Raw genomic sequence first — 42,709 nt, 5'->3', positions numbered from 1 at the left:
CGAAAATGGTATAAAAACACAAGTGTGGTGCACATTGATCGCCCATTTGCTTTTAATGGTCCTAAGGGCAAAGTCGGACACAAAAAAGGCTTTCTCTACAATTGCCGCTTTGGTTAGGATTTACCTGATAAGCCATTTAGACGTTTATTGGGTGATTGAAAACTGTAGACGGACTTATGTCAAAAATGTAAAAGCAAAAAACAAAAGTCCTGACATACAACTCGCATTTTTCTGAAAAAAAAGGGGGGGGGTAGGTAATTGAAAAACAATTGAAGATATGCTTATATTGCTGTTTATCAACACTTACAATCTTTGAAGATTGGAGATTTCTAGTTTTGTCGGTCAGTAGTGATTTTAATTGAAGTTTATTTATTTTTTAATTGTTTAGATATGAAGAAGAGAAAAATCTGGATTGCAGCCTTAATGGTTTCATCATTGACGGTTGCTAATGCTCAGGAGGCTACGTCCGATTCCTTGTCAAACTGGACCATTGGCGGGAATGCATCATTAACCGTTAATCAATTGACTTTCACCAATTGGGCTGCCGGGGGTAAGAATTCGGTGTCGGGTGCTTTTAACCTCAAATCGTATTTTAATTATAAAAAGAACAAAGTGAGTTGGGACAATAGTTTCGACTTGGGCTATGGTTTGGTGAAGCAAGGTACTGACAATGCCATGAAATCTGATGATAAGTTGCAGTTTGCATCCAAATATGGTTATCAGGCATCCAGTCATTGGTATTATACCGGGTTGGTCGATTTTAAAACTCAAATGGATAAAGGGTACAAGGATGCACCCATAAATTCCATCATGACATCGACATTTTTGGCACCAGCTTACCTAACCTATTCGTTGGGTATGGACTATAAACCATCGGCCAACTTTTCGCTTTATTTATCACCCATTACCAGTAAAATGACCATTGTGAACCAAGATAGTTTGTCATCGGTAGGAGCCTTCGGGGTTGAGCCGGGTGATAAAACCCGTTCGGAGTTTGGTGCTTTTGTGAAAATGGTGGCTCGTAAAAAGGATTTGGTCAAGAATGTGGATTTCTACACCCGGGTGGATCTTTTCTCCAATCTTGCCGAAAATGCTCAGAACATTGATGTGGACTGGGAAACAACGTTAAATTTACGCGTGAATCAGTACCTGTCGGCCATCGTGTCGGTAAACCTGTTGTACGACGACGATGTGAAGTATGTCGACCCCGACGGCGTGGAGCACGGTCCCCGCACTCAGTTTAAACAGTTGGTGGGATTGGGTCTCAACTATAAATTTGGGAAATAAGCGAGGTATTGCAGTTACAATAAAACAGCCCCTAATGGTTTCGAAAACCGATAGGGGCTGTTTTGTTTTTTCATGAACGATGACTTGTTTTTGAAGCCTGGTTCATCGATGATGAGGTGGTTTATCTTTTTTATGATCTTTGCGGTTCATGAATGAACTGACCAGGCTATCAAACGACGCTTGCTGCGATGGGGTACAGAGGGTTCGCAACCTTTTAAAATGGCGGTAGTTGGCTGTGTCGGATGCGGTGCGGTAGTGCGCCAGATTTTGAAAGATGGAATCCAGTCGGGACTCATTGATTTCAGGTTGCATAATTTCGCGCCGCATGACCTGTTTGAGGCTGTCGATTTTTGCTTTTAACTGTCCCAAGCGTTCAAAATGTTCTTGCGAGAGGGTGTCAAAGCTTGCTTTTTGCAGTGAGTCTAGATGTAGAGCCTCGGTGAAAAAATCCATCTTGTTTTTTCCTGAGTTGTTTTCCTGAGTTGTTTTCCCGGTATTGCTCATCGACCACCATAGGGTTATTAAGCCTGCGTTGAGCAAAATCAGTACGACAATAATAAGCCTGTATTTTTTTGATTCGTTCATGATGGTGCGTTTGTGTTTATTCGAGTGCCAGTTTGGTGTATTGGCTAAAACTATCGTCTTCGGTGTTGAGCCAGTTGAGTTGTTCTTTGGTGTTTTTTGTTTGGGTTTGCCAGTCGCTCTCGGGTATTCCCTTAAGGATGGTGTATAAGTTGACAACGACCAATATCAGAATGGCCGCTGCGATGGCTCGGTAATAATAAGGGGAGTGAATTATTTGTTTCACCTTTTTTTCCTGGGCGACGCGGTGCATCACTTTGTTGAGAAAAAATGGCGGGGCACAACGGTCACGTTCCGGGTATACCTCATTGATCCATTGGTCGATGTCGGTATGTTTGGCTTTTATTTGATTGAGGTGATTCATCTATTGGTGGCGTTTGGTTGGCTGTTGATCAATTATTTTTGACGATGGTTCTCTGTTTTTCCTTCGTTTGTTATTTGAAATATCCCGACAACTCGTCTTTTAGTTTATTTTTGGCTCGTATGAGCAATGATTCAACGGAAGCAACGGTCGTGTTCATGATTTGTGCCACGTCGTCCTGTTTCATGCCGTCAATTTTTGCCAGTGTAAAAGCCACGCGTTGACGTTCGGGGAGTTTCTCGATGGCTTGACCCAGTAAGGTTTCTTTTTCTTTTTGCTCCAGTTGGGCGTGCGGATGAAATTCGGTTGGGGGTGAGAGGCGTTCCAACTCTGAGTTTTCTTTGTTGAAGAAGGCGAATGCGTTTCGTTTTTTGCGTTTTTGCGTGCGCAAATGATCCATGCAACGATTCACGGCAATGCGGTACACCCAGGTCGAGAGTGCTGCGTCACCCCTGAATTGGTCGAAATTTCTATAAATGTCCACAAATACTTCTTGTGACACATCTTCGGCGTCTTGCGCATTTTTAAGGAACTTGTAACAGATGCTGTACACCCGGTGTTGGTAGGTTTCTACCAACGTTTCGAAGCTGAGCGGGGTGGGGGAAGCAGTTCTGTGCAAGTGGGTCATCGTTTTTTTGGATGGTTGTGTTGTCTTTGTGAGGATTTATTGTTTTTTTGTAAGATACATGTTCATAGTGAGATGTGGTGATAGTCACGTGTCATGTTTGAACGAATGATCGTTTGTCCTTCCTTGAAATGATGCCTTATACACGGTCAACGACTCTTTTGTTTGGATATTGTTGCATTTGTATAGTTTTTTTTAACTTTACTTTCCTTTCTTTGTTTCGCTTACTGACCGCTAACTACGAATTGATGCATTTATTTTTCAAATATGGTTTACTGACCCTGTTATGGGTTCAATGTCTGTGCAGCGTTGTCTTTGCTGTAGAGCCGACAAGGGATGCAACCCAAACCATTTTGTTGCTCAATTCATATCATCGGGGCTTTAAGTGGTCCGATGATATTACCGATGCGGTGTTGACCGGTTTTCGCGATTCATCACGATACCGGTTGTGTGTGGAGTATATGGACTCGAAGCGATTTCAAACCCCTTTGTTTTTTCAAGAGTTACAATCGCTTTATCGTCATAAATTCAGTCAGTTTCCGGTTGATGCCATTATTTGTAGTGATAACAATGCGTTGGATTTTATCATTAATCATGGTGATTCTATTTGGGGAAAGGTGCCGGTGGTGTTTTGTGGCATCAATGTGGTGGAGCAGTATCGACAGCGACTTGATACGTTACGTTTCACCGGTGTGGAGGAGCGCATTGGCGTAAAACGAACGTTGCAGGTGGCCAAAGCCATGCAGCCTTCATTAAAGGAGTTCATTGTGATTGGCGATAAAACATTGATGTATCCGCTCTTTCGTGAGCAGTTTCTTGAGGGCATCCGCGAATCGGGATTAGATATTGGCTATCGCGAAGTGATTGTTGAAACGCCGGAGCAGTTACAAGCTGCATTTGCCAATCAGGATTTGACTGATAAAGCGGTTTACCTGTTTAGTCTTTATTTAAATAACAATGGTTTTGTGCGCGAGATGGCCATCGAAGCTCGTGGTTTGTTTAAAGATTTGCATGTGCCTGTGTACAGTAATTGGGATTTTCTGATTCCTGATTTAATTGTTGGCGGAGCTCTCGAATCGGGACTGGTACAAGGTGAAATGGCCTCAGACATTATGAAACAGCGGTTGTGTCATCGAGTACAATCCATGCCTTTTGCCGTGCCCGCACCTCACCAGATGATGTTCGACCATGAACAACTGAACCGTTTTAGCATCGACCATCGCTTGCTACCCGCCGATAAAATTATCTTTAACAAGGATAAGGGCATTTTTGCACGCTATAAAACGGAGATGATCATCATTGTCGGTTTTTTAGTTTCCCTTGTTTGTATCATCGTATTGCTGGTGTCGGTGATTTTATTTCGGCAACGTGCCGAGCGGGAATTGATTGAAAGTGAGACTCGTTTGGAGTTGGCTCTCGAAGGAGCCAATCAGGGATTGTGGGACATTGATGTCCTTTCCGGTTCGATGTATGTCAATCCTCAGGTGGCTTGGTTGTTGGGCTATTCATCGCCCAAGGAATTGGGGCTTCAGTTAGAAAAATGGCGCAACCTGATTCATCCCAATGACTTGTCACAACTCATGGAGACGTTGTTGCTGCATCAATCTAAAAGGGCCGATTTCTTGAGCTGCGAAGTGCGTATGAAAACTTGTCAGGGAACTTATAGGTGGGTGTCGTTGCACGGAAAAATTACCGGCTGGGACAATGATACGCCGGTGCGTTATACCGGTTCGCTCCTTGATATTGATGCCCAAAAAGAATTTGAGAACCAGTTGCGTTTGGCCAAGGAGAAGGCCGAGGAGAGCGACCGTCTTAAGACGTCGTTTCTGGCCAACATGTCGCACGAAATACGCACCCCCATGAATGCCATCTTGGGTTTTGCCGATTTGGTCACCACCGATTTGCTCTCTGAAGATGAACGGAGGGATTATTTGTTGCAAATCAAAAGTAGTGGCGAGTCTCTGCTCAATCTCATCAACGATATCATCGACATCTCCAAAATAGAGTCTGGGCAGTTGGTCATTGTCCCCGAGCATTTTTCGGTGGAGCGGCTGCTCGAAAAAGTGGAGCGCGTGGGGCAGACACTCATTCGCAACGCCAAAAAAGATTTAAGTTTAAGCATTGTCTCTCAAGGGGGTGTTGGCGGAGTCATTTATTCCGATTCAATGCGGCTTGAGCAGGTCATTCTGAATTTGCTAACCAATTCCATTAAGTTTACGCATTGTGGGGAAATTGTGATTCGATATGGTTTTATTGATGACAACCATTTGAAGTTTTGGGTCAGGGATACCGGCATTGGGATTGCTGAAGAGTATAAAAAAGTGATTTTTGAACGTTTTCGTCAGGGGGATGAGTCGTTGGCTAAACAATACGGAGGCAATGGTTTAGGTCTCACTATTTCACGAAGTCTGGTGAAGATGTTGGGGGGCGATATGGAGGTGACCTCTACGCCCGGTCAGGGGAGTGAATTTGTTTTTTCCATTCGCACGGTTCCCGCTGAAGTCATGGTGTGACCCGTTAAGGACTTGGGGATGTTACTGTATTGGTTTGTGATGACCTGTTTCTACGAACCTTTTTTGTAGGCTGTTTTGTGTTGAATCATGTGTTTTGCTTTTTATCCGATTGGGATAAATGCCCTATCTTTGCACCTCAATCATTGTTATGGAACTATTTTACACCCCCGGTTTTTCTGAGCAACACCCTGTTCTCGATGAGCAGGAGAGCAATCATTGTATTCAGGTGATGCGTCATCGCCTGGGTGATGCCTTGATGGTGGTTGATGGCCTGGGAACTTGCTATTGGGGCGTGGTGGCCGAGGCTCATCACAAGCGTTGTCGTGTGTCCATTGAACGTGTCGAACGGATGGAGCCGATGCAACCTCGAATTCATATTGCCGTGGCTCCGACCAAAAACATGGATCGGATTGAGTGGTTTGCCGAAAAAGCGACTGAGATTGGGGTGCACGAATTGTCGTTTATTTTGTGCCGACATTCGGAACGTAAGAATTTGCGTGCTGATAGAATTGATAAAGTGGTGGTAGCCGCCATGAAGCAGTCGCAGAAAATGTTTAAACCGGTGGTAAACGATGCTGTTGATTTTACCTCTTTTGTGAATCGTCCTTTTGCCGGTAAAAAATTCATAGCCCATTGTCATGGTGGCTCCAAACAACCTTTAAGGACTGCATGCGGAACAGGAGAAAACGTGTTGGTGCTCATTGGACCCGAAGGCGATTTTTCAGAGCATGAGGTTGATATGGCTATTAATAAAGGTTTTGAGCCTATTTCATTGGGTAATAGCCGTCTGCGAACTGAGACGGCTGCCTTGGTTGCATGCCATACGGTGCGATTGATGAATGAATGATGCTTTTAAAAGCGTCATCTGCTTTCTCAAATGTATTTTGACAGGGTTTGTGATTTGAGATAATGGAGGAAATCCTGAGTAAGACGGTGCGATACACTGCCCAGGATGCAGTTGCCAAAGGGGCATTCTTCTTTGTTACCGGGGCATTCGTGTTCCGAAATCTTTCCTTCAATGGCTTCGAAAACGTCCAGTAATGAAATTTCTTCGGGTTTCTTTTTGAGGATGAATCCACCCAGCGGGCCACGGTTTGAGGTGATGAAATTTTCTTTGGCCAGGCGTTGCATGATTTTGGCCACATGATGTTTTGAGCTGCCAATGCGATCGGCAATCTGTCCGGCATTGAGTTTCTCCGTCGACTGGGCAATGAGCACCATGCTGTGAAGTCCAATGGTGGCGGCTTCGGACAGTGATAAAATGTTTGACATAAATCAGGTAAATGAGTTCTGAATTAGCGCAAATATAGCGTGTTTTTTCTGTTTTGTAAATGGGAATCATGTTTTCGTATTTATTAATGTAGTTCTCTCTGTAAAATCCCTGTTTTCGTTTCGCTCTTAATCGCTTTCACCCTATTTTTACTCAATGAATGATGAGCTCCGAATGGGGTGCATCACTTCTTTTACATGACTTCAAAAAACAAAATCTCATGATAACCGATACACAACATCAGGCGACTTGCCTGATCGATTTTATACAGAAGGGGTGTTCCCCATTTCATGTGGTTCAAACCATCGAACGGGAGTTACTTCTCGCGGGTTACCAATATTTACCCCTTGAGGAATCTTGGTCGTTTGACGGGCATGGGAAATATTTCACCCGGCGTAACGGGACGGCCATCATCGCCTGGCAAACCGGGAGTGGTGAAGCCGAAGTCGATGGGTTTCGCTTCATTGCCGCGCACAGTGATTCTCCTGGCTTCAAAATTAAACCGTCGCCCGAGATGTGTGTCGAGAATCATTTCATCAAGCTGAATACCGAGGTGTATGGCGGCCCCGTTTTGATGAGTTGGCTCGACAGGCCTTTGTCGTTGGCCGGACGGGTGACGTTGCGAAGTGACGATGTGTTGCGTCCCCAATGGCGGCTGGTGAATATCGATAAACCCTTACTCATCATTCCCGGACTGGCCATTCACATGAATCGAGGTGTCAACGAGGGTGTTGAGCTCAATAAGCAAAAGGATATGCTCCCCCTGATGGGAATTTCTGACGGGCAATGCCTTTCGGCCTTCTCTCTCAAGAAGATTTTGGCTGCTCATCTGGAGGTTTCTTCGGATGATGTGCTCGATTTTGACCTTTTTATGTATGAATATGAGCGTGGCTGTACGGTTGGGCTGAATGATGAACTGATTTCTGCCTCGAGAGTTGATAACCTGGCCATGGTACATGCCGGCCTGCAGGCGTTGTTGCACGCCTCTCCTGCTAATGCCACGCAAATGCTGGTCGTTTTTGATAACGAAGAGGTGGGAAGTGTGTCTAAACAAGGAGCCGGAGCGCCTTTGTTGCGACAGGTGGTGGAGCGCCTTCTCGAATTGGAAGGCAAGAGTCGGGAGCAACAGTTACGAGCCATTTATAACTCCTTCATGGTGTCGGCCGACATGGCGCATTCATTGCATCCCAACTACCCTGAGAAGCACGATCCGGTTCTGCGCCCGGTTATCAATGGCGGCATTGTGCTGAAATACCATGCCGGACAAAAATACACCACCGATGCCGATAGTGCGGCTGTTTTCGAAATGGTTTGTCGTGCTGCCGGTGTGCCCGTGCAACGCTTTGTCAATCGTAGCGATATGGCCGGTGGATCAACGCTTGGTAACATCTCATCCACGCAATTGGATGTACGTACGGTTGACGTGGGTAGCCCCATGTTGGCCATGCATTCGGTGCGCGAATTGTGTGGCGTTGAAGACCACACTTATGCCATTCGTGCCTTTTTAAAGTTTTTTGAGGTGTGAATTTAATGTCGTTTAGTTAGTGTTATTCGTGGGAAAGACAAGAAGATTATTCGACTTCGGACTGATCGATTAGACTGGAGAGACTGAGAGAAGATATTTAAAATTCTTTCAGCCGCTTCATTGTCTTAACTAAACGCCATTGGGTGTTGGTTTTAAATGCTGTTGGTGATAATTTTGGGTGGTAAAAGAATTCATGGTGTCACAATGGCTTCATAAGCAATGGTCATGGCTTTGTTCCGCACGTTGGTGGTGATGAGTTTGCGGTTCCATCCATTGGGGTTCACTCGGTTGCTTAAAAACACAAATACGAGTCCGTTGGCCGGGTCGGCCCAGGCAATGGTGCCGGTGAAGCCAAGGTGTCCGAACGATTGTGCGGAAGCTTTGTCGGTCACCGGGCTCACTTTGGTCGTGTTTGTTTCGGGCTTGTCGAAGCCCAAGCCGCGACGGGTGGCGCTGTTGTAGCGGTCGGTAAAGCGTTTCACTGTTTCGGGTTTGAAGAGACGTGTGTCGCCATAGGTTCCCTGATTGAGGAACAGTTGCATCATCTTGGTGACTTCATCGGCCGAGGCAAATAAGCCCGCATGTCCGGCCACGCCGCCCATTATGGCCGCCCCGGGATCGTGCACGTATCCGCGCAGGTGCTGTTTGCGAAACACCCGGTCGTTTTCGGTTGGGGCGATGTGCGATTCATGGAAATATCTTAATGGCGTGTATTTCATTCCCTGAATGCCCAATGGGGTGAATAATAATGAGTCGCACAGGTGGTCTATTTTATTATTTTCGGTGGTTTCGATGATGCGCTGCAGTATTACCAGTCCCATGTCGCTGTATCGATATGCCTTGTGCTTGTCGAGCGGCGAGGAGGCGATGATTTGCCAAGTGCTGTCAACGAAATGATGATTCATGTAGAGATCTTTGGCCACTTCTATCGAGAAAAGGGTGTCGGGGTGTTCCCTGAATAAGTCCATGCTCAGTGCTACTTGGTTGTTGAGATACAGCCGTTCGTCAATTTGACGTGAGTGGGTGGCGGTGCGTACTTTGCTGTATAGATTGCCGTTGATGGCATTGCGGTCAATGGCATCCAAAAAGGTTGGAATGTTGGCTCTTAGTCCGGCTTTGTGGGTGAGTAGTTCGTATACTTTTAAATCTTGTTTATTCGTGCCTTTCATGTCGGGAAGATAATCGCCGATGCTTTTTTCGAGGGAGAGTCGATTGTGGTTGTATAGGTGCATGAGCAGGGGGGTGGCCGACATGATTTTTGTCACTGATGCAATGTCGTACAAATGGCCGGGGGTGACTTTTTCTGTTGAGTGGTAAGAGGTGGTTCCGTAGCTCTTACGATACACCACCAGCCCGTTGCGCGCCACCACTACTTGCCCACCCGGAATGGCATCCCCCTCGATGGCTTCGTTCATCAGCGAGTCGATACGAGCCAATGTTGCGGCGTTCATGCCTGCTTCAATCGGATGTCCCAGGTGCATGCGAGTGGGGATGATGTCGATGCCTTCGCCGGACATGCATAACCCATTCATGGTAAAGGGAATTCGCCCTCTGATTTCGGTGCCCCCGCAAATGGCTTGTACGGCATTTTCCCACAAATACGAATGATCGGATGTTCCCAGTAAGATGGCATCGAAACAGGTAAAGTCATTGGCGATGTATTGTTCTGGTAAACGACAGGCCATCAACACCAGGCAGACTTTTGCGCGGGGATTACTTTCTTTAAAAGCCAGAGTTTTTAAAATGATGCCCGGCACATCGGGTTGATGGTCGGCCAAAATAACCATCATTGGGGCATTGTCCTGAAGTCGGGTTTGGGGGATGCTGGGGAGCCAGGGGGCGTTGAATTGATGAAATTGCACTGTTTCATTGATTTTTCCGGTTTTGTGGCGCCGTAAATCAACCCAATGCAAGTGCGATAGTTGTGTGTTGGCCAGCGGAAGAAATTGTTGGTTGCGAACCAGTGATAGCGACCGCCCGGCGAGCTGGCTGCGATGCAATAGGTGGTGGTTGATGACTGTGGTGTTTCCCCATGGTGATATTGCTTTGGGGGCATTGATGCGCAAATGAATGGCCCATTTGATGCGTTCATCGGCCTTGGCGCGGTCTATCTGATTGTTTTCATAGGCGCGGAGCAGGCGTTCCACATCCACCAACAGGTTGTCGGTATAAATCAAATAGGGCATAGCCAGAATTTCGTCTAAGGACACCCCCAACTTTAGGGGATCGATGGGGCTGATTAGGGAAAGACCGTTTTCGTGGGTTGAAGTGTTTACGTTGGCTGAATTGGTGGCAGTGTTGAGCAGGTTGGCCGGTAGTCGGATGATTCCGGCCTGGGTACTGGGTGTGGCACTGGGTTGTGTGCGGAATGTGAGCACCCGGTCGGGGAGGGGCATGCCGGAGGGGATGCCCATTTGTTGGGGGAATTCGGGTGTTAAGGGAGTGGCCAGGGCGCCAATGTGCGGAAAAGTAGCCAGAAAGTCTTGGCTCAGTTTCTTGCGATCGCTAAGAGGCAGTGTCGGCCAGCTGTCACCCGACGGCAGAGGGATGGGCAGGCTGTCGATCCATTGCCGCGAGGCATCGGCCAGCGGTAAACCCCGGTCGGTCGAAAGGGACGGTCGGGGAAGGGCTGAGGTCAGATGCCCAAACGGAGCAAGTCCCATGATGTCTTTAGCTTGCCCATCAACCACAAAGAGAAGCGCCAGCTTTTGTCGCAGTGGTAAGGTGGTTAATATATCGTTGGCTGTTTCGGCATTGGCCAAAATACTCAAAAAACTCAGTGCAATAATAATCAAACGCTTCATGGCCGTCTTCTTCGTCGGGGGATGGGTGTTTATATCTGGTAGGTGCAGGCAGGAACGGGTTTGCCTGTCTGATGGACAATAATACATGATTTTATTCACACCCATCATTAAAGATAGATTAAAATCAATGCCATCGTCAAGTTGATATTTATTCATGAATGCATCTTGTAACGTTAACTTTTAGTAACAATGTTTGGAAAATAAGATTGCAACGTCTAATTTAGTGGCTCAATTATATGACTTAACTACAACTCAGTAATGACTACAACAAATAACGTCACAAGCGCTCTAATACAGGATTGGGAAAGCAAGGTGATTTTGGTGGTGGAAGACGTGGACACCAATAAAATATTTTTTGACGCGGCCTTGCGTAAAACCAAAGCTAAAATTTTATGGGCTAAAGATGGTCAGGAAGCGGTAAGTATGTTTAAAGAAAACCGTGTTGACTTGGTGTTGATGGATTTACAATTGCCCATTATGGATGGTTATACTGCCACGCGACACATTAAGGCCATCAATGCTGATATCCCCATTATTGCACAAACGGCACACGTGATGTCGGGTGAGCGCGAGAAGTGCATCGAAGCTGGGTGCGACGATTATCTGGCCAAGCCCATTCGCTTGCAGATATTGATGGATACCCTCTCAAAATTTCTGAACAAGTAACAATTGTTGCTACAAATACACTCACAAAAAAGCCACCTTCATTGGGTGGCTTTTTTGTTAATTGAGTTTTAATGTCGAACAACGATTGGTTTTCTTTCGTTTAGCCTCCTAATACCCCGGGGGGATTAGGAGGCTATTTCGTCAATAATTTTGCCTCAGGCACTTTTACACTTTTTACCTTTTGCACTTAGTTCCTTAGCTACTTTTTCAACACTTTCATTTGTGTTCGGCGGTTTTGAGCTCTGCCGGCTTCGGTTTCGTTGGGGGCGACGGGCTGCGTCATGCCATAACCTTTGGACGTGAGGCGCGCAGGGGCAATGGATTTGCCGGTGAGGTAGGTCACCACCGACTGGGCGCGCTGTTGCGACAGTTGCAGGTTGTAGGCTGCTGATCCTTGATTGTCGGTGTGTCCTTGAACTTCAATGGTCATCGAGGGATTGTCGGTCATCAGGGCGACGACTTTATCGAGTTCTACACGACTCTCGTCGGTGAGCTGGTAACTGTCGGTGGCGAAGAACACGTTTTCGAGCACCACTTGCGAGCCCTCTCTGATGGGTTGCAGGTAGATGTCGATTTGGCGGGGCGAGGTGAGGTCGTGAATGCCTTTGAGGTTGAAGTGACCCGAGTAGAACAGGTAGCCGCTTTTGGAGACATTGAGGGCATAACTGTTGCCGGGGGGCAGGCACAGGAGGAATTCGCCGGTATGGCCGTTCGATCCTGAGGAGGCTTTCAGGTTACCTGATTTCACATCGTAGAGTTCAAATCGGGCGGCGATGCGTTCTTTGGTGTCGGCATCGTACACAATGCCACGCACGTACGACACGGGCGTGGGGCGAAGATCGTTGGGCAAATCGAACACATAAAGATCTTTACCGCCGGCTCCCCCTTCAATCCCGTCGCTCGAGTAGTAGGCGCGGTTACCGGCCGCGTTCACCACCAGGCCAATCTCGTCGCTGGCCGTGTTGATGGGGAAGCCCAGGTTTTCGGGTGTTTGCCAGTTGCCGGAGGCATCTTTGCGGCTCAGGAAAAGATCCATTTGCCCCATGCCCGGCCATCCGTCCGACGAGAAGTAAAGCGTTTGCCCGTCGTGGTGCATAAAGGGGGAGTTTTCATCGCCCTCGGTATTGATGTTAGACCCAAGGTTTTTCAGGTCGCCGAAGATGGGTGTCCCATCATCCTTGATGCTGGTGACGGTGGCGCACCAGATGTCCTTTTTGCCAATGCCGCCCGAACGGTTGCTGATGAAATAGAGGGTTCGTCCGTCGGCCGCAATGGTTGGCTGTGACTCCCAGAAGGGGGTGTTGACGGGAGCCCCTACGTTTACCGGGTCGCTCCATCCGGAGGCTGTGCGTTGGGCGAAGTAGATGTCGCAGCTGCCTTTGGTGTCGCGTCGGCCACAGGCGGTGTAAAACATCCACTGGCCATCGGCCGAAAGGGTTTGCGCCCCCTCGTTGCTGGGGGAGTTCAGCGGGGGCAGAATGGCCTGCCGATGTTGCCATTGACCCGATTCATCGCGCAGGCTTTCATAAAAATCTTCCTGAAAGTAGTTGGGCGTTTTAGGCAGGTTGCCCATTTTGTACGCGTTCGTATCTCGAGGCACCAGCACGGTGTACACCATGGTGTTTTCGTCGGCCGTCAGGCTGGGCCAGTATTCGTCTAAGTCGGTGTTGATGGCCGTGCCCAGGTTACGGGGCACAATTTTCACAGGACGGTTTTTAGCCTTGATGGCAAATTCAGCCTTCATAATCCACTGGTCGGTTTTGAGGGGTTGCTTGCGTGTTTTGGCCAGGTTGTCGTAGCGTTTAAACCACCCGATGGACTCCTGGTAGTTACCCATAAAAAACTCCACTTTGCCCATGTTGTAGAAGGCCGGAATAAAGTACATCGAGTCGATGGAGATGGTTTGAATGAGCATTTCGCGGGCATCGCTGTATTTCTGCAGGTACTGGAATATTTCGGCTTTGAGCAGATAGGCCTCTATGAACATCTGGTCACGTTCCAGGGCTTTGTTGATGGAGGTGAGAGCCTGGGCGGTTTGCCCTTTTACATAAAAGGTGCCGGCTTCTTCGTACAGCTCAATGGCGCGTTGCGACTTGGTGCGGTAGCCGGTCTGTCCCCAAAGGGTCAGTGTGAGGGCACAGGCTGCCAGTAGTGTGAGTATTCTCATGGTGGTTTGTTTTAAATCCCATCTCCCGTGAGGGTTGATGACCCTAAATAACAACTTTTTTAGCATATCTGCATCTATGACGGATGATTTTAGATGGGAGATGATATGTCGTTTAGTGACTGTTATTCAAGTAACGGACAAGAAGATGATTCGACTTCAGACAGATGAGATTAAAAAAACAGATCTATAAGTCTCGTTTCATCTCATCATCTGACTATTGGTCTGACGTCATCTTATCTTCTAAACGACATTGGAAAAAATACTTTTCGTCTCTCATATCTTCATGCTTTTTTAAATACATGAAAACTTCGCTGTGGTCTTTTATGGATGAATCATCCCCTGTGAGTTAAAGGATTTACCAATCTACCGCCCTTCATTCAACAGTTTTTACCCCCTTCGGGCAGATGAAAATGGGTTATTTAGTGATTTGAATATAGATGTTAAAATCTGTCTAATTAATCAAATCTGCATGATGAAAAAACTACAATTCCTTTTCGTGATGATGGCCATGTGTTCACTGGTGGTGGCACAAGCGCCTCAAATATCCCAAGCGGGGGGCTGGTTCGAGTCGGCCTGGGTGAAATGGGCACCGGTAGATGGCGCTGAGAGTTACCATGTATATTATAGTGGTGAGGGCATCGCCGACCGAAAAATCGACGACATGCTCATCCGCAGTTATGGAACTTACTTTCGTGCCGATGTGTTGGGGCTTAAGGCCGGTTCGTACACTCTTAAGGTGGTGCCGGTGATGGGTGGCGTGGAAGGTGTGGCAACGGTGACTGATGCCATTACCGTGATGGCGCATGACCGTGCGGGTTTTGCCTTCTCCAATGGACGAGTGCCCGGTGCCTACAATGCCGATGGCACACCCAAGGCCAACGCCGTGGTCATCTACATCACTCAAAACACTAAAAACACGGTGTCGATGGACGTGACCGGTGCCACGACCAATCCTTGTGTGGGGCTGCAAACCATTCTCGATGGTTATAAAAAAGGGAAGGATACCCGACCGCTCATCGTGCGATTGGTGGGACAAATTACCGACCTCTCGTACATGCTGGGCGGCGACATTGTGATTGAGAACAACAACAATGCATCGAGCTACATCACCCTCGAAGGGGTGGGCGATGATGCCGTGGCCGATGGCTGGGGCATTCGTGTGAAGAATGCCTGCAACATCGAAATACGCAACCTGGCCACCATGAACTGCAATAGTGACGAGGGCGACAACATCGGTCTTCAGCAAAATAATGAGTACGTGTGGGTGCACCATTGTGACTTTTTTTATGGCGATGCCGGGGGCGATGCCGACCAGGCCAAGGGCGATGGCGCGTTGGACTGCAAGAAGTCGACCCGCGTAACCTTTTCGTACAATCACTTTTACGACACCGGCAAGAGTAACCTGTTGGGGTTGAGCGAAGGGGCTTCGGACGATTTGCTCATCACCTATCACCACAACTGGTACGACCATTCCGATTCGCGCCATCCGCGCGTGCGTTTTTACTCGGCTCACGTGTACAATAATTATTACGATGGCATTGCCAAGTATGGCGTGGGTGCGTGTTTGGGTTCCTCGGTGTTTGTCGAAGGCAATTATTTTCGTAACTGCAAGTATCCCATCCTGACCTCCATGCAGGGGAGTGATGTGTTCAACACGTCGACAAGTGCCAATGATTATAAAAACATGCCTACGTTTTCGAGCGAAGATGGCGGCAGCATCAAAGCATTTAATAACTACATGACCGGGCAGGCGCGTTTTGTCGCTTATGGCGATGACAATTATTATTACCCGTCGGGCGTGAATTCGACCACCGATTTTGATGCCTTTGTGGTGGATGCACGCGATGCCTCGGTGCCTGCAACGGTGAAATCGGCTTATGGTGCCAATGTCTATAACAATTTCGACACCAACGCTTCCATCATGTATGCCTACACGGCCGACAGCCCCGAGGAAGCCAAAAACAAGGTGATGGCCTATGCCGGGCGGGTGAATGGCGGCGATTTTAAATGGACATTTACCGAGGCCGATGATGTATCCTATGCCGTCAACACGGCGCTCAAGGCTGCTCTGACCGGTTATCAAACCTCTCTGGTGGCCGTGCAGGGCGATGGCCAGGGCAATGGCGGTTCGACGGATCCCTCTGATCCTACTGACCCCACTGATCCCACCGACCCCACCCCCGTTGCCGGTGACATGGTGCATAACTTCACCCTGTCGGGTAAAACCAGTACATTTTATACCATCACGGGCAGCACTTCCGATTCAAAAGGAACCGTCAATTATGGTGGTTTGGTGCTGACCCAGTGCCTGAAGATGGAATCGGCTACCAATATCTCCTTCACCACCGGCAAAGAGGGAACACTGACCTTGGTGTTTAACGGCGCCAATACCGGAACCATTAAAATTGACGGAACCGTGTATGATGTGACATCGACAGGCATCATTACGCAAACCTTGGCTGCCGGCAGTCACACCATCCTTAAAGGAAGTGGTTCGACCTTCCTTTATTATATGAGCATGGCCATTGCCGACGACGAAAATGGCGGCACAGAACCGGGCAATTCATCATCGATGGCCGAAAACACGGCGGCGCAGATGGTTTGTTTCCCCAACCCGGTGGCAGATGTGCTGACCCTCGACACCCGAGCCAGCATTGAACGCATCGAGGTGCGCAACCTTGCAGGCATGGTGCTGATGCAGCAGGGCAGTGGCAACACCATCGACATGAGCCATCTGGGACGCGGCATTTACCTGGTGGTGGTACATACCGACCGGGGCGTAGTGACCCATAAAGTGAGCAAACGATAAAAAGTGTTTGGAAATCGTTTTTTGTGAAAGAGTGAAAGAGGGTGTCGGGTTCGGCATCCTCTTTTTTGTATCGGGGAGCACGCTTTCACCTTTTGGGGAAAAAGCCCGCCAGCTTTTTTAAAAAGCTGGCGGGCTTTTGACCAATCGACGGCCGTCGATTTTAAAATGACGGCCGTCAATGGAGGCATTCACCAAGGTGAAATGAAAAACACCAAAATACGAATGGGCTTTTTTTGTGGATCAATTGATATCAATGATAAAGGACGACACATTTATCAACAAAAAAAGCTGCCCCTCAGGGGCAGCTTTTTTGATATCAGTGATGGTGCTATCTCAAAAAGCAAACAGCGGGTATTTGGCCATCAGGTCATTGACGCGTTTGCGAACCGAGGCATAAACCTCTTCGTTGCCCACGTTCGAGAGCACTTCGTCAATCAGGTCAACCACAATGCGGATTTCGGCTTCTTTCACACCGCGGGTGGTGATGGCGGGTGTGCCCACGCGGATGCCCGATGTGGTGAATGGCGAACGGCTGTCGTATGGCACCATGTTTTTGTTGATGGTGATGTCGGCCTTCACCAGAGTGTTTTCGGCTTCTTTACCGGTCAGCTCGGGGAACTTGGTGCGCAGGTCAATGAGCATGGAGTGGTTGTCGGTACCGCCCGAAATCACTTTGTAGCCTTTGGCAATGAACGACTCGGCCATGACAGCGGCGTTCTTTTTTACCTGCAATTGGTATTCTTTGTATTCGGGTTGCAAGGCTTCATAAAACGACACGGCTTTGGCAGCGATCACGTGCTCCAACGGGCCGCCCTGTACACCGGGGAATACGGCTGAGTCGAGCAATGAACTCATCTTGCGGATTTCACCTTTCTTGGTGGTCTTGCCCCAGGGGTTGTCGAAGTCTTTACCTAACAGGATGATACCACCACGAGGGCCGCGAAGGGTCTTGTGAGTGGTTGACGTTACAATGTGGGCATATTCGCAAGGGTTTTTGAGCAATCCGGCAGCGATGAGACCGGCAGGGTGCGCCATGTCAATCATCAGCAGAGCGCCAATTTTATCGGCAATGGCACGCATGCGGGCATAGTCCCAGTCGCGCGAATAGGCCGAGGCACCCCCAATGATCAGCTTGGGTTTGTGCTCCAGAGCCAGAGCTTCCATCTGGTCGTAATCCACCATGCCGGTATCTTCTTTCACGGTGTAGGCGATGGGCTGATACAGCAAGCCCGAGCTGTTGACAGGTGAACCGTGCGAGAGGTGTCCGCCGTGCGAAAGATCCAGACCCAGGAACTTGTCGCCAGGCTCGAGAACTGTCATCATCACGGCCATGTTGGCTTGTGCACCACTGTGAGGCTGCACGTTGACCCACTCGCAGTTAAAGAGTTGTTTGAGACGTTCAATGGCCAGTCCCTCGCTTTGGTCTACCACCTGGCAGCCGCCATAGTAACGGGCACCCGGATAGCCTTCGGCGTATTTGTTGGTCAAAACCGAACCCATGGCTTCCATGACCTGCTCGCTCACGAAGTTTTCCGATGCAATGAGCTCGATGCCATGCAACTGGCGTTGTTTCTCTTGTTGAATCAACTCAAACAGTTTGTCGTCTCTTTTCATTATTGTGGATGTTTATTTTTTAATAATTATCAATGCTTTTGGATGAAGCGCAAAATTAAAAACAAAATGCCATTTGTTTGTCATGCGAACTGATTTTATTCAGGATGTGCGGTGTGAATTATTAAACGCTGAGACACAATGACACAGAGATTTTATGAGGCATTAGAAGAGAGCAGGGGGAAGGTTTATCTTTGGCTTAATATGAATCATGCGAATAACTCGTAAGGATAATATCGCAGATACACAAACCCCGAATATAGAATACTCAGCGCCTTAGCGTCTCCGCGTTTATTCATACTCTGCATTTATTCATCTGAATAGTTAATCAGCACCCGTCGGTACACCGAAAAGATTTTCGATTTGGAGACAAAACCCATGTATTGTCCTTTTTCGATCACGGGGAGGTTCCAGGCACCTGTTTGCTCAAATACCTCCATCACTTTGTCCATGTTGGCGTCAATGTCGAGCATGGCGGGGGGGACGATCATCAGCTTGTCGACAGTGGTGGTGGTGTACATCTCCTGATTGAACATGATGTGGCGAATGTCGTCGAGTGATACCACGCCCACAAGTTGTTCCTGGCTGTTGAGCACGGGAAAGATGTTGCGTCGCGACTGGCTCACCACGTTTACCAGTTCGCCCAGCGTCATGCGGGGGCGTACGGTCACAAAGTCGGTTTCAATGACCTTGTTGAGTTTCATGAGTGTGAGCACCGCCTGATCTTTGTGGCGGGTGATGAGCTCGCCTTTCATGGCCAGCTGTTTGGTGTAAAGGTTGTGACGGTCAAAACTCTTGACGGTGACAAAGGCCAGCGCCGAGGAAATCATCAGCGGCACAAACAACCCATAGCCATTGGTGATTTCGGCAATGAGAAAGATGGCCATCAGGGGGGCGTGCATGATGCCCGACATGAGTGCCGACATCCCGGCCAGGGCGAAATATCCTTCAGGTAAGTCAACCCATCCGGTGAGGTTGAGCAGGCGCGCCACCAAGAAACCTGTTACCCCGCCCATAAAGAGCGAGGGGGCAAACACACCGCCCACGCCACCCGCGCCGTTGGTGGAGGCAGTCGCCACCACTTTTAGGCCTATCAGTAAGAGTAAAAACAACGGAACGGCCCACCAGGCATTTTGCAGGTTATAAAAAGGACTGTTGCTGAAGAGTTCGCTGATGTTGTTGTTGAGCAGGGCACTGATGGTGGGGTAGCCCTCGCCGTAAAACGGGGGAAACAGAAAGATGAGCAGGCTCAGGATGCTGCCGCCTACCAACCATTTGGTGTAGCGGCGTTTGATTTTGCCGTACCATACCTCCAACGCCATTACGCTGTGATTAAAATAGAGTGCCACAAAACCACCCACCACCCCCAGCAGGATGTAGTAAGGAATGTTGTGCAAGTCGAAGGGGTGAACCAACAGGAAGTTGAATTCGGCATCTTTGCCCAAAAAGAAGTACGAGATGGTGGTGCCCGATACCGAAGCAATCAGCAGTGGCGCTATGGAGAGGGTGGTGAGGTCGAGCATCAGCACTTCAATGGTGAAGATAACCCCGGCAATGGGCGCCTGAAAGATGCCTCCCACGGCACCGGCCGCTCCGCACCCGATGAGCAGCATGATGGTTTTGTGGTTCATGCGGAAAAAGCGTCCCAGGTTAGACCCGATGGCTGAGCCCGTGAGCACAATGGGCGCTTCGGCTCCCACCGATCCCCCCAAGGCAATGGTGAAAGTACTGGTGAGTACACTCGAGAAGGTGTGATGGAGCTTGAGCATGCCGCCCGTTTGCGAAATGGCATGTAATATTTTGCTGATGCCATGCGAAAGGTTGTCGCGTATCACGTACAGTACCAGCAACAGCGTCACCAAAATCCCAATCATCGGTAGAAAGAGCAGCAGAAAGTTAAACTCTCCTTGCGAAGCCTGACTCACCACCCAATGACGAACCAGGTGAATGGTGTTTTTGAGCACCACAGCGGCTAACCCGCTGACCACACCAATGACTAAACTTAAAACCAGCACGAAGTGGTTTTGACTGACGTTTTTGGCGCGCCACACCCCAAATTGGATTCGTAGTTTTGATATGCTGTTCATAATGGGTTACAAAAATAACCTTTTCAATGCCCGGCCAAAGGATTTTGGCTTTTTTAAGTTTCGCATTGTAAAAAGGGACTTTTTTATGCCATTTATCGGGCTTGGGATTCGGGGTGATTCAAATATAATATTCAATGCCATCAATCCACCCTGCTTTGATGGCGTGAAGCATCAGTTCCGATACGTTGGTGACTTTAAGTTTGCGAAAAATGTTCTTGCGATGCGTCATCACGGTGTGAAAGCTCACGTTTTTTTGCTGCGCGATTTCTTTGGTGGTGCGTCCTTCGGCAATCTGGCGCACAATGTCGGTTTCGGTGGCCGTGAGCTGGATGTTGTCGGCCGGAGGTGTTTTGCTTTTCTCGAGCAGCAGTTCCAATACCGATTCTGAGTAGAATTTTCGTCCCCGCATGGCCATGTCGATGGCTTGTTGCAGTTCATCTTTGCCATCGGCCAGCGATACGATTTGTTTGGCGCCGGTGTTGCTGAGCCAGGCGGCCTCGTGGGACGTGGTGGCACGGGTGAGCAGGAGGGTGGCCGCTCCCTGATATTGTTGCATCACTTCTTTAATGTCGGAACCGTCCATCTCCAGGGTTTCGTAATCGAGCAGTATGAGCCCGATGGTCGTGGCATCGGGAACTGAGGTGAGCGCCTCGTGTGTTGAGGGACAATGCGCCAGCATCAGTTCTGGCATTTGCGCGATGAGCGACGACAAGCCCTCCCGAATCAAAAAATGCCCCGAGGCAACACAAACTTTTATTGAATCCATTACCGACAATTGCATGCGTTTGCAGCAAAGATAGGCCAATTTGTCGGTGAGAGAGTGTGTCGGCAGGGATTTAAAGCAGGTGCATCTGCCGGTCAGGCGATTTTTTGCGCTTGTCTCTCGTCTTGCAGTTGTTGCAGTAGTTCGTATCCGTCGGCCCAATGTCCCACATGTGATGCCGAATTGATGTGCCCGGCCTGACCAATGCTCACGAAGCGGCTGCCCCATTGTTGCGCCATCATCTGCGATAGCTCCGGGGTCGCATAGGGGTCGTTGGTGCTGGCCACCACAGTGCTGCCAAAGGGGAGTGGGCGGGGGTGCAAGCGGGCGAAACCGCTCACCAGGCCGTTGCGTTCAAGGCGTAGCACATCGGGGGGAGCCACCAGCAGGGCACCCGCCACACGTTGACGGGTTTGTGCCGCCCATTGGGCCACGGTGTGACATCCCATGCTGTGTGCCACCAAATATATGTTGCGATGGGCATTGCGTGCCACCGTTTCTTCTAATTGGGCAATCCACTCACCGGCAACGGGAACATCCCAGTTGTGTTGCTGCACCCGTTGAAAATGGGGATATTGGTTCTCCCAGATGGTTTGCCAGTGGTAGCCATCCGAACCGTAAAGACCCGGAATGGTCAGGTAGATGTTGTTCATGGAGTGATGTGTTGATGGGAATTTGAAAAAGAGGTTGTTTCCACACATGGGAAACAACCTCGGGGGCAACAGACGTTCTACAAGGTATCTCAAACACACTGTCGCAAAATGCGGTGTTGTGGCAGATGCCGTGATGTGTTGTTACCGGGCGGCGTAACCAACGGGCGCTATTTGGCCGATTGGATGGCTGCGAAGCCTCTTTCGAGGTCGGCTTTGATGTCGTCGAGGTGCTCGATGCCCACCGACAGGCGCACGAGTCCGGGAACCACTCCGCTGCTGAGCTGTTCTTCGGCGCTGAGTTGCTGGTGGGTGGTGGAGGCCGGGTGGATGATGAGCGTTTTGGCATCGCCCACGTTGGCCAAATGGCTGATGAGGGTCAGATGGTTGATAAAGGTGTCGGCCAGTTGACTCTCGCCTTTTATTTTGAACGAGAGCACGCCGCCAAAGCCGTTTTTCAGATATTTCTTAGCCAGCGGGTGGTAGGGGCTCGATGCCAATCCGGGATAGTTGACCTTTTCGACCAGCGGATGACTCTCGAGCCATTGGGCGATGGCCTGGGCGTTATCCACATGGCGTTGCACGCGCAACGAGAGGGTTTCGAGCCCCTGGATGAGCAGGAATGCGTTGAACGGGCTGATGGTGGCACCATAGTCGCGCAAGCCTTCTACACGGGCACGGATGATGAAGGCGATGTTGCCAAAGGGACCGGGGGTGCCAAACACGTCCCAGAACTTGAGGCCGTGGTAGCCTTCAGAGGGTTCGGTAAACTGCGGGAACTTTCCGTTGCCCCAGTTGTAGTTGCCGCCATCAACAATCACCCCGCCAATGCTGGTGCCGTGTCCGCCAATCCACTTGGTGGCCGATTCCACCACAATGTTGGCACCATGTTCCAGCGGGCGAAACAGGTAGCCTCCCGCGCCAAAAGTGTTGTCGACAATCAGGGGCAAGTCGTGCTTGCGGGCAATTTGGGCGATGGCGTCAAAGTCCGACACATTGAATTCGGGGTTGCCGATGGTCTCCAGGTAGATGGCCTTGGTGCGGGAGTCGATGGCCCGGTCGATGTTGGCCGGGGCGTTGCTATCGACAAACTTGACCTGAATGCCCAGGCGTTTAAATTGAACCTTAAATTGGTTGTAGGTTCCGCCGTAGATGTATTGCGAGCTCACAAAGTTGTCGCCGGCTTCCAGAATGTTGGTCAGTGCCAGGAACTGGGCGGCTTGTCCCGACGAGGTGGCCAGTGCAGCCACGCCGCCCTCGAGTGCCGCGATGCGTTTCTCAAACACATCGGTGGTGGGGTTCATCAGGCGCGTGTAGATGTTGCCAAATTCTTTTAACCCAAAGAGGTTGGCGGCATGCTCGGCGTCGTTAAACACGTACGACGAGGTTTGGTAAATGGGCACCGCGCGTGAGTTGGTGGTGGGATCAACCGTTTGTCCGGCATGTAACTGTAACGTCTCAAAACGTTGTGTTGGTTGTTGGCTCATGATGTGTGTTTTTTATTAGTGATACCTTATGATGCAAAGTTGCCCTTTCGCCAGGGTTGGTGAAATCCCATCGATGGGGTATTTTGAGATACCGCAAATAGGGTAGATGAGGAGGGCAATGAGAAGCCAAGCGCATGGTATCGCGTCAGTTGGTTGTTGTATCGGGATGGGGAGCTCCACAATGCAATGGGTGAAATGTGACGATTCGTCACCCTTTTTCGTCGATTATTGACCGTCTCTCTCTCGTGTGTCTGTTAATTTTGCATGATTGTTGTAAGCGTAAGCGCTTGAGTTTTGATTTGTGTTACATTAATTATATATGTGTATGCTCATGAAAAGGATTACTGCTGCATTGGTGCTGACCCTGATGGGGGTGTCGGCCATGGCGCAATCATCTGCCGACCAGGCGGAATATTTAGAAAAAAGTTGGAAGCAGGTGGCCACCCAAATGCCCGATGCCTGGTATGCGTCGCCCCAGGCGTTGCATGTGGCCGACAACGTGATGCTGGCGCAAAAGGAGGTGGGCGGCTGGTTCAAGAACAAACCCTACCACCACGAACTCTCCGAGGCCGAAAAAGCCGAGTTGGCCGAGCACAAGGGCGACCCCGGTTCGACCTTCGACAATGGCGCCACCATCATGGAGATGCGTTTTCTGGCCAAAGTGTACGCCGCTCAAAAACACGAGCCCCTGGCCAATGCCTTTGCCAAGGGGCTTGATTACATTTTTTTGTCACAATACGAGTGCGGCGGATGGCCTCAGTTTTACCCCGTGCGCACGGGTAAGTCGGTGGCCTATTCGGGGCACATCACCTACAATGATAATTCGATGGTCAACATCCTCAAGCTGCTCAACGACGTGGCCGAGGCGGACGACGAAATGGCGCATCTGCCCCTGTCGGACGAGGTGCGTGCCCAGGCGCGCGAGCGTTTCAACCGGGGCATCGACTGCATTCTTAAAACGCAAATAGTGGTCGACGGGCAGCCCACCGTGTGGTGCGCTCAGCACGATGCCGAAACTTTTTTGCCGGCCAATGCCCGTAAATACGAGTTGGCCTCGTTCAGCGGCTCCGAGTCGACAGGCATTGTGCAACTGCTCATGGACATCGACCATCCTTCGCCGGCCGTGGTGGCCGCCGTGGATGGTGCCGTGAAATGGTTCGAAGCGCACAAAATTGAGGGCATCCGCCTCGACAAACAAAAAGATGAGCAAGGCCGCAAAAATCTGGTGGTGGTGTCCGATCCTGCTGCGCCCGCCCTGTGGGCACGATTCTATGACCTGGAAACCGGCAAGCCCTTCTTTTGCGATCGCGACGGCATCAAAAAGAATTCGCTGGCCGAAATCGGTCACGAACGCCGCAACGGCTACGGTTGGTACACCGATACCCCTGCCAAGGTGCTCAAAAAATATCCCGAGTGGCGTGCCAAAAAGGTGAAGTGATTTTTATTTCTTTGCACAATCTCATTCAAACCCCGATGGTTTTTTAAACTTTCGGGGTTTTTTTAATCCTAACATGATGAATGCTGACATGACCCGTTGGGTGGAACAAACCCGCCTGTATGTGCGCCAAGCCATGGCCAATGCCGAACCCGGTCACGACTGGTGGCATGCCGAGCGCGTGTGCCGTCTGGCCATGACCCTTGCCCGCTCCGAGCCGGTGGATGCCCTGGTGGTGCAACTGGCCGCTTTGCTGCACGACATTGCCGACCACAAGTTTCACGGCGGCGACGAGACGCTGGGGCCGCGCCGGGCTTCACAATTCCTCGTGTCGTTGGGTGTGCCCGATGCGGTGGTGAGTCACGTGGCGGCCATTGTTGCCAACATCTCCTTTAAAGGCGGCCATGCCACGCAAACCTTCCGTTCGCCCGAGCTCGATGTGGTGCAGGATGCCGACCGCCTCGATGCCATGGGCGCCATTGGCATTGCCCGCACCTTTAGCTTTGGCGGCTTTGCCCGGCGCGAACTCTACAACCCCGACGTGCCCCCCGCGTTGAACCAAACGCCCGAGCAGTACAAGGCCAATCGGTCGCACACCATCAACCATTTTTACGAAAAACTGCTGCTGCTCAAAGATCGGATGAACACCCCCACGGCGCAGCGCATGGCTGAGCAACGCCATCGGTTCATGGAAGGCTTTCTGGAGGAGTTTTATCGGGAGTGGGAGGGGGTGTGATGAGCGGCACTTTTGAACATCTGTTCCGATTCCCATCTACCCCGGGTGGCAACCCATTCTCACTGTACAAATGCCTTGCTGCACCATGCAGCAACCCATTCTTACCATGCCGATGGCTTCCTGCGTGACGCAGCAGCCCATTTCCTGTTGGAAATGCCTCGCTGCGTGGCGCAGCAACCCATTTCCTGTTGCCGATGGCTTCCTGCGTGACGCAGCAACTCATTTCCTGTTGGAAATACCTCGCTGCGTGACGCAGCAACGTTTCGTCACTTTTTTGCGGTGGTGGCATGCCGGAGTTTAACGCCATTTAACCATTTTTTCGGCTCCGGGTGTTTATGGTTTCGGGTGTAGGGTTACATTTGTATTCATGCTTGTCACCCAATGGGGTGATTATCTTTCGTGAATCCAATGTTGTTTCATTAGTGACAATCGAATCAGAGACAAGAAGAATTTTTGACAGACAGATGTATAGATCCGTTCTCTTCGTCTCTTCAGTCTAATCTATCTGTCTTTAGTCTAATCATCTTCTTATCTCTTCTGTGAATCACACTAACTTAACGACATTGAATCGTCAATCCTTAAAACCGATAATATGTTTGGAATTAATTTTATCAAGTTCGATGCCATGACCTACGTGATGCACCACAAGCATGGTCAGGTGATACGCGAAGGGCGTGGGCTTTCGTTTTATTATTATGCACCCACCTCGTCCATCACGGCCATCCCGCTGGGCAGCCGCGACATTCAGTTTATTTTTAGCGAAACCACCAAGGACTTTCAGGAGGTGACCATTCAGGGACAAATCACCTATAAGATTGAAAACCCCAAGCAGTTGGCCGAGTCGCTCGACTTTACCCTCGACCGCAAGCGCCGTTACAAGGAGGACAATTTTGAGAAGCTCAACCAACGCCTCAACAACGAGGCGCAGACTTCTACTTCGTCGTTCATCCAAAGCATCACGCTCAAGGAGGCCTTGCGCAGCGGCAAGGTCATCAGCGACAAAATTGGTGAAGGATTGCGGGCTTCCAATTCGACCCGCATTCTGGGCGTTGAGGTGCTTAGTGTGGATGTGCTGGCCGTGTCGCCATCGCCCGAAATGGCCAAAGCCCTGGAGACCGAAACGCGTGAGATGCTGCAAAAAGAGGCCGATCAGGCCATTTACGAGCGCCGCAACTTTGCCGTGGAGCAGGAGCGCCGCATCAAGGAGAGCGAGCTGAGCACCGAAATTGCCGTGCAGGAAAAACGCAAGCAAATCAACGAAAAGCAGGCTCAGATAAAAGTTAACGAGGCTGAGAACGATCGCAAGCTGCGCGAAATCAAAATGTCGGCCGACATTGCCATCGAAACCGAAAAGACCAAGCTGATTGAAATGCAGGTCGAGAACGAAATGAAACAGGCCGATGCCCGTGGCTATGCCCTCGAAAAAACCCTCAAGCCCTACAAAGAGCTCGACTGGCGCACGCTCATGGCGCTCAACTCGGGCCAGGTGTCGGCGCTCGACAACATTGGCTTTGCCTTTCGCGAATTGGCCGAGAACTCCGACAAAATAGGCACCCTCAACATCACCCCCGATTTTTTGGAGTCGGTCATCAATCAAAATGATCGTGCCCGTTCACCCAAAAAAGGTGCGTGATGGCCATCGAAAACGCCATTGTCATCGTCAACAAAACCCGCCTGCAACAGCTGGTGGAGCGGTTCAATACCAAGGCGCAGGCCAAGTTTTATATTGAGCATCAGGGGGGCAACTTCGACGATTATCAGCGTGAGCACGACCAGTTTATGCGCTCGCTCGATGAGGTGCAGCGCATCGTAGGGCGTCGCTTGCGCAACAAGTTGGTGGAGCGGCGATTCCTGCCCAACTTCTTGTTTTCCGATAAGGACGTGGCCGTGGTGGTGGGGCAGGACGGGCTGGTGGCCAACACGGCCAAGTACGTGGGCGGATTGCCCATTGTGGCCGTCAATCCCGACGTGGCGCGTTTCGACGGGGTGTTGTTGCCTTTCACGCCCCGCACCCTCGAGAGCGGCCTCATGCGCACCCTCGAAGGGCGCGCTGCCATCCGTGAGGTCACCATGGCCGAGGCACGTCTCAACGACGGGCAGCGCCTGTTGGCCTTCAACGATTTCTTTATAGGGCCATCGTCGCACATCTCGGCACGCTATCGCATCACCCATGGCAGCGAGTCGGAGAGCCACTCCTCGAGCGGCATCATCGTTACCACCGGCGCCGGCTCCACCGGATGGCTCAGCTCAATGCTCAACATGGCCAACGGCATCAGCGCACGACTGGGTGTGGGGGGTGCTCCCGTTGAGGTGAACCTGCCCTGGGATGCCCGTGAACTGCTGTACGTGGTGCGCGAGCCCTTTCGAAGCAAATACTCGCAGGCGTCCATGGCTTCCGGTTGGGTCACCGATCAGGCACCCCTGCAAGTCGAGTCGTTCATGCCCTCGGGCGGCGTCATCTTCAGCGACGGCATCGAGGCCGATTACCTGGCTTTCAACTCCGGCGCCATCGTTCACATCGGCATCGCCCAACAGCACGCCCGCCTGGTGACCCGGTGATGATGACCTCTTAGCACTTTTGCACTTTCTCATCGTCTTATTCTCTCTAACAATCGGCATTAATTATGGAATATGTAGATGATCGGGTTTTCGACCGCGTTGATTTTGCCCTTGAGGGATTCGTGCCCGGCGAATACTCCGGGTGTCGTTTTGTGAATTGTCATTTTGGCGGGGTGAACCTCGCGGGCGTGGTGTTTGAGGATTGTGAGTGCGTCGATTGCGACCTGAGCATGGCCAACCTCTCGGGCACTGCCCTGCGCAATGTTCGTTTTAAGGGATGCAAGATGATGGGGTGTCGGTTTGATTTGTGCCATTCCTTTGGCTTCGAGGTGGCCTTTGAGGGATGCCGCCTGCATCACGCCTCCTTTTATCAGTGCATCATGAAAAAGACTCCCTTTAGGGATTGCGAACTGCATGAGGTCGATTTCACCGAGGCCGATTTGTCGCAAGCCCTCTTTGCCGGCTGCGACCTGATGGGCGCCCTGTTCGACCGCACCCGTCTCGAGAAGGCCGACCTGCGCACGGCCATCCACTACGACATCGACCCCGATAACAACTTCATCCGCGGCGCTCAGTTTGCCTTGCCCGATGTGCTGGCGTTGCTGCGTAAGCATGGCATTGTGGTGGTTGATGTGTGAGGGGGATTATTTTATGCAGAAACAATTGATATCGTCGAAGTCATACCAATCGGACGTGATGATGCCTTAAATTTATTAAGTACATAGTATGTCAACAAAACATTTCCGAGCTTCATTTTGGCTGATGCTCCTGATGATGATGTCTCAGCCTCTCGCGGCTCAAACGCCCGTGGCATCGTTCAGCATGTGGATTGAGCAGGACGGGCAAACCATGCCGTTGAGTAAGGGGGTGGTGACGCTCCGCAAGGCGCCTTTTGAAGTGGTGATGGCCTTGTCGCGCCCTATGGCCGTGCATCTGAGCGCGTCTCTTTTGCCCAAAACCCTGCAGACGGCCGCCAAAGGATGGGCGCTGAGCAGGTTGCCCGGCTTTGAGAACCGGGGCATGGCCGAAGTGATGTTCAACCCCGATAATCAATTGCTGATTTGCGACGATTCATCGTCCTACTGGTTCTTCACCGATAAGCAAACGCACCGCTTTAACCGGGTCACCCGCAGCGGCAAGAAGCTCATTTGCAGGCGCACGGTCACCCAATTGGTGGACATCGATGAGCAAGTCACCCTTCCCGTGAGCGACATCAATTGCCCCATTTACCTGGTGGCCGTTCACACCCGCCCCGACGACGTTACCGAAGTTCATCGTCAATGGCTCACCATTGAGTGGAAGTAGTACTCTTCTTTCTTTGGCACTGTCTCACTTAGGCACTTTGCCACTCTCCTCCTTAGGCACTCAAAAAAAATGGCCACCCCCAACGGGGCAGCCATTTTTTTTATCAAAGCATTCAGCTTATTTCTTTTGTTCCAACGCCAAAGTTTTGGTGGGTTGATCGCACACTTCGGTGGGGCCAAAGTACTGGATGGGGCCGGGGTATACGAACGAAGGCTGAGTGGCCCACTCGTTACGGCATTCTACCAGTTTCTTAAATGGCGCACCATTGAGGTCAACCAATGCTTTTTGAATCACTGGCTTCATGTGTCCATGGCGTTTTTCCATGTTCATCATCATGGTCACGGGCACACCGCCGGCAATCCACTGAGCGGTGGGAGCGGTAAGGTTGCGAACCGAAGCCATGTAACCGGTTTTGCCTTCGCCAATGAGCACCGAAGCGGTGTAGCCCAGCGAGTAGCAGTAGTCGGCATCAAAGTTCGAGGGAGCCGCACAACGTCCTTCGTAACCGAAGAAGTGGGGCTGGCCTTGGAATTTGGCACCCAAAGCGGGTTCGTTCTTTTTGATGTAAGCTTTCACCATGTCGATGAGCAGTTTCTCAGTCTCGATGAGCGATACCTGCACGTTGCCGTGTGGGTCACGATCGAGCATCAGCTGATTGGCAAATGCCACGGGCAACGAGGCAAAGGTGGCAGCGCTGTCGGCTGAAAGTAACTTAGCTACCAAAGCACGTTTCTCGTCGTTGTTGGCCAAGGCGTTTACTTCGGCTTCGTGGTGTGCCAGCAGGTCGTTGAGCTCGGCAATCAATTTTTTGATGGCGGGGATGAATTCCACCACACCTTCGGGAATCAGCACGGTACCGAAGAATTTGCCTTCTTTGGCACGGGCAATGATGGTGGCAGCCACTTCGGCCACCAGGCCGTCGAGGGTCATGCCTTTTTTCTCCACCTCTTCAGAGATGATGGTCACGCAAGGCTGAGTTTGCAGCGCGCATTCCAAAGCGATGTGCGACGCCGAGCGACCCATCAGTTTGATGAAGTGCCAGTATTTTTTCGATGAGTTACAGTCGCGTTGGATGTTCCCAATGAGCTCGCTGTAAACTTTACATGCGGTGTCGAAACCGAATGATGTCTCGATCATTTCGTTTTTCAGGTCACCGTCGATGGTTTTGGGGCAACCGATTACCTGTACGCCGGCATTCTTTTGAGCATAGTACTCGGCCAATACGCAAGCGTTGGTGTTCGAGTCATCGCCGCCAATGATTACGATGGCTTTGATGTCGAGTTTTTTGCAGTTCTCAAGACCTTGGTCGAATTGAGCAGTCTCTTCGAGCTTGGTACGACCTGAACCGATGATGTCGAAGCCGCCGGTGTTGCGGTATTCGTCAATGATGTCGGAGGTCAGTTCCATGTATTTGTTGTCCACCAAACCGCCGGGGCCGCCCAAAAAGCCGTAGAGCTTGCTGTTGGGGTTCAGACGCTTGAGGCCGTCAAACAAACCGGAAATCACGTTGTGACCACCGGGCGCTTGTCCACCCGAAAGAATCACACCCACGTTAACGGCAGGAAACGATTTGGCCGCTCCGCCGGCTTCGAATGTCAACAAGGGCATGCCATAGGTGTTGGGGAACAACTTGGCGATGTCGGCCTGGTCGGCGATGGACTCGGTTTTACGGCCTTCCACGATTTTTACCGAACCTTTGAGCGATTCGGGCATCTTGGGTGCATACGCTGCACGCGCGATTTGAAGTGCACTTTTTGTCATGATGTGTTGTGTTTATGATAGTCAGTAATTCATTCGACAAAATATAAAAACAGGCTTGATGAACCTGTTTTTAAAGCGTTGCAAAAATGATGATTTTTTGCTGAATATAAAAGCAGAATTTTCGTGAATGTGTAACTACAAAATGAGCGCAGGGGCATTGCCGGTGGGAATGATCGGTCAATGCCCCTGCGTGATGGAGGGGATTAAATTGTGTGTTTTTTATGGGTTCATTCTTTGCGAACCGGCACCATTTTGTCGAATGCCATCCTGGAATGAGCGGTTTTGTGGCTGCATCCCTTGTTGTGGGCCGACAAATCGCATCCGGTACAGCCACCACAACTGTTTTTGCTTTTGGTGGTGAGTGACTTCACCACGTTGTAGATCACGGCTCCAATGGTTAGGGCAATGATGAGCATGACAATGGTTTCCTGGTTCATGGCAGAGGGAATGAATTGATTTTGAAAAAAGTTTAGCCGATGCTATTTTAACAGTTCCTTGACTTGCTTCTCCAAAATGGGGAGGTTACGATTGACAATTAGCCAAATGATGTCTTATGAAACACTGTCGTAACCATGAATAATTCGGTTGCGGGTGTCAACAATTTTTCGCGAATCGCTAATCGGGAAGGTTGGGTCTGTTTTTAGAATTCTATCCATGGCTTCACCGATTATTTCAATGTTGCGTTCAATGGCTTTCCGTGTTTTCAAATCCTTTTGGAATTCAAAAAAATCTCGTTTCTCGGGAAGGAAATCATAAATCTCTGCAATGGATTGTTCGATATCCTTCAAGCACGCCCTTATGTCAAACGGTTTATGGTTTTGCATAAATCAAATGTTTAGAGCTGTCGATATTTGAACGGATAAATGGATTTCGTATCGCTTTGTTTTCCAATAAATCAATGGGACGTTTAAGTAAGTCCTGTAATGCAAATTTTAAATTGAAATAGTTGTCAGCATATTCTAATGGGTCATTCGATTCGATGTCAACAATTAAGTCAATATCGCTCGTGTCTTCAAACCGATCAGTCAAAACAGAACCAAAAACATATAACGATTTGACCCTGTTTTGCTGACAAAGTTTGATTAAGCTGTTTCTATAATTGTCTAAGTACATTCTTTTTAGTTTTATGCAAATCTAAAAAATCGATGTTTAGAATCAAAGTCAGTACATCAGTTGTTCCCGGTGCCCTCATTGCAATAGTTTCTTTAATTATAACAAACTCCCAATCTGAAAAGTTGCGAACGAAACCATCCAGGCCAGTGCAGTGGTGTACACCATGGTAAACACAGCCCATCCCCAGCTGCCCTCGCGTTTGATGGCGGCAATCACGGCCACGCAAGGGAAGTAGATGAGGATGAAAAGCATCATGGAGAAGGCCACCAGCGGTGTAAATACTTTCTGCCCCACGCGGGGACCTTGGGTGTGTACTTGTTCCTGCAGTTTGGTGTGGAGCGATGCCGTGGTTTCGTCGGCGGCCAGGTCACTTTGATAAAGCACCCCCATGGTGCCTACCACAATTTCTTTGGCAGCCAGTCCGGTGATGATGCTTACGCCAATTTTCCAGTCAAAGCCCAACGGGCGAATCACTGGCTCTATGAAGTGTCCCATGCGTCCGATGTACGATTGTTGCATGCGTTCCGACTCTTGTGCAACGGTGAGTTGGTTGATTTGTTCGGCACGGATGGTGTCGGCCAGGGTGGTGTCGGCTTCTACTTTTGCAATTGCCGCATCAAAGTCCTGGGTGTAGGTCACGTTTTGGGGATAGTATCCCAGCGCCCATATCAAGATGGATGCAAACAGGATGATGGTTCCCATTTTGGATAGATACTGCACGCTTTTGCCCCACATGTGAATGGTGGTGTTACGCAGTGTGGGAATACGGTAGGGGGGAAGCTCCATCACAAAGGGGGCTTCTTTTTTTGCGAAGACGAGTTTTTTCATCACGATGGCCACCAGCGTTGCCAACAACACCCCTATGGCATAGATGGAGAGCAGCACTAGCCCTTGATTGTGTGGGAAGAAAGCCGAAATAAGCAGTACATATACCGGCAGACGGGCGCTGCACGACATGAAAGGCACAATGAGCATGGTAAGGATGCGATCCTTGCGATTTTCGAGGGTGCGGGTGGCCATCACGGCCGGAACGTTGCAACCAAAACCCATGAGCATGGGGATAAACGACTTGCCGTGAAGCCCGATTTTGTGCATGATGCGATCCATGATGAAGGCAGCCCTTGCCATGTATCCGGTATCTTCCATGAGCGAAATGCAAAAGAAAAGGATGAGAATGTTGGGCAAAAAGATGATCACGCCACCCACACCGCCAATGATGCCATCCACCAACAGGTCGCGCAGCGGACCTTGGGGCATCATGTGGCTCACCCAGTCGCTCAGGTGTCCCACGCCGGCATCAATCCAATCCATGGGGTAGCTCCCGATGGAAAAGGTGGCCTGAAACATACCCCACATAAAGAGTAAAAAAATGGGGAATCCCAGCAGTTTGTGCGTGAGCACGTCGTCAATGCTGTACACTTTTTGACTGTGTTCGTTGCCCGATGGGCGATAGGTCTCCTTTAGTGCCCCGTGTATAAAGGCGTATTTGGCATCGGCCAAAATGGTTTCGGCCTTTTCCTGGTACTCCTTTTCAAGTTTCTCGACCTGGTGTTGTGCCAAAGCCAGTATCTCTTCGGTTCCGGCAATGGCGCGCACGTGGCCGATGAAGTCGTGGTCGTTCTCAAGCAGCTTGGAGGCTACGTAACGGGGATAGTACATGGCCGAAAGCTGGGGGTGTTTCTTCACTTCTCCCTTGATGCGTTCCACGCTTTGCCCGATGATGTGGCCGTAATTGAGGTGCACATGTCGCAAAATGGGATCGCGGTCTTCGTACACATCCACGATTTTGGTCAGCAACTCGTCGATGCCCTTGCCTTTGGCACCCACGGTGGGAACAAAGGGGATGCCCAGCATCTTGCCCAGCATCTCGTGGTCGAAGTGGTCGCCTTTTTTCTCCAGTTCATCGTACATGTTCAGGGCAATAATTACCTTGATGTTCATGTCGATGAGCTGGGTGGTGAGGTAAAGGTTTCGCTCGAGGTTGGAGGCATCCACCACATTGATGACGATGTCAGGCAGGGTGTTGGTGAGGTGCTCGCGCACAAAGAGTTCCTCGGGCGAGTATTCCGACAGTGAGTAGGTTCCCGGCAGGTCGGTGATGTTGATGGTGTAACCGTCCTTTTTCACCGATGCCTCTTTAAGGTCAACGGTGACGCCGCCATAATTGCCCACGCGCTCGTGGCGGCCGGTAGTGTAGTTGAACAGGGTGGTTTTTCCGCAGTTGGGGTTGCCAACTAAGGCCACGTTGATGGTTTGACTTTTGGTTCGGACAGATGTCTTGAGTCCGTCGCCATACTCAGGTTCGGCAAATGGCGTTTCAAGGTGTTCGGTTGCCTGAGATTCGCTCACAATTTCAATGAGATGTGCTTCGGTGCGCCGCAGCGATACCCGGTAACCCAATATTTCGTACTCGATGGGGTCTTGCAGGGGGGCGTTCTTGATGACCGTCACCTTACTGCCCCGCACGAAGCCCATTTCGGTGATGCGCTTGCGAAAGGCGCCATGGCCTTTCACTTTGGTGATGATACCACTCTGACCCGAGAATAGGTCAGCGAGTGTTTCAGCAGTCTCTTTATATGTCATGGTCTCTTGTTTTCTATCTAAATGACGCTATTGCGGGAACGGTTGTGATTGCCATTCTGTTTAAAAAGCGATTCCTGTTCTGATAAACATCACCAGCGCGTTGGCTAATTTATCGGATGTGCCGGCCGGATTGACAATGTATTGCACGTCGGGTTGAATGAACAACCGGTCGTGCAAGGGGTATCGGTAACTGATCTCAATGGTTGTTTCGTGGTGTGCGGTGTGGTTTTTCAATCCGGCATGTGCTATGGCCACGCCCAATTCATCGGTTCCGTTATTTAGTAATCCGTTCATCGTTATTCCTCCACCCACATAATAATGGTGATTGCCAATGTTGCCGGGACAAATGCCGCTCTGAATAAATAAATTCAGGGTTCGTTGGGTGGCCGGTTGGTGCCACACGGTTTGGTCGGCTATGAGATAGATGCCGTAATCGTTGTCGAACAAGGTGGCTAAATTACCATTTTCTGCGTTCCGTTCGTTGATGCCTGTATGATAAAAAGCGCCCACTTTGTAAGTGCCGGTCAGTCTATGCAGGGTGCTTTGCCGGTGTAGTTCGGTGATGATGAGACAACCATCGTTGGCATTCACATCCCAACGGAGGTTGTGCGCATTTTCATCCCACGAGGTGGGATTGCCGTCAAATACGCCGCCCTGCCAGGTGACGGATTCGTTGATTTGCCATTTGCCCGTCACACCCAAGGTGGTGAGGGGAAATATGGGCATGGGCACGTTGTAGCTCATCAGCGAAGGGATGCCCAGGGAGCTGTTAATGAACAAGCCGGCTGTTTCGCTCACCACAAAATCGACGTTCAAATCCTGCACTCCGACCGTCCATTCGGTGTTGCCCCATATTTGCTTGTACCAAAGCTCCTGAATGTAAGTGTGGTTGCCGGCTTCGATGTTCGAAGCTGTTTGCATATCCCCAATGTACGAGGCTGTGGGGGTGTCGCCATGGGTCGCCGCTCCGTGTATCATCATAAGACCGCCTTTCCACCATCGTGCAGCTTGGGTGTCGAAACTTGCGAAAAGATTGGCCATGCCCAGGTAGCCGCTTCCTGTGCGAATTCCCCCCCGGGCATTCACAAACAGGTCGCCCGTGTAGTTTCCTTCGGTGATAAATGACTGTGGTTGTTCTATCCATTCAGCCGTGGTGGTTTCCTGTGCTTGCAGCAAATGGCATATCATGACCCCATACATGGATAGGTACAAGTATTTCATGGGTGTTATTTTTGATGATACAAAAGTAGGCGGCTTGCCTTATCTCTGCAATCACCATTTATGGGGATTTTTGTGCCTGATGCGCTTGATTGGTGGAGGGATTTTGTTTGATGTTTCGTGAGCGATTGTGTGAAATGTCAGTTATTCTGCAAGTCCTTTTTCAGATAAATCATGTCGATAAGTTGTATGGATCCATCGAACATCGGATGGTCATAATTATCTGTAAAAAAATTCTTTATCCGATGTGATTCTTCAAATCCACAACTTCCATAAAAAGAAATCATTGCCGGCGCTTCCCCGGTTCCGACAAGCATGGTTTTGAAAACTCTTTTGTAGTGATTGATGATGAAATTTATCAATAATCTTCCGTAGCCTTTGCCTTGATATTTCTCGTATGTCGCTATGTTTTTCAACTCGCAAGTGTCGCAATCTATTGGTACGACAACACAAATGCTTTTTAAATCATCATCATATAAAGCATACAAGTCTCCATCTGGTAAATATTTGTCAATCATATTCTCCTGCTCGTCAGCCAACAACAACAGGTCGAGGAATCGTTTTTTATTTTCAGTAATTCTTTCGATTTTCACCATCTCAGTGTTGTTTTATAATTGCTCTACCGCCTCGTATTTATCGTTTTTTCGCATTATTGAAGGGGTGTTTGTTCGAAATTGAAGCAAGTAAACAAGCACATACGCCATGTCAGTGTTTTTTACCGGGACAAGCAAATCGTTATTGCTCATCAAAAAGACGTGTGCTCAGGTATTTCTCACCACTGTCGGGAAAGATGACCACGATGTTACCCCGATCAATTTTGTTGGCCACCTCCAGAGCTGCCACCATGGCGGCGCCACTGCTCATGCCCACAAAAATGCCTTCGTTGTGGATGATTTGGCGAGCCATGTCGAAGGCCATTTCCGATTCCACCATAATGGTTTCGTCAATTTGTTTGGGGTCGTAGATGGCTGGCACAATGGCCTCTTCCATGTTTTTAAGCCCTTGTATGTAGTGTCCTTTTACGGGATGGGCGCACACCACCTTGATAGCCGGGTTGTTTTCCTTGAGTGCGTGTCCCACGCCCATGATGGTTCCAGAGGTGCCCAAGGCCGATACCAGATGGGTGATTTTGCCGTTGGTTTGTTTCCATATCTCTTCGCCGGTGGTCTTGTAGTGCGCTATTTTATTGTAGCTGTTCGAAAACTGGTCGGGCATGAAATATTTGTCGGGGTGGGCTTTGATGAGTTCTTTGGCCTTGAGGATGGCGCCATCGGTTCCCAATCGGCCATCGGTGAGGGTTACCTTGGCTCCAAAGGCTTTAATCATTTTGATGCGCTCTTGCGACACGCATTCGCTGATGACGATTTCAACCGCGTATCCCTTGAGCTTTCCAATCATGGCCAGTCCAATACCGGTGTTCCCTGATGTGGGCTCAATGATGGTTTTGCCTTTCACCAGCGATCCTTCGGCTTCGGCCTGTTCAATCATCTTGAGTGCGATGCGATCTTTGATGCTACCCGTGGGGTTGAAACCTTCAATTTTCGCGCAGATGCTCACGTTGGGGGTGGTGCATAGGTGGTTGATACGCACCAGTGGTGTGTTGCCAATGGTTTCCAGGATGTTTTCGTAAATCATTTGTTGTGGATTAATTCCGCTTGGTTTTTTTAACCCAGAAGGGGGTGTAATGGAGTCGTAAATTTAAATATTCCTTCCGGTTTTCGCTATCTCCAATAATAGTTGCATTTTTATCGCCATCGGCACCATTGCCGTTAACGAATGACATCATGGCACACATCGATCCGGTGATACGTGAACTGCAAGAAGTTCGCAACTTGTTGAAGGTTGAAAAGGAGGAGGACTATCGTCTTTATCATCAGGCCTTGGCCGGTACTTCGTTGCACGACCGCCGCAAAGCAGGTATTTGTTGGTATCCCGTCACGCTCGACCAGTCGCGCTTCGACCAGGGCGAGCGGTTAATCATCAAGCTGAGTCGTCCGGCCGAGCATCGCGAATCGCACAGTTTTCAGAGTGGGAAGCCGGTGGCGCTTTTTCTCAATGCCGATGGCCATGCTTCTGATTCGATGACGGTCAATGGCGTGGTCAACCAGGTGGGGGAGCGCGACATGGTTGTCACCCTTCAGTACGACGAGTTGCCCGACTGGCTGGGGCAAGGAAAGCTGGGGGTGCAGTTGTTGTTCGACGAAACCAGTTATGCTGAGATGGAGCGTGCCATGCGTGTGGTCATCGAGTCGGAGGATCCTGATGTGGTGCGTTTGCGACGGGTGTTGCTGGGCGATGGTGTGGCAGGTAGCAATCCCTGGAACATGGTGACGTCGCCATTGCTCAACGAGAGTCAGAACCGAGCCTTGCAAAACGTGCTTAATGCCACCGATGTGGCCATCATTCACGGTCCTCCCGGAACGGGAAAAACCACCACGCTGGTACAGGCCATTATTCATACGCTGTGTCACGATGAGCAGGTGCTGGTGTGTGCTGCAGGAAACGTGGCGGTCGATTTGCTCGTCGAGAAGCTGGCTGCCGAAGGAGTCGATGTGGTGCGGGTGGGGCATCCGGCACGGGTCACTCCCCAGGTGCTCGAGCATACCCTCGATGCGCGTGTGGCCAGTCATGCCAGTTTTAAGGAGTTGAAGTACGTGAAGCGACGCGCTCAGGAAGTGCGCGAACAGGCGCTCAAGTTTAAGCGCAATTTTGGCCCGCAGGAGCGCGAGCAGCGACGGCAGCTCTTTGCCGAGGCCGATGCCCTTCGCGACGAAGCCGGGCAGTTGTCGTTTTACATCACCAACGATGTGCTTTCGCATGCCCGTGTGGTTGCCTGCACGTTGGTGGGCGCCTCGCAACAGGTGCTAAGGGGGAGTCGGTTCAAAACCCTCTTTATTGACGAAGCGGCACAGGCGCTCGAGCCGGCCTGTTGGATTCCCATCCTCAAGGCGAAACGGGTCATTTTTGCCGGAGACCATTGCCAATTGCCGCCTACCATCAAGTCACAAAAAGCGGCCAAGGGGGGGCTCGAAACCACCCTGTTCGAAAAAGCCATTGCCCGTAATCATGCCGATGTGATGTTGGAACATCAATATCGGATGAATGAGACCATTATGGCTTTCCCTTCAAAATATTTTTACAAAGGCCTTTTGATGGCCGATGTAAGCGTGGCCAACCATCGCATCTATCCCGACGATGTGCCATTGGAGTTTGTCGATACGGCCGGGTGTGGGTATGCAGAGGAGGTGTTACATCATCCTCCCGGCATCGTTAATTCCGACGAAGCTGCTTTGGTGGTGCGCCATTTGTTGCAATATGCCGAGATGGTGAGCATGGCCGGTGTCGCACCCGGGGAGGTGTCGTGGGCGGTCATCTCTCCCTATAAGGCGCAAACCACGCTGCTGCGCCAACTGCTCGACGGCAGTGAGTTGATGCCTTCGGGTGCATTGGCTGTCAATACCGTTGATTCCTTTCAGGGGCAGGAGCGCGATGTGGTGTATATCAGCCTGGCTCGCAGTAACGATGAGGGCATCATTGGGTTTCTGGCCGATATTCGCCGCATGAATGTGGCCATGACCCGTGCCCGCAAAAAACTGGTCATCGTGGGCGACAGTGCCACCATGGGCAGTCACCCGTTTTACAGTCAATTGCTCGATTATATTGAGCAAATTGGGGCTTATCGCTCGGCCTGGGAATGGATGGGGTAGGAAGGTGGCTTTTCGAAGAGCGAGGGGGTAAAGGTCTTGCATCTGCATTTTTCGTATCTTTGCGCATAACTTCAAGCATCATTGTGTATTGACCATGATAAAAGCATCCACCCACATCCGTTTCGACTGGGCCATCAAGCGCCTGTTGCGGCAAAAGGCGAACTTCGTTATTCTCGAAGGCTTTCTTTCGGAGTTGCTGCGCCGTGATGTGTCCATCATCGAAATTCTTGAGCGCGAGGGAAACAAAGAGAGCGAAGAGGACAAATTCAATCGGGTGGATATCCTGGCCAAAATCGATCAGGGTGAGCTGGTTATCATCGAGGTGCAAAACGAGCGGGAGCACGACTATTTTCACCGCATGAACTACGCTCAGGGCAAGCTGGTGAGCCAGTATTTTGGCGAGGGCAGCAAGTACAAAGAGGTAAAACGCATCATTTCGGTCAATATAGTATATTTCGAACTGGGACAGGGCACCGACTATGTTTATGAAGGCCACACTGAGTTTAAGGGCATTCACACGCACGACATCCTCGAGTTGAGCCATTTGCAAAAGAAAGCCTTTCCTGAATTGGAGTATGTTCACGAAATCTTTGCCCGATATTACATCATCAAGGTGAACCATTTTAATGATGTGGCCAAAGATTCCCTTGACGAATGGATCTACTTTTTGAAAAACAGCGAAATAAAAGACGAGTTCACCGCTCGTGGCATTGCCGAAGCCAAAAAGGTGTTGCGCAAGGACGAGATGAGTGAGACGGAGCGCATTCAATACGAGCGTTTTGTGAAAGAACAACGCATTCGTGAATCGGAGATTGAGTCGGCCATCCTCGAAGTTGAGGAGAAATTGATGCGGGTGATTGAAGATGAACGGGCTGAGAAGGAGAAAGCATTTGCTGATAAGGAAAATGCTTTGAAAAAAGAAGCAGAAGCTCTATCGTTGGTTGAAAAAATGGTCAAACGCCTTGCTGCAAAAGGTTTTTCGGTTGCCGAAATTGCCGGTGACACTGGATTGTCGGAAGATGAGGTGAAAAACATGCTTGCTCGATGATGAGGTTTTAATTCTTGTTTTATTTTCAATTCTTTTGATATGCTGTTTCGAATTTCCATGGTGCTGATTTGTGTTTTTACTTCATTTTTTCTTCATGCTCAGCAGCCTGTTCAATATGAGTCTTTACCCGAGTATTCATCTCACACAATGGCCTATGAGGGGCGTGTTTTGACCATCTCAGGAAAAACACCTTTGTCCGATGTTGAAATATCGGTCGAAAACTTGGGGAAAGTGGGCGTGACCAACAGCGCTGGTTGCTTTCGGGTGATTGCGCCGGTTAATGTCAGCAAATTAAATTTTCGCAAAGAGGGCTTTATTGGTGCTTCAAGGGTGTATATAGAAGAGCATGAGCGATCCGATTGCGGAGATATCTGGATGATTCCATTCGACGGAGAAATAAGTGAACTCGTTGAGCCTTCTGTGATTTCCTTTGATTCCATCAGTCAATTGGTTCCCGAAGCGCTGTTTGTGAAAGAAACATCCCTGTTAAAAGCAGTATCGGCTACTTCGGTGCCTCAAAAAATCAGGGTGCTCATGCCATCCGGTTCGGTTGTGGAGATGTCGATGGATGAATACCTCAAAGGCGTGGTGCCATCCGAAGTGCCTGCCTCGTGGCCCATGGACGCACTTATGGCTCAGGCAGTGGCTGCGCGATGTTATGCCGCGGCCAATTTTAAACATGCTGCCGATGGCGCCGATGTGTGCACGACCACCCATTGTCAGGCGTGGAGTGCCACTCAGCACGAACGATCCTCTCAGGCTGTGACCCAAACTTCCGGGGTGTCGGTGAAATATGCCGGAACCATCGCCAATACACTCTTTTTTTCGCATTGCAATGGACGTACCCGAAACAATGAGGATGTGTGGAGTGGGGCTGCTGTTCCTTATCTACGAAGCCAAGCGTGTGGTTGTGGGTATACATATCACAATGCCCATGGTGTGGGGATGTGTCAGTATGGTGCTTTGGCCATGGCTGATGCAGGCCGCAGTTGGGAAGAGATTATTTTGCATTATTACAAGGGGGTTACCATTGATAAACCTGTTGCTTTGGGTACTATAAAAGGTGTCATATACCACGGCTCGGATGCATCAAACCTCAATAATCGTATTGCAGGTGCTATTGTGACAGCAACCGGAGGTTCGCAGGTTACCACCGATGCCAATGGCCTTTATGTGCTGAATCTTGCGCCGGGGACATATACCATCGCTGCCACAAAAAGTGGTTATGCTAACGCCTCTTTAATCCGCAAGGTGGAGGTCGGCATTACTGTGTGGGGGAGCATGCAGCTCACTGCTTCAACAGGAGTAACTGATTCATCTGCTCCGAAGGCATTGATTGATTTTGATCCGGAGCAGTATTTGTTGACCGTTTCGGTTCCGGGGCATGCGCAGATGTATGTTTCCGATTTAACAGGTCGGATTTGGTGTATGCGGTCGGTTTACGATAAAACAACCGAAGATCTGAGCTCCTATCCCAGAGGTGTTTATCTGGTGATAGTTGTTGGGAATACGTTTCGTGAATCCATGAAAATAGTCAAGTAGGCATGGTGTTTTTTCGTTTTATGTGTGTTTGAACGGTTGTTATAATGATTTTTTTAATGTGCTGATTGTGATTTTAAGTGATAATCAGCTGTTTGTTTGTTGAATAATTGTTCGTTTGTTAATGGTTTTCATTCTGTAAGCATTGTGTAAATCACGATCTTAACCCATCTTGCAGCTTTCCATCCAAAATTCATTAAAAAAACACCTTTTTTCACCTCAAAATAGTCTCTTTTGCTCTATTTGCTTTTGTAATACATTGATAATCAGTGTCTGAATTTTCGAAAAATCATTTGTAGTACACAAGGGGGTATTGTATATCAGCGGTTTACATGTTTACTTTGGGGCATGTATTTCAAAGTATCCATGCGCACCAACCCCGAAACGGGAATCTATAGCGGTTATTACCGTGTTTAGTGGAGAGCTAGCGTCATTACGCTACCTTTACAAAGCGAAAATCTGTAGTACACAAATCCGAACTCGAAAATGAACAATTCA

The 42,709-nt window shown here is 49.9% G+C and carries 35 protein-coding genes; 16 read left to right on the top strand and 19 right to left on the bottom strand.

Annotation, left to right across the window (positions count from 1 at the left end):
- Nucleotides 1-390 precede the first annotated feature (390 nt).
- Nucleotides 391-1,287 (top strand): DUF3078 domain-containing protein, encoded by an 897-nt coding sequence (locus tag LX69_RS14575; RefSeq protein WP_111446780.1) that lies wholly within the window; start codon nt 391-393, stop codon nt 1,285-1,287.
- 102 nt (nt 1,288-1,389) lie between these two features.
- Here the strand turns inward: LX69_RS14575 and LX69_RS14570 are convergent, their stop codons facing one another.
- The 3 genes from LX69_RS14570 to LX69_RS14560 all read right to left on the bottom strand — a co-directional run bounded on the left by LX69_RS14570 (nt 1,390) and on the right by LX69_RS14560 (nt 2,858).
- Nucleotides 1,390-1,872 (bottom strand): periplasmic heavy metal sensor, encoded by a 483-nt coding sequence (locus tag LX69_RS14570; protein WP_111446779.1) that lies wholly within the window; start codon nt 1,870-1,872, stop codon nt 1,390-1,392.
- Between the two features lie 16 nt (nt 1,873-1,888).
- A complete protein-coding gene (locus tag LX69_RS14565) occupies nt 1,889-2,233 on the bottom strand; it encodes a hypothetical protein (protein ID WP_111446778.1) in 345 nt (114 codons plus the stop codon).
- A 70-nt stretch (nt 2,234-2,303) separates the two neighbouring features.
- The gene (locus tag LX69_RS14560) at nt 2,304-2,858 is read right to left on the bottom strand and encodes an RNA polymerase sigma factor (RefSeq protein ID WP_111446777.1); all 555 of its coding nucleotides are present in this window, start codon (nt 2,856-2,858) and stop codon (nt 2,304-2,306) included.
- Nucleotides 2,859-3,103: 245 nt separating this feature from the next.
- Between LX69_RS14560 and LX69_RS14555 the strand changes: the two genes are divergently transcribed.
- Nucleotides 3,104-5,368 carry a sensor histidine kinase gene (locus LX69_RS14555; protein ID WP_170124415.1) on the top strand — a complete coding sequence of 755 codons (2,265 nt, stop codon included), beginning with the start codon at nt 3,104-3,106 and terminating at the stop codon, nt 5,366-5,368.
- Between the two features lie 148 nt (nt 5,369-5,516).
- The gene (locus LX69_RS14550) at nt 5,517-6,215 is read left to right on the top strand and encodes a 16S rRNA (uracil(1498)-N(3))-methyltransferase (protein WP_111446775.1); all 699 of its coding nucleotides are present in this window, start codon (nt 5,517-5,519) and stop codon (nt 6,213-6,215) included.
- Between the two features lie 26 nt (nt 6,216-6,241).
- Here LX69_RS14550 and LX69_RS14545 read toward each other — a convergent pair whose 3' ends face one another.
- The gene (locus tag LX69_RS14545; protein WP_111446774.1) at nt 6,242-6,640 is read right to left on the bottom strand and encodes an RrF2 family transcriptional regulator; all 399 of its coding nucleotides are present in this window, start codon (nt 6,638-6,640) and stop codon (nt 6,242-6,244) included.
- Between the two features lie 218 nt (nt 6,641-6,858).
- Here LX69_RS14545 and LX69_RS14540 point away from each other — a divergent pair, with 218 nt between their 5' ends.
- Entirely contained in the window at nt 6,859-8,163 is a 1,305-nt protein-coding gene (locus tag LX69_RS14540; RefSeq protein WP_111446773.1) for a M18 family aminopeptidase, read from the top strand.
- Nucleotides 8,164-8,354: 191 nt separating this feature from the next.
- On the opposite strand, the gene LX69_RS14535 is transcribed toward LX69_RS14540, so the two are convergent.
- Nucleotides 8,355-11,123, bottom strand: a complete 2,769-nt coding sequence (locus LX69_RS14535) for a serine hydrolase domain-containing protein (protein ID WP_111446772.1) — start codon at nt 11,121-11,123, stop codon at nt 8,355-8,357.
- Between the two features lie 102 nt (nt 11,124-11,225).
- Between LX69_RS14535 and LX69_RS14530 the strand changes: the two genes are divergently transcribed.
- The gene (locus LX69_RS14530) at nt 11,226-11,633 is read left to right on the top strand and encodes a response regulator (RefSeq protein ID WP_111446771.1); all 408 of its coding nucleotides are present in this window, start codon (nt 11,226-11,228) and stop codon (nt 11,631-11,633) included.
- A 199-nt stretch (nt 11,634-11,832) separates the two neighbouring features.
- Here the strand turns inward: LX69_RS14530 and LX69_RS14525 are convergent, their stop codons facing one another.
- Nucleotides 11,833-13,800 (bottom strand): OmpA family protein, encoded by a 1,968-nt coding sequence (locus LX69_RS14525; RefSeq protein ID WP_170124414.1) that lies wholly within the window; start codon nt 13,798-13,800, stop codon nt 11,833-11,835.
- 469 nt (nt 13,801-14,269) lie between these two features.
- Between LX69_RS14525 and LX69_RS14520 the strand changes: the two genes are divergently transcribed.
- Nucleotides 14,270-16,609 carry a pectate lyase family protein gene (locus tag LX69_RS14520; protein ID WP_221621372.1) on the top strand — a complete coding sequence of 780 codons (2,340 nt, stop codon included), beginning with the start codon at nt 14,270-14,272 and terminating at the stop codon, nt 16,607-16,609.
- 333 nt (nt 16,610-16,942) lie between these two features.
- Here the strand turns inward: LX69_RS14520 and glyA are convergent, their stop codons facing one another.
- The 5 genes from glyA to LX69_RS14495 form a co-directional block, all read right to left on the bottom strand.
- Nucleotides 16,943-18,223: a serine hydroxymethyltransferase gene (glyA, locus tag LX69_RS14515; RefSeq protein ID WP_111446769.1), complete on the bottom strand. Its 1,281-nt coding sequence runs from the start codon at nt 18,221-18,223 to the stop codon at nt 16,943-16,945.
- A gap of 305 nt (nt 18,224-18,528) precedes the next feature.
- Nucleotides 18,529-20,307 (bottom strand): chloride channel protein, encoded by a 1,779-nt coding sequence (locus LX69_RS14510; RefSeq protein ID WP_111446768.1) that lies wholly within the window; start codon nt 20,305-20,307, stop codon nt 18,529-18,531.
- A 118-nt stretch (nt 20,308-20,425) separates the two neighbouring features.
- The gene (locus LX69_RS14505; RefSeq protein WP_170124413.1) at nt 20,426-21,073 is read right to left on the bottom strand and encodes a response regulator transcription factor; all 648 of its coding nucleotides are present in this window, start codon (nt 21,071-21,073) and stop codon (nt 20,426-20,428) included.
- Between the two features lie 92 nt (nt 21,074-21,165).
- Nucleotides 21,166-21,723 carry an RBBP9/YdeN family alpha/beta hydrolase gene (locus LX69_RS14500; RefSeq protein ID WP_111446766.1) on the bottom strand — a complete coding sequence of 186 codons (558 nt, stop codon included), beginning with the start codon at nt 21,721-21,723 and terminating at the stop codon, nt 21,166-21,168.
- A 167-nt stretch (nt 21,724-21,890) separates the two neighbouring features.
- Complete coding sequence (locus LX69_RS14495; RefSeq protein WP_111446765.1) at nt 21,891-23,207, bottom strand: O-acetylhomoserine aminocarboxypropyltransferase/cysteine synthase family protein; 1,317 nt, start codon at nt 23,205-23,207, stop codon at nt 21,891-21,893.
- Nucleotides 23,208-23,532: 325 nt separating this feature from the next.
- Between LX69_RS14495 and pelA the strand changes: the two genes are divergently transcribed.
- From pelA to LX69_RS14465, 7 genes are all read left to right on the top strand, one after another.
- Entirely contained in the window at nt 23,533-24,645 is a 1,113-nt protein-coding gene (pelA, locus tag LX69_RS14490; RefSeq protein ID WP_221621371.1) for a pectate lyase, read from the top strand.
- Between the two features lie 76 nt (nt 24,646-24,721).
- Nucleotides 24,722-25,378, top strand: coding sequence for an HD domain-containing protein (locus LX69_RS14485; RefSeq protein WP_245935033.1), 657 nt, complete (start codon nt 24,722-24,724; stop codon nt 25,376-25,378).
- A gap of 70 nt (nt 25,379-25,448) precedes the next feature.
- The gene (locus LX69_RS17840) at nt 25,449-25,679 is read left to right on the top strand and encodes a hypothetical protein (protein WP_170124412.1); all 231 of its coding nucleotides are present in this window, start codon (nt 25,449-25,451) and stop codon (nt 25,677-25,679) included.
- A gap of 291 nt (nt 25,680-25,970) precedes the next feature.
- Nucleotides 25,971-27,011, top strand: a complete 1,041-nt coding sequence (locus LX69_RS14480; protein ID WP_111446764.1) for an SPFH domain-containing protein — start codon at nt 25,971-25,973, stop codon at nt 27,009-27,011.
- Nucleotides 27,011-27,937, top strand: coding sequence for a diacylglycerol kinase catalytic domain-containing protein (locus LX69_RS14475; protein WP_111446763.1), 927 nt, complete (start codon nt 27,011-27,013; stop codon nt 27,935-27,937). Before LX69_RS14480 ends, LX69_RS14475 begins: the two co-directional genes overlap by 1 nt.
- A 65-nt stretch (nt 27,938-28,002) precedes the next feature.
- A complete protein-coding gene (locus LX69_RS14470) occupies nt 28,003-28,575 on the top strand; it encodes a pentapeptide repeat-containing protein (protein WP_111446762.1) in 573 nt (190 codons plus the stop codon).
- Between the two features lie 88 nt (nt 28,576-28,663).
- Nucleotides 28,664-29,242, top strand: a complete 579-nt coding sequence (locus LX69_RS14465) for a hypothetical protein (protein ID WP_146260755.1) — start codon at nt 28,664-28,666, stop codon at nt 29,240-29,242.
- A 117-nt stretch (nt 29,243-29,359) separates the two neighbouring features.
- On the opposite strand, the gene LX69_RS14460 is transcribed toward LX69_RS14465, so the two are convergent.
- From LX69_RS14460 to LX69_RS14425, 8 genes are all read right to left on the bottom strand, one after another.
- Nucleotides 29,360-31,003, bottom strand: a complete 1,644-nt coding sequence (locus LX69_RS14460) for a diphosphate--fructose-6-phosphate 1-phosphotransferase (RefSeq protein WP_111446760.1) — start codon at nt 31,001-31,003, stop codon at nt 29,360-29,362.
- A 227-nt stretch (nt 31,004-31,230) separates the two neighbouring features.
- Entirely contained in the window at nt 31,231-31,440 is a 210-nt protein-coding gene (locus LX69_RS14455; protein ID WP_111446759.1) for a FeoB-associated Cys-rich membrane protein, read from the bottom strand.
- 114 nt (nt 31,441-31,554) lie between these two features.
- Nucleotides 31,555-31,827, bottom strand: a complete 273-nt coding sequence (locus LX69_RS14450) for a HepT-like ribonuclease domain-containing protein (RefSeq protein ID WP_245935032.1) — start codon at nt 31,825-31,827, stop codon at nt 31,555-31,557.
- Nucleotides 31,814-32,116, bottom strand: a complete 303-nt coding sequence (locus tag LX69_RS14445) for a nucleotidyltransferase family protein (protein WP_111446758.1) — start codon at nt 32,114-32,116, stop codon at nt 31,814-31,816. The genes LX69_RS14450 and LX69_RS14445 overlap by 14 nt, the downstream gene beginning before the upstream one ends.
- 96 nt (nt 32,117-32,212) lie before the next feature.
- A complete protein-coding gene (feoB, locus tag LX69_RS14440; protein WP_111446757.1) occupies nt 32,213-34,699 on the bottom strand; it encodes a ferrous iron transport protein B in 2,487 nt (828 codons plus the stop codon).
- A 60-nt stretch (nt 34,700-34,759) separates the two neighbouring features.
- The gene (locus LX69_RS14435; protein WP_111446756.1) at nt 34,760-35,920 is read right to left on the bottom strand and encodes a carbohydrate porin; all 1,161 of its coding nucleotides are present in this window, start codon (nt 35,918-35,920) and stop codon (nt 34,760-34,762) included.
- 137 nt (nt 35,921-36,057) lie between these two features.
- Nucleotides 36,058-36,513, bottom strand: coding sequence for a GNAT family N-acetyltransferase (locus LX69_RS14430; protein WP_245935031.1), 456 nt, complete (start codon nt 36,511-36,513; stop codon nt 36,058-36,060).
- Nucleotides 36,514-36,652: 139 nt separating this feature from the next.
- Nucleotides 36,653-37,552 carry a PLP-dependent cysteine synthase family protein gene (locus LX69_RS14425; protein WP_185741720.1) on the bottom strand — a complete coding sequence of 300 codons (900 nt, stop codon included), beginning with the start codon at nt 37,550-37,552 and terminating at the stop codon, nt 36,653-36,655.
- A gap of 149 nt (nt 37,553-37,701) precedes the next feature.
- Between LX69_RS14425 and LX69_RS14420 the strand changes: the two genes are divergently transcribed.
- From LX69_RS14420 to LX69_RS14410, 3 genes are all read left to right on the top strand, one after another.
- Complete coding sequence (locus LX69_RS14420; protein WP_111446755.1) at nt 37,702-39,624, top strand: AAA domain-containing protein; 1,923 nt, start codon at nt 37,702-37,704, stop codon at nt 39,622-39,624.
- Nucleotides 39,625-39,718: 94 nt separating this feature from the next.
- Nucleotides 39,719-40,672, top strand: a complete 954-nt coding sequence (locus tag LX69_RS14415) for an Rpn family recombination-promoting nuclease/putative transposase (RefSeq protein WP_111446754.1) — start codon at nt 39,719-39,721, stop codon at nt 40,670-40,672.
- A gap of 39 nt (nt 40,673-40,711) precedes the next feature.
- Nucleotides 40,712-42,214 carry a SpoIID/LytB domain-containing protein gene (locus LX69_RS14410; RefSeq protein ID WP_111446753.1) on the top strand — a complete coding sequence of 501 codons (1,503 nt, stop codon included), beginning with the start codon at nt 40,712-40,714 and terminating at the stop codon, nt 42,212-42,214.
- Nucleotides 42,215-42,709: the final 495 nt, after the last annotated feature.

It is taken from the genome of Breznakibacter xylanolyticus (genome assembly GCF_003254275.1).
Classification (GTDB): Bacteria; Bacteroidota; Bacteroidia; order Bacteroidales; family Marinilabiliaceae; genus Breznakibacter; species Breznakibacter xylanolyticus.
Note: the sequence above shows the minus strand (reverse complement) of the source record. Positions and strands in the feature narration are given on the sequence as shown.

What these genes read in the sequence shown, in the direction of transcription:
- LX69_RS14435 (WP_111446756.1), bottom strand. Translation starts at nt 35,920, where the DNA reads ATGAAATACTTGTACCTATCCATGTATGGGGTCATGATATGCCATTTG.
- LX69_RS14540 (WP_111446773.1), top strand. Translation starts at nt 6,859, where the DNA reads ATGATAACCGATACACAACATCAGGCGACTTGCCTGATCGATTTTATA.
- LX69_RS14475 (WP_111446763.1), top strand. Translation starts at nt 27,011, where the DNA reads ATGGCCATCGAAAACGCCATTGTCATCGTCAACAAAACCCGCCTGCAA.
- LX69_RS14425 (WP_185741720.1), bottom strand. Translation starts at nt 37,552, where the DNA reads ATGATTTACGAAAACATCCTGGAAACCATTGGCAACACACCACTGGTG.
- LX69_RS14505 (WP_170124413.1), bottom strand. Translation starts at nt 21,073, where the DNA reads ATGGATTCAATAAAAGTTTGTGTTGCCTCGGGGCATTTTTTGATTCGG.
- LX69_RS14535 (WP_111446772.1), bottom strand. Translation starts at nt 11,123, where the DNA reads ATGAATAAATATCAACTTGACGATGGCATTGATTTTAATCTATCTTTA.
- LX69_RS17840 (WP_170124412.1), top strand. Translation starts at nt 25,449, where the DNA reads ATGCCTTGCTGCACCATGCAGCAACCCATTCTTACCATGCCGATGGCT.
- LX69_RS14485 (WP_245935033.1), top strand. Translation starts at nt 24,722, where the DNA reads ATGAATGCTGACATGACCCGTTGGGTGGAACAAACCCGCCTGTATGTG.
- LX69_RS14570 (WP_111446779.1), bottom strand. Translation starts at nt 1,872, where the DNA reads ATGAACGAATCAAAAAAATACAGGCTTATTATTGTCGTACTGATTTTG.
- LX69_RS14510 (WP_111446768.1), bottom strand. Translation starts at nt 20,307, where the DNA reads ATGAACAGCATATCAAAACTACGAATCCAATTTGGGGTGTGGCGCGCC.
- LX69_RS14465 (WP_146260755.1), top strand. Translation starts at nt 28,664, where the DNA reads ATGTCAACAAAACATTTCCGAGCTTCATTTTGGCTGATGCTCCTGATG.
- LX69_RS14460 (WP_111446760.1), bottom strand. Translation starts at nt 31,003, where the DNA reads ATGACAAAAAGTGCACTTCAAATCGCGCGTGCAGCGTATGCACCCAAG.
- LX69_RS14520 (WP_221621372.1), top strand. Translation starts at nt 14,270, where the DNA reads ATGATGAAAAAACTACAATTCCTTTTCGTGATGATGGCCATGTGTTCA.
- LX69_RS14415 (WP_111446754.1), top strand. Translation starts at nt 39,719, where the DNA reads ATGATAAAAGCATCCACCCACATCCGTTTCGACTGGGCCATCAAGCGC.
- LX69_RS14480 (WP_111446764.1), top strand. Translation starts at nt 25,971, where the DNA reads ATGTTTGGAATTAATTTTATCAAGTTCGATGCCATGACCTACGTGATG.
- LX69_RS14410 (WP_111446753.1), top strand. Translation starts at nt 40,712, where the DNA reads ATGCTGTTTCGAATTTCCATGGTGCTGATTTGTGTTTTTACTTCATTT.
- LX69_RS14500 (WP_111446766.1), bottom strand. Translation starts at nt 21,723, where the DNA reads ATGAACAACATCTACCTGACCATTCCGGGTCTTTACGGTTCGGATGGC.
- LX69_RS14550 (WP_111446775.1), top strand. Translation starts at nt 5,517, where the DNA reads ATGGAACTATTTTACACCCCCGGTTTTTCTGAGCAACACCCTGTTCTC.
- pelA (WP_221621371.1), top strand. Translation starts at nt 23,533, where the DNA reads ATGCTCATGAAAAGGATTACTGCTGCATTGGTGCTGACCCTGATGGGG.
- LX69_RS14420 (WP_111446755.1), top strand. Translation starts at nt 37,702, where the DNA reads ATGGCACACATCGATCCGGTGATACGTGAACTGCAAGAAGTTCGCAAC.
- LX69_RS14430 (WP_245935031.1), bottom strand. Translation starts at nt 36,513, where the DNA reads ATGGTGAAAATCGAAAGAATTACTGAAAATAAAAAACGATTCCTCGAC.
- LX69_RS14565 (WP_111446778.1), bottom strand. Translation starts at nt 2,233, where the DNA reads ATGAATCACCTCAATCAAATAAAAGCCAAACATACCGACATCGACCAA.
- LX69_RS14525 (WP_170124414.1), bottom strand. Translation starts at nt 13,800, where the DNA reads ATGAGAATACTCACACTACTGGCAGCCTGTGCCCTCACACTGACCCTT.
- LX69_RS14455 (WP_111446759.1), bottom strand. Translation starts at nt 31,440, where the DNA reads ATGAACCAGGAAACCATTGTCATGCTCATCATTGCCCTAACCATTGGA.
- LX69_RS14450 (WP_245935032.1), bottom strand. Translation starts at nt 31,827, where the DNA reads ATGCAAAACCATAAACCGTTTGACATAAGGGCGTGCTTGAAGGATATC.
- LX69_RS14495 (WP_111446765.1), bottom strand. Translation starts at nt 23,207, where the DNA reads ATGAGCCAACAACCAACACAACGTTTTGAGACGTTACAGTTACATGCC.
- LX69_RS14545 (WP_111446774.1), bottom strand. Translation starts at nt 6,640, where the DNA reads ATGTCAAACATTTTATCACTGTCCGAAGCCGCCACCATTGGACTTCAC.
- LX69_RS14555 (WP_170124415.1), top strand. Translation starts at nt 3,104, where the DNA reads ATGCATTTATTTTTCAAATATGGTTTACTGACCCTGTTATGGGTTCAA.
- LX69_RS14445 (WP_111446758.1), bottom strand. Translation starts at nt 32,116, where the DNA reads ATGTACTTAGACAATTATAGAAACAGCTTAATCAAACTTTGTCAGCAA.
- glyA (WP_111446769.1), bottom strand. Translation starts at nt 18,223, where the DNA reads ATGAAAAGAGACGACAAACTGTTTGAGTTGATTCAACAAGAGAAACAA.
- LX69_RS14575 (WP_111446780.1), top strand. Translation starts at nt 391, where the DNA reads ATGAAGAAGAGAAAAATCTGGATTGCAGCCTTAATGGTTTCATCATTG.
- LX69_RS14530 (WP_111446771.1), top strand. Translation starts at nt 11,226, where the DNA reads ATGACTACAACAAATAACGTCACAAGCGCTCTAATACAGGATTGGGAA.
- feoB (WP_111446757.1), bottom strand. Translation starts at nt 34,699, where the DNA reads ATGACATATAAAGAGACTGCTGAAACACTCGCTGACCTATTCTCGGGT.
- LX69_RS14560 (WP_111446777.1), bottom strand. Translation starts at nt 2,858, where the DNA reads ATGACCCACTTGCACAGAACTGCTTCCCCCACCCCGCTCAGCTTCGAA.
- LX69_RS14470 (WP_111446762.1), top strand. Translation starts at nt 28,003, where the DNA reads ATGGAATATGTAGATGATCGGGTTTTCGACCGCGTTGATTTTGCCCTT.